General features: G+C 60.7%; 56 protein-coding genes and 1 pseudogene (2 of these 57 cut by a window edge). 38 read left to right on the top strand and 19 right to left on the bottom strand.

The features are described 5' to 3' along the window. From ABQJ48_RS27020 to ABQJ48_RS27010, 3 genes are all read left to right on the top strand, one after another. Positions 1–90 carry the end of a cytochrome c oxidase subunit 3 gene (locus tag ABQJ48_RS27020; RefSeq protein ID WP_367841018.1) on the top strand. 534 nt of this gene lie to the left of the window's left edge, so the window shows 90 of its 624 coding nt (coding positions 535–624); the start codon falls outside the window, past its left edge; it ends in the stop codon at positions 88–90. Continuing rightward, positions 87–443: a cytochrome o ubiquinol oxidase subunit IV gene (locus ABQJ48_RS27015; protein ID WP_367841017.1), complete on the top strand. Its 357-nt coding sequence runs from the start codon at positions 87–89 to the stop codon at positions 441–443. Before ABQJ48_RS27020 ends, ABQJ48_RS27015 begins: the two co-directional genes overlap by 4 nt. A 110-nt stretch (positions 444–553) precedes the next feature. Beyond that, positions 554–2,836 carry an FdhF/YdeP family oxidoreductase gene (locus ABQJ48_RS27010; protein WP_367841016.1) on the top strand — a complete coding sequence of 761 codons (2,283 nt, stop codon included), beginning with the start codon at positions 554–556 and terminating at the stop codon, positions 2,834–2,836. Between the two features lie 98 nt (positions 2,837–2,934). Here ABQJ48_RS27010 and ABQJ48_RS27005 read toward each other — a convergent pair whose 3' ends face one another. The 3 genes from ABQJ48_RS27005 to ABQJ48_RS26995 form a co-directional block, all read right to left on the bottom strand. After that, positions 2,935–3,729, bottom strand: coding sequence for an SDR family oxidoreductase (locus ABQJ48_RS27005; protein WP_367841049.1), 795 nt, complete (start codon positions 3,727–3,729; stop codon positions 2,935–2,937). A 160-nt stretch (positions 3,730–3,889) separates the two neighbouring features. Then, positions 3,890–5,668, bottom strand: coding sequence for a glycoside hydrolase family 15 protein (locus tag ABQJ48_RS27000; RefSeq protein ID WP_367841015.1), 1,779 nt, complete (start codon positions 5,666–5,668; stop codon positions 3,890–3,892). Between the two features lie 116 nt (positions 5,669–5,784). After that, positions 5,785–6,780, bottom strand: a complete 996-nt coding sequence (locus ABQJ48_RS26995; RefSeq protein WP_367841048.1) for an SDR family oxidoreductase — start codon at positions 6,778–6,780, stop codon at positions 5,785–5,787. A 340-nt stretch (positions 6,781–7,120) separates the two neighbouring features. On the opposite strand from ABQJ48_RS26995, the gene ABQJ48_RS26990 reads away from it, so the two are divergent. From ABQJ48_RS26990 to ABQJ48_RS26950, 9 genes are all read left to right on the top strand, one after another. Then, entirely contained in the window at positions 7,121–8,953 is a 1,833-nt protein-coding gene (locus tag ABQJ48_RS26990) for a thiamine pyrophosphate-requiring protein (RefSeq protein ID WP_367841014.1), read from the top strand. 10 nt (positions 8,954–8,963) lie between these two features. After that, on the top strand, positions 8,964–10,085 hold the full coding sequence (locus ABQJ48_RS26985) for an enolase C-terminal domain-like protein (protein WP_367841013.1): 1,122 nt from the start codon (positions 8,964–8,966) through the stop codon (positions 10,083–10,085). 16 nt (positions 10,086–10,101) lie between these two features. Then, a complete protein-coding gene (locus ABQJ48_RS26980; RefSeq protein ID WP_367841012.1) occupies positions 10,102–11,109 on the top strand; it encodes a hypothetical protein in 1,008 nt (335 codons plus the stop codon). Then, positions 11,106–11,771 (top strand): gluconate 2-dehydrogenase subunit 3 family protein, encoded by a 666-nt coding sequence (locus ABQJ48_RS26975; protein WP_367841011.1) that lies wholly within the window; start codon positions 11,106–11,108, stop codon positions 11,769–11,771. The genes ABQJ48_RS26980 and ABQJ48_RS26975 overlap by 4 nt, the downstream gene beginning before the upstream one ends. Next, a complete protein-coding gene (locus ABQJ48_RS26970) occupies positions 11,761–13,404 on the top strand; it encodes a GMC family oxidoreductase (protein WP_367841010.1) in 1,644 nt (547 codons plus the stop codon). The genes ABQJ48_RS26975 and ABQJ48_RS26970 overlap by 11 nt, the downstream gene beginning before the upstream one ends. Before the next feature lie 508 nt (positions 13,405–13,912). Beyond that, complete coding sequence (locus ABQJ48_RS26965; RefSeq protein ID WP_367841009.1) at positions 13,913–14,251, top strand: HdeA/HdeB family chaperone; 339 nt, start codon at positions 13,913–13,915, stop codon at positions 14,249–14,251. A 131-nt stretch (positions 14,252–14,382) separates the two neighbouring features. Next, positions 14,383–16,590, top strand: coding sequence for an amylo-alpha-1,6-glucosidase (locus ABQJ48_RS26960; protein ID WP_367841008.1), 2,208 nt, complete (start codon positions 14,383–14,385; stop codon positions 16,588–16,590). A 79-nt stretch (positions 16,591–16,669) separates the two neighbouring features. Then, the gene (locus ABQJ48_RS26955; protein WP_367841007.1) at positions 16,670–17,929 is read left to right on the top strand and encodes a DUF2254 domain-containing protein; all 1,260 of its coding nucleotides are present in this window, start codon (positions 16,670–16,672) and stop codon (positions 17,927–17,929) included. A 138-nt stretch (positions 17,930–18,067) separates the two neighbouring features. After that, a complete protein-coding gene (locus ABQJ48_RS26950) occupies positions 18,068–19,306 on the top strand; it encodes a cation:proton antiporter (protein ID WP_367841006.1) in 1,239 nt (412 codons plus the stop codon). Between the two features lie 534 nt (positions 19,307–19,840). On the opposite strand, the gene ABQJ48_RS26945 is transcribed toward ABQJ48_RS26950, so the two are convergent. Continuing rightward, positions 19,841–20,110, bottom strand: coding sequence for a hypothetical protein (locus ABQJ48_RS26945; protein ID WP_367841005.1), 270 nt, complete (start codon positions 20,108–20,110; stop codon positions 19,841–19,843). 177 nt (positions 20,111–20,287) lie between these two features. Between ABQJ48_RS26945 and ABQJ48_RS26940 the strand changes: the two genes are divergently transcribed. Both ABQJ48_RS26940 and ABQJ48_RS26935 read left to right on the top strand, forming a co-directional pair. Beyond that, positions 20,288–20,575, top strand: a complete 288-nt coding sequence (locus tag ABQJ48_RS26940; protein ID WP_367841004.1) for a hypothetical protein — start codon at positions 20,288–20,290, stop codon at positions 20,573–20,575. 128 nt (positions 20,576–20,703) lie between these two features. After that, positions 20,704–21,090 (top strand): DUF3022 domain-containing protein, encoded by a 387-nt coding sequence (locus tag ABQJ48_RS26935; protein ID WP_367841003.1) that lies wholly within the window; start codon positions 20,704–20,706, stop codon positions 21,088–21,090. On the opposite strand, the gene ABQJ48_RS26930 is transcribed toward ABQJ48_RS26935, so the two are convergent. Next, positions 21,077–21,541, bottom strand: a complete 465-nt coding sequence (locus ABQJ48_RS26930) for a hypothetical protein (RefSeq protein ID WP_367841002.1) — start codon at positions 21,539–21,541, stop codon at positions 21,077–21,079. The two genes, ABQJ48_RS26935 and ABQJ48_RS26930, sit on opposite strands and share 14 nt — an antisense overlap. Positions 21,542–21,751: 210 nt before the next feature. On the opposite strand from ABQJ48_RS26930, the pseudogene ABQJ48_RS26925 reads away from it, so the two are divergent. The 3 genes and pseudogenes from ABQJ48_RS26925 to ABQJ48_RS26915 all read left to right on the top strand — a co-directional run. Continuing rightward, a pseudogene (locus ABQJ48_RS26925) lies at positions 21,752–22,135 on the top strand (EamA family transporter); the annotation flags it as partial. Between the two features lie 384 nt (positions 22,136–22,519). After that, on the top strand, positions 22,520–23,227 hold the full coding sequence (locus ABQJ48_RS26920) for a glutathione S-transferase family protein (protein WP_367841001.1): 708 nt from the start codon (positions 22,520–22,522) through the stop codon (positions 23,225–23,227). A gap of 116 nt (positions 23,228–23,343) precedes the next feature. Next, positions 23,344–23,523, top strand: a complete 180-nt coding sequence (locus ABQJ48_RS26915; protein ID WP_367841000.1) for a hypothetical protein — start codon at positions 23,344–23,346, stop codon at positions 23,521–23,523. A gap of 368 nt (positions 23,524–23,891) precedes the next feature. On the opposite strand, the gene ABQJ48_RS26910 is transcribed toward ABQJ48_RS26915, so the two are convergent. From ABQJ48_RS26910 to ABQJ48_RS26880, 7 genes are all read right to left on the bottom strand, one after another. Continuing rightward, positions 23,892–24,662, bottom strand: a complete 771-nt coding sequence (locus tag ABQJ48_RS26910; protein WP_367841047.1) for a DUF3047 domain-containing protein — start codon at positions 24,660–24,662, stop codon at positions 23,892–23,894. A 274-nt stretch (positions 24,663–24,936) separates the two neighbouring features. After that, positions 24,937–25,143, bottom strand: a complete 207-nt coding sequence (locus tag ABQJ48_RS26905; protein ID WP_367840999.1) for a hypothetical protein — start codon at positions 25,141–25,143, stop codon at positions 24,937–24,939. 201 nt (positions 25,144–25,344) lie between these two features. After that, positions 25,345–25,623, bottom strand: a complete 279-nt coding sequence (locus tag ABQJ48_RS26900) for an HU family DNA-binding protein (protein WP_367840998.1) — start codon at positions 25,621–25,623, stop codon at positions 25,345–25,347. 914 nt (positions 25,624–26,537) lie between these two features. Next, the gene (locus tag ABQJ48_RS26895) at positions 26,538–29,780 is read right to left on the bottom strand and encodes an LPD7 domain-containing protein (protein WP_367840997.1); all 3,243 of its coding nucleotides are present in this window, start codon (positions 29,778–29,780) and stop codon (positions 26,538–26,540) included. 4 nt (positions 29,781–29,784) lie between these two features. Further along, positions 29,785–29,988: a hypothetical protein gene (locus ABQJ48_RS26890; RefSeq protein WP_367840996.1), complete on the bottom strand. Its 204-nt coding sequence runs from the start codon at positions 29,986–29,988 to the stop codon at positions 29,785–29,787. Between the two features lie 35 nt (positions 29,989–30,023). After that, positions 30,024–30,389, bottom strand: coding sequence for a plasmid mobilization protein (locus tag ABQJ48_RS26885; RefSeq protein WP_115783775.1), 366 nt, complete (start codon positions 30,387–30,389; stop codon positions 30,024–30,026). Then, the gene (locus ABQJ48_RS26880) at positions 30,389–30,646 is read right to left on the bottom strand and encodes a hypothetical protein (protein WP_115783776.1); all 258 of its coding nucleotides are present in this window, start codon (positions 30,644–30,646) and stop codon (positions 30,389–30,391) included. Before ABQJ48_RS26880 ends, ABQJ48_RS26885 begins: the two co-directional genes overlap by 1 nt. 332 nt (positions 30,647–30,978) lie before the next feature. On the opposite strand from ABQJ48_RS26880, the gene ABQJ48_RS26875 reads away from it, so the two are divergent. Continuing rightward, positions 30,979–31,500, top strand: a complete 522-nt coding sequence (locus tag ABQJ48_RS26875; protein WP_367840995.1) for a hypothetical protein — start codon at positions 30,979–30,981, stop codon at positions 31,498–31,500. Positions 31,501–31,844: 344 nt separating this feature from the next. On the opposite strand, the gene ABQJ48_RS26870 is transcribed toward ABQJ48_RS26875, so the two are convergent. Continuing rightward, complete coding sequence (locus ABQJ48_RS26870) at positions 31,845–33,902, bottom strand: ParB/RepB/Spo0J family partition protein (protein WP_367840994.1); 2,058 nt, start codon at positions 33,900–33,902, stop codon at positions 31,845–31,847. Positions 33,903–34,121: 219 nt separating this feature from the next. Here ABQJ48_RS26870 and ABQJ48_RS26865 point away from each other — a divergent pair, with 219 nt between their 5' ends. The 7 genes from ABQJ48_RS26865 to ABQJ48_RS26835 all read left to right on the top strand — a co-directional run bounded on the left by ABQJ48_RS26865 (position 34,122) and on the right by ABQJ48_RS26835 (position 38,864). Then, the gene (locus tag ABQJ48_RS26865) at positions 34,122–34,535 is read left to right on the top strand and encodes an antirestriction protein (protein ID WP_367840993.1); all 414 of its coding nucleotides are present in this window, start codon (positions 34,122–34,124) and stop codon (positions 34,533–34,535) included. Positions 34,536–34,596: 61 nt separating this feature from the next. Beyond that, entirely contained in the window at positions 34,597–35,430 is an 834-nt protein-coding gene (locus ABQJ48_RS26860) for a DUF932 domain-containing protein (protein WP_367840992.1), read from the top strand. A gap of 51 nt (positions 35,431–35,481) precedes the next feature. After that, the gene (locus ABQJ48_RS26855) at positions 35,482–35,781 is read left to right on the top strand and encodes a hypothetical protein (RefSeq protein ID WP_367840991.1); all 300 of its coding nucleotides are present in this window, start codon (positions 35,482–35,484) and stop codon (positions 35,779–35,781) included. Between the two features lie 45 nt (positions 35,782–35,826). Next, positions 35,827–36,189, top strand: coding sequence for a single-stranded DNA-binding protein (locus ABQJ48_RS26850; RefSeq protein WP_367840990.1), 363 nt, complete (start codon positions 35,827–35,829; stop codon positions 36,187–36,189). Positions 36,190–36,887: 698 nt separating this feature from the next. Then, positions 36,888–37,637 (top strand): DUF7673 family protein, encoded by a 750-nt coding sequence (locus ABQJ48_RS26845; protein ID WP_367840989.1) that lies wholly within the window; start codon positions 36,888–36,890, stop codon positions 37,635–37,637. 16 nt (positions 37,638–37,653) lie between these two features. After that, positions 37,654–37,920: a hypothetical protein gene (locus ABQJ48_RS26840; RefSeq protein WP_007731376.1), complete on the top strand. Its 267-nt coding sequence runs from the start codon at positions 37,654–37,656 to the stop codon at positions 37,918–37,920. A 488-nt stretch (positions 37,921–38,408) separates the two neighbouring features. Further along, positions 38,409–38,864 carry a hypothetical protein gene (locus ABQJ48_RS26835; protein ID WP_367840988.1) on the top strand — a complete coding sequence of 152 codons (456 nt, stop codon included), beginning with the start codon at positions 38,409–38,411 and terminating at the stop codon, positions 38,862–38,864. Between the two features lie 211 nt (positions 38,865–39,075). On the opposite strand, the gene ABQJ48_RS26830 is transcribed toward ABQJ48_RS26835, so the two are convergent. The 3 genes from ABQJ48_RS26830 to ABQJ48_RS26820 all read right to left on the bottom strand — a co-directional run bounded on the left by ABQJ48_RS26830 (position 39,076) and on the right by ABQJ48_RS26820 (position 40,460). Next, a complete protein-coding gene (locus ABQJ48_RS26830; protein ID WP_201141711.1) occupies positions 39,076–39,552 on the bottom strand; it encodes an RES family NAD+ phosphorylase in 477 nt (158 codons plus the stop codon). Next, entirely contained in the window at positions 39,552–39,992 is a 441-nt protein-coding gene (gene parS / locus ABQJ48_RS26825) for a type II RES/Xre toxin-antitoxin system antitoxin (RefSeq protein ID WP_367840987.1), read from the bottom strand. The genes ABQJ48_RS26830 and parS overlap by 1 nt, the downstream gene beginning before the upstream one ends. A gap of 339 nt (positions 39,993–40,331) precedes the next feature. Further along, positions 40,332–40,460 (bottom strand): hypothetical protein, encoded by a 129-nt coding sequence (locus ABQJ48_RS26820; RefSeq protein WP_268963576.1) that lies wholly within the window; start codon positions 40,458–40,460, stop codon positions 40,332–40,334. Between the two features lie 194 nt (positions 40,461–40,654). Between ABQJ48_RS26820 and ABQJ48_RS26815 the strand changes: the two genes are divergently transcribed. The 4 genes from ABQJ48_RS26815 (at position 40,655) to ABQJ48_RS26800 (ending at position 44,975) form a co-directional block, all read left to right on the top strand. Then, positions 40,655–40,888 carry a hypothetical protein gene (locus tag ABQJ48_RS26815; RefSeq protein WP_367840986.1) on the top strand — a complete coding sequence of 78 codons (234 nt, stop codon included), beginning with the start codon at positions 40,655–40,657 and terminating at the stop codon, positions 40,886–40,888. 314 nt (positions 40,889–41,202) lie between these two features. Then, complete coding sequence (locus tag ABQJ48_RS26810) at positions 41,203–42,414, top strand: ParA family protein (protein WP_200654679.1); 1,212 nt, start codon at positions 41,203–41,205, stop codon at positions 42,412–42,414. Further along, positions 42,404–43,432 carry a ParB/RepB/Spo0J family partition protein gene (locus ABQJ48_RS26805; protein ID WP_367840985.1) on the top strand — a complete coding sequence of 343 codons (1,029 nt, stop codon included), beginning with the start codon at positions 42,404–42,406 and terminating at the stop codon, positions 43,430–43,432. The genes ABQJ48_RS26810 and ABQJ48_RS26805 overlap by 11 nt, the downstream gene beginning before the upstream one ends. A gap of 271 nt (positions 43,433–43,703) precedes the next feature. Next, complete coding sequence (locus ABQJ48_RS26800) at positions 43,704–44,975, top strand: Cdc6/Cdc18 family protein (protein WP_367840984.1); 1,272 nt, start codon at positions 43,704–43,706, stop codon at positions 44,973–44,975. A gap of 632 nt (positions 44,976–45,607) precedes the next feature. Here ABQJ48_RS26800 and ABQJ48_RS26795 read toward each other — a convergent pair. Together ABQJ48_RS26795 and ABQJ48_RS26790 are read right to left on the bottom strand one after the other, a co-directional pair. Further along, entirely contained in the window at positions 45,608–46,792 is a 1,185-nt protein-coding gene (locus ABQJ48_RS26795; RefSeq protein WP_367840983.1) for a tyrosine-type recombinase/integrase, read from the bottom strand. Continuing rightward, entirely contained in the window at positions 46,789–47,481 is a 693-nt protein-coding gene (locus ABQJ48_RS26790) for a hypothetical protein (RefSeq protein ID WP_367840982.1), read from the bottom strand. The genes ABQJ48_RS26795 and ABQJ48_RS26790 overlap by 4 nt, the downstream gene beginning before the upstream one ends. On the opposite strand from ABQJ48_RS26790, the gene ABQJ48_RS26785 reads away from it, so the two are divergent. From ABQJ48_RS26785 to ABQJ48_RS26745, 9 genes are all read left to right on the top strand, one after another. After that, positions 47,480–48,421 (top strand): hypothetical protein, encoded by a 942-nt coding sequence (locus tag ABQJ48_RS26785; protein ID WP_367840981.1) that lies wholly within the window; start codon positions 47,480–47,482, stop codon positions 48,419–48,421. The two genes, ABQJ48_RS26790 and ABQJ48_RS26785, sit on opposite strands and share 2 nt — an antisense overlap. Continuing rightward, a complete protein-coding gene (locus ABQJ48_RS26780; protein WP_367840980.1) occupies positions 48,340–48,777 on the top strand; it encodes a TIR domain-containing protein in 438 nt (145 codons plus the stop codon). The genes ABQJ48_RS26785 and ABQJ48_RS26780 overlap by 82 nt, the downstream gene beginning before the upstream one ends. A 121-nt stretch (positions 48,778–48,898) precedes the next feature. Next, a complete protein-coding gene (locus ABQJ48_RS26775; RefSeq protein WP_367840979.1) occupies positions 48,899–49,630 on the top strand; it encodes a hypothetical protein in 732 nt (243 codons plus the stop codon). A gap of 6 nt (positions 49,631–49,636) precedes the next feature. Next, complete coding sequence (locus ABQJ48_RS26770) at positions 49,637–50,491, top strand: hypothetical protein (protein ID WP_367840977.1); 855 nt, start codon at positions 49,637–49,639, stop codon at positions 50,489–50,491. Positions 50,492–51,223: 732 nt separating this feature from the next. Continuing rightward, positions 51,224–52,156 (top strand): hypothetical protein, encoded by a 933-nt coding sequence (locus tag ABQJ48_RS26765; protein ID WP_367840976.1) that lies wholly within the window; start codon positions 51,224–51,226, stop codon positions 52,154–52,156. A gap of 18 nt (positions 52,157–52,174) precedes the next feature. Then, the gene (locus ABQJ48_RS26760; RefSeq protein WP_367840975.1) at positions 52,175–53,038 is read left to right on the top strand and encodes a hypothetical protein; all 864 of its coding nucleotides are present in this window, start codon (positions 52,175–52,177) and stop codon (positions 53,036–53,038) included. Between the two features lie 125 nt (positions 53,039–53,163). Continuing rightward, positions 53,164–53,613 (top strand): hypothetical protein, encoded by a 450-nt coding sequence (locus tag ABQJ48_RS26755; protein WP_367840974.1) that lies wholly within the window; start codon positions 53,164–53,166, stop codon positions 53,611–53,613. Between the two features lie 191 nt (positions 53,614–53,804). Then, positions 53,805–54,767 carry a DUF2971 domain-containing protein gene (locus ABQJ48_RS26750; RefSeq protein ID WP_367840973.1) on the top strand — a complete coding sequence of 321 codons (963 nt, stop codon included), beginning with the start codon at positions 53,805–53,807 and terminating at the stop codon, positions 54,765–54,767. Between the two features lie 221 nt (positions 54,768–54,988). After that, a complete protein-coding gene (locus ABQJ48_RS26745) occupies positions 54,989–55,915 on the top strand; it encodes a hypothetical protein (protein ID WP_367840972.1) in 927 nt (308 codons plus the stop codon). Between the two features lie 12 nt (positions 55,916–55,927). Here ABQJ48_RS26745 and ABQJ48_RS26740 read toward each other — a convergent pair whose 3' ends face one another. Further along, a protein-coding gene (locus ABQJ48_RS26740; RefSeq protein ID WP_367840971.1) for an AAA family ATPase crosses the window boundary here: on the bottom strand, positions 55,928–56,349 show its 3' portion. Its footprint extends 1,351 nt past the window's final position; the window shows 422 of its 1,773 coding nt (coding positions 1,352–1,773); the start codon falls outside the window, past its right edge — the gene reads right to left on this strand; the stop codon is at positions 55,928–55,930.

The raw sequence follows: 56,349 nt of genomic DNA, 5'->3' as shown, positions 1-56,349 counted from the left end.
GGCATCATGCGACTTGCGCTGTTCTGGCATTTCCTGGACATTGTCTGGGTCGCGATTTTTTCCGTCGTCTATCTGGCGGGACTGACATGAACGAACGCACATCCACGGGCGTGGACCGCGCAGATCCGATGCGCGAGGAACATCACGAGTTCCGGTCATACCTCTGGGGTGCAGGAACTGCCCTGCTACTGACCGTGGTGCCGTTTGCACTCCTGCACTGGTCTGGCCTGTCGCGGCTAACACTTCTGGTCGTGATCGGGGGTTGCGCACTGGCGCAGATCCTCGTGCATTTCCGCTTCTTCCTGCACATCAGCTTTGCCCACAAACGCGAGGATCTGCAACTGATCCTGTTCTCCGCGCTCCTGTTGACCATCATGGTCGCCGGCACGATCTGGATCATGGCCAGCCTGGCGTTGCGCATGGTGATGCCGACGACTCATTAAGTCAGACGGCCGACCCGGAACCGCGTTTCGAATTCGCCGGCACGGATCCCAAAATTGGTACTGGCGAGGCATACCTCTTGCGAAAGGATTAACCATTCAAGGAGCTGCTCATGACATCGCACAAACAATCCGACGCATACAAAAATGCCTCTGGAGGGTGGGGATCTCTCAAGGCAGTGACTGGCATTCTTCTTCAGGAGCACGTCGCAATCGACGGCAGTCGGGTACTCATGCATCAGAATAAACCGGACGGGTTCATGTGCGTGAGTTGCTCGTGGGCGAAACCCAAGGACCCTCATACGTTCGAGTTCTGTGAAAGCGGTGCGAAGGCGACCGCATGGGACCTGACAGCGAAGCGTGTCGCCCCGGATTTTTTACGCCAGCACACCGTCACAGAACTCAATGAGTGGCACGATCACGAGCTCGAGGAAGCGGGGCGAGTCGCGACTCCACTCCGGTGGGACCCAGCGACGGACAAGTACGTTGAAGTGACGTGGCAACAGGCGTTCGACGAAATCAGCAGCGAACTCAAAGCCCTCGATCCGGATTCTGCGGTGTTCTACACCTCGGGACGGGCGTCGCTCGAAACCTCGTACATGTATCAGCTGTTTGCGCGCATGTATGGCACGAATAATCTGCCTGACAGCTCGAACATGTGCCACGAGAGCACCAGCGTTGGTCTAACACAGGCGATCGGCGTCGGTGTGGGAACAGTCACACTGGAAGACTTCGAGAAGACCGATCTCATATTTTTTTTCGGCCAGAACGTCGGTACAAACAGCCCCCGGATGCTCCACCCGGTGCAGGACGCGCGCAAACGCGGCGTACCGGTCATCACCTTTAACCCGCTTCGCGAGCCCGGCCTTGTCAGCTTCGTCAATCCCCAGTCCCCCGTCGAGATGCTGACTCCTGGCTCCACGCAGATCAGTACGCAATACCATCAGGTGAAAGTAGGCGGTGACAGCGCGGCGATTGCCGGCATCTGCAAGGCCTTGCTGGAGGCGGATGACCAGGCAACCGCCATGGGCAAACCCCGGTTGCTGGATGTTGCGTTTATCCAGCAGCACACACTGGGCTTTGGCGAGTTCGCGACCTTCATCCGGAACACCGAATGGACAGAAATAGAAACCATGAGTGCACTTACCCGCGAAGCGCTCACTGAGGCCGCCATCGAGTACAGTCGCGCAAACGCGGTCATCGCGAATTATGGCATGGGTCTAACCCAGCACAGGATGGGGGTCCAGAATGTACACATGCTGATGAACATGTTGCTACTCCGGGGTAATATCGGGAAGCCCGGTGCTGGCCCATCGCCGGTGCGGGGCCACTCGAATGTTCAGGGCCAGAGAACCGTTGGCATCACTGAGAAACCTGAACTGGCGCCTCTCGACAAGCTTTCGGAACAGTATCGGTTTGAGCCACCACGTAAGAAGGGATTCAATACGGTGGAGGCTTGCGAAGCAATTGTCGCGGGTAAGGTGGGCGCGGTTTTCCAGCTAGGGGGAAATCTGGTCCGGTCTGTACCGGACCGCTTCGTGATCGAACCCGCCTGGCGCAACCTCAGATTGACCGTCAGCGTAACGACCAGGCTCAATCGCAGCCATTTAATTCATGGCGCGATCTCCTATATTCTTCCCTGTCTGAGCAGGATTGAGATTGACGTGCGTGCTGGCCACCCGCAGGCCGTTTCAATGGAAGACAGCACGGGCTGCATGCATGGTTCCCGCGGCGTTGCAAAGCCCGCGAGCGAAACGATGATGTCCGAGCAGGCGATCGTTGCAGGGATCGCCCAAGCGACGCTGGGACAGGACTCTACTGTCGACTGGACCGCGTGGGCCGACAACTATGCGTTAGTCCGGGACGCAATTGCAGAAACATATCCGTCGATTTTTCACGACTTCAATGAGCGCATGTGGACGCCGGGTGGATTTCATCGACCAATACCCGCGGCCGGGCGAAAATGGGAAACCGCGAGCGGCAAAGCCGAATTCCTTGTCCCCACGTCGCTTGCCGAAGACCCGGATATGACCACTTTCCAGGCGGATACGTTGCGACTGTTCACCTTGCGCAGCGATAGCCAGTTCAACACGACCATATACAACCTGGACGACCGCTTTCGTGGGATCCACGGTAGTCGGATGGTGCTGTTGATGAACGAACGCGACATCGACCGCCTCGGCCTGTCACCGGATCAGGAGGTGACCGTGGAAACTGTTGCGGGCGACGGTGTAACGCGTCGGGTGACCGGATTAAAAGTGGTGCGCTACGACGTGCCAGCCGGGTGCGTAGGAGGATACTACCCGGAATGCAATCCTTTACTGCCGCTATGGCACTACGCAAAGGAAAGCAAGGTGCCCGCAGCAAAGTCGATCCCGGTGAGGATCGTCGACTAGGCGAGTAATGGCGAGCGTAAGGGAGCTCGCCACTATTCGCCACTCAAGGGCGACGCTCCTGCCTATCCGCGTTCAGAACTACAAATCATCAGTCTGACTCAGCCCCCCGTCGCAAAGCCCGGGTACAGCGTCATGCCACCATCCACAAAAAGCGTTGCCCCCGTGACGTAATCGGCCGCGTCGGACGCAAGCCAGACCGCAGCCTGCGCGACGTCGTCTGGTTCGCCGATACGCTTGTAGGGAACCAGCGTCATCAGGTCGGCATAGGCTGCAGGCGTAGTCCACGCGGAAGTGTTGATCGGCGTGCGGATCGCGCCCGGCGCAATACTGTTGACACGAATGCGGTAAGGCGCGACCTCCTGGGCGAGCCTTTTCATCAGTAGCATGACACCGCCTTTCGATGCAGCGTAGTTGGCATGACCCGCCCATGGGATTTCCTGGTGGACAGAGCTCATACAGAGAATTTTTCCGGCAGCAACCGATACCGCGTCGTCGACGCCGCGCCGCTTGAACTCCCTTACCGCTTCTCGCGTACAGAGGAACTGGCCGGTGAGGTTCACTCCGATCACCGTATTCCACTGCTCCAGTGTCATCCTGTCAAACGGAGCGTCGCGCTGCAGACCCGCGTTACTGACCACGATGTGAAGCGTGCCGAAATGGTCAATCGCGTGAGTGAACATGGCCTGCACCTGCTCTTCGTCGCTGACATCCGCCTGGATCGCGATCGCGCGCCTGCCAAGGCTTTCGATCTGATGAGCGACGTCTTCCGCTGCCTCCGGGTCGACCACATAGTTGACGACCACGTCCGCGCCGGCGCGGGCAAGCCCGAGAGCGACAGCCTTGCCGATGCCGGAATTCGCGCCGGTCACGAGTGCCGGCTGACCCGCCAGCATCGGGTAAGAAACGGGGTGCGGCAAAGGACTGGTGTCGGGAGCCGCCGGGGCGGAAGGATCTGTTGGCGTTTTATCCAGCATGAAAATACTCCTGATTTTGGGCTGCATCGGCTCGCGTATCGGATAGCTGCGCCGCTTCGCGGCCAATGAGCACCGAATGTCAGCTGCCACCCCGGTTAAGCGTCGGACCACAGAGGCTGAGCGCCGTATTGATGACGGCAAGATGGGTCAGTGCCTGCGGAAAATTTCCCGCGAGATGTTTGCCTTCGACGTTGTATTCCTCGGACAGTAGTCCAAGATCGTTACTCACAGCAAGTACGCGCTCCAGTTGAGCCCGCGCTTCTTCGTTGCGGCCCTGCAGATTGAGGCAGTCGGCCATCCAGCATGAACATGCGAGAAACGCTCCCTCGCTCGGGCGACCCGCGCGCGCCTTCGTCCGCCGGATCAGCCCGTCCTCCGAGAGCTCCCGCTGGATCATCGCGATGGTCGCCGCCATGCGCGGATCGTCAGCCGGCAGAAAACCCACAAGCGGAAGCAGGAGCAGGCTTGCGTCGAGTTCGTGACCACCGTAATACTGGGTGAACGTACCGAGCCCCTCATTCCATCCCTCCCTGCACACCTGATCGTGGACGGTCTGACGTAGCGCTAAAACGCGGTCGAGCGTGTCGCATTTGGCCTCGCTTCGCGTCTCGTGGCGTCGGATAAAACGGTCGAATGCTACCCACACCATCACCTTTGAATAGGTGTAGTGGCGTGGTTCTGCGCGGGACTCCCACACCCCGGACCCCTCGGTTTGCCAGATAGCTTCGAGGTGCTCGACGAGCCGCTGCTCGACGACCCATTCCTGCTCGGACGCCGGCACCCCACCCCGGCGAGCGAGGTCCAGACAGTCCAGCACTTCACCGTACACGTCGAGCTGATGCTGAGTGGACGCGGCGTTGCCGACCCTGACCGGCTTTGCAAAACGATAACCCGGGAGCGCATCCACGCTCCATTCGGGCAGATGGCGTGAGCCATCGACCCGGTACATGATTCTCAAATTCTCAGGTGAACCGGCAATCGCACGCAGCAGCCAGTTGCGCCAGCCTTGAGCCTCTTCGTGATAACCGGCGTTCAGTAACGCCGCGAGCGTAAAGCTCGCATCACGCAACCAGCAGTAACGATAGTCCCAGTTCATGCTGCCGCCGGCCGCTTCAGGCACCGACGTCGTCGGCGCGGCGACAAGGCCGCCGCTGTCCTGATGGATCAGTGCTTTCAGCGTAATCAGTGAGCGACGCACCGCAGCCGGCCAGTCGGTTTTGGCGTTCTCGAAACGACCAATCCAGTCGAGCCAGAACCGTTGGGTAGACACAAGCGCCGATTCTGCGTCGACTGGCACGGGCGGCCCATCCTTCGAACGGCCGTAGCTCATGACCAGCGCGACGCGGTCTCCGGCGCCCACCTCGAAGTCAGCTTCTGTTGAATCCGGCTTTACAGCTAGTCTGACCGGCGCGCGCAGGATAACCAGATTGGGTCCGACCTTTGCAACCATGGCATCCCCATCAGTTGCGCTCCACGGCGGCAAGGCGCCGTAGTCGAAACGCAGGCGCAGCGTGCTGCGCATGTTCACCACGCCACGTAACCCGACCACGATGCGTACGATCGATGAAAATGTCTTTCGCACGGGCATGAAATCGATGACCCGCACCTCGCCGTGCGCGGTCTGAAAGTCCGTTTCCACGACGAGCGTGTCCTCCTGGTAACGTCGACTGCGAGCAGTGACGGCACCGACAGGCGCGAGCGACCAATGCCCGTTCTCGTCCTTTCCGAGCAGGGCGGAGAAACAGGCATCATCGTCAAAACGTGGCCAGCACAACCAGTCGATTGAACCGTCCGCCGCCAGCAGTGCTGCCGTCTCGCCGTCACCCAGAAGCGCATAGTCTTCAATCAGCTTGCTCACGATGATCCGCCTTGCCCCACGTTGTCCCGCGTTGCCCAACTACGAAAAACACTCTCCCGGAAACGGTATCGCAATTCCCGACTAGCCCATTCCACCGGTTTACGAGTCGCCCCGGCTCACGCCTTTCTTTTCTTCTGGATCAGCGCGCCAACACCAACCAGCCCGACGCCAACCAGCGCCCAGAACGCGTTACGGTGCCTGTCTGTAAACATTTCCCAGCTACGCGCTTTTGACCGATTATCGAATCGCCCATGCGCGCCGTAGTCTCCCGATACCGGCTCGAACAGATTGTTCGGTGCGTCGGGCTCGAGCGGCTCATTGGTCAGTTGGCCTTCATATCCCACCCTGGCCAGATATCTGTCGATCAGACCCGGCGCGATGCGATTCGCGAGAATCGCTTTCACCGTTGGAAAGCCGACCCATACCTGTCGTCGCCGATGAGTTGCGGCGAAGAAAATGGCGCGCGCAGCCACTTCAGGTTCATAGATCGGGGCGACCGGCTGTGCCTTCTTTCCCATCTTGTTCAGGGCCCAGTCGAACTGCGGCGTGTTCAACGCCGGCAGATCCACCATCGTCAGATGCACGTCCAGACGGTCATGAATAATCTCGGAGCGCAAGGCATCCGTGAAGCCGCGGATCGCAAATTTGGCGCCGCAATAGATCGACTGGAGAGGCACGGAGCGATAGCCTAGCGCGGAGCCGACATTAACGATTGTGCCGCGGTTGCGTGTCCGCATCCGGGAAAGCGCGGACATGGTGCCGTGAACCTGTCCAAGGTATGTCACACGAGTGCCGCGTTCGAATTCCTGCGCCGTGAGCTTCGAGACTGGCGCGAACACAGTAGCCATCGCGACATTCACCCAGACGTCGATGGGTCCGAGTGCCTCCTCGATACGCAAAGCTGCTGCTTCCACGGCCTCGGCGTCCGCTACATCCGTCGGGATCCCCAACGCGCGCACGTGGTGAGTGGCTTGCAGATCTGCGACCGCGCGATCGAGCCGCACCTGGTCGCGCGAGAGCAAGGCAACGTCATACCCGTGCCGGGCAAACTCCGTCACGGCGGCCCGCCCGACGCCCGCACCCGCGCCTGTCACTACCACAACCTTGCCCATAACATTCCCCGATTCAACGGGCAGCCCGTGGGGAAGGTCGACCGGTTGATGATTTCCGCGAACGCCACTGAAAGACGTCGCCCGCACAGTGAGAAGAACAGCAGTTTCCATTCCCGTTAGCCGTGCACCGAACCCGTATTTTTAACAGAGCCAATCGGCACAAAATTGGAAGACAGTCCTTGAGACAGTCCTTGCGCTCAATCCGAAGTTTACTGTTCGCAAGAACGCGGAACACGGCTTGCGTCGTCATAGCCAGATAGCGTTTCTCGTGCGAAGCAACTCCTGCTGTTTGTGGCAGACGCCGCGCGCACTCATTGCGTCTTGCTTTCAGGAGCTTTCAATGTCACAAACTGTCGGCGACTTTCTTATCGAGCGACTCCGTGCCTGGGGAATCTATCGTATCTATGGCTATCCGGGCGACGGTATCAACGGCGTTTTCGGTGCGCTGAATCGCGCGCAGTCCAAGGCTGGAAAAACGACATCCGGCCATCCAACGCAACCCATCGAATTCGTTCAGGTCAGGCACGAGGAAATGGCGGCTTTCATGGCGTCGGCCCACGCAAAATTTACGGGCGAACTGGGTGTCTGCATCGCGACCTCGGGCCCTGGCGCCTCACATCTGATCACTGGGCTGTACGACGCCAGAATGGACCACATGCCCGTGCTCGCGATTACCGGTCAGCAGGCCCGTGCGGCAATGGGCGGCCACTTCCAGCAGGAGCTCGATCTCGTCTCGATGTTCAAGGATGTTGCCGGCGCCTTTGTCGAGCAGGCCTCCGTACCCGCCCAGGTGCGTCACCTGATCGATCGCGCTATTCGCACCGCGCTTTCCGAACGCAAAGTTACCGCCATCATCCTGCCCAACGATCTGCAGGATCTGCCCTATGAAGCACCAACGCGCGAACACGGCACACTGCACTCTGGCGTCGGCTATCGCGCGCCGCGTCTCATACCCTATCCCGACGATCTGCAGCAAGCCGCCGACATCCTCAACGCCGGCAAGAAAGTCGCGATCCTGGTCGGCGCGGGCGCGCTGAACGCAACCGACGAAGTGATTGCCGTCGCCGAAAAGCTCGGCGCGGGCGTCGCAAAGGCCCTCCTTGGCAAGGCCGTGTTACCGGACGATCTACCTTGGGTCACAGGTTCGATCGGACTTCTGGGCACCAAGCCGAGTTATGACCTGATGATGGAGTGCGACACGTTGTTGATGATCGGGTCGGGCTTTCCCTATTCGGAATTTCTGCCCAAGGAAGGCGCGGCGCGCGGCATACAGATCGACGTCAAGGCCGACATGCTCAGCCTGCGCTATCCGATGGAAGTCAATCTGGTGGGCGACAGTGTTGAAACCCTGCGTGCCCTGCTACCACTGCTCAATGAGAAGCAGGACCGCGGCTGGCGCAAGAAGATCGAAGGCTGGACCGAAGCGTGGTGGAAGACGCTCGACGAGCGAGCGCATGTACCTGGTGAGCACGCGGTCAATCCGCAGCGCACGGTGTGGGAGCTGTCGAAGCGGATTCCGGCGGACTCGATCGTCACCAGCGACTCCGGTTCCTGCGCGAACTGGTATGCGCGTGACCTCAAAGTGCAACGCGGCATGATGTGCTCGCTGTCGGGCGGCCTCGCGTCAATGGGGGCAGCGGTTCCTTATGCAATCGCCGCCAAGTTTGCCTTCCCCGGGCGCCCGGTCATCGCATTGATCGGCGACGGTGCGATGCAGATGAGCAATATGGCCGAACTGATCACCGTTTCGAAGTACTGGAAAGACTGGGCCGATCCGCGCTGGATCTGCATGGTGCTGAATAACCAGGATCTGAATCAGGTCACGTGGGAGCAGCGGGTCATGGAAGGGGATCCGAAATTCGAGGCCTCTCAGGATATTCCGTCGGTCCCGTATCATAAATTCGCGGAGCTGATCGGTCTGAAAGGGATCTACGTCGACAACGACGAACAGATGGGCGCGGCGTGGGACGAGGCGTTGGCATCGGATCGCCCGGTCGTGCTCGAAGTCAAAGCCGATCCGAATATCGCACCGCTGCCGCCTCACATTACGCTGGCCCAGGCCAAGGCATTTGCCTCGACGTTGCTGAAAGGCGATCCGAACGAAGGCAATGTGATTGTCGAAACGGCCAAACAGGTGCTGGGCGCGATATTGCCGGGTCACCACGACAAGTAAGCGTGCCGACATGCTAGATCGAACCCTGGCAAACGGCGCGTCGCACGCGCCCGTAACCGAACTACGCGCGAGCGCCTACCGCATTCCGACCGACGCGCCGGAAGCGGACGGCACGTTCGCGTGGCAGGCGACCACGCTGATCGTCGTCGAAGCGGACGCAGCCGGACAGACCGGAATCGGCTACACATACAGTGATAAAAGCGTCGTCGCGCTGATTCAGGACACCCTCGGCGAATGGGTGTTGCACAGCGACGTGTGGGACATTCGCGCAATCTGGCAACGCATGCAGCGTCAGGTACGCAATCTCGGGCGCTCGGGTCTGGCGGCCACAGCAATCTCCGCGGTTGATTGCGCGCTGTGGGACCTGAAAGCGAAACTGCTCGGCGTGCCGCTCGTGCAACTGCTCGGCGCGGCGCGCGATTCGGTATTGCTTTACGGCAGCGGCGGCTTCACCACCTACAGCGACAAACAGATGCGCGAGCAGCTAGCCGGCTGGGTCGGGCGTGATGGCTGCCGCTGGGTCAAGATCAAGATTGGAACCGCGCCGGAGAAAGATCCCGCGCGTGTGAAGGCAGCGCGCGCGGCGATTGGCGATGCGGGGCTTTTCGTGGACGCCAACGGCGCGTTCACACCGCAGCCGGCGCTGCAATGGGCCCAACGCTTCGCGGAGCAGCGGGTTGAATGGTTCGAGGAGCCAGTCTCATCGGACGATGCTGCGGGCTTGCGCTTCGTGCGTGACCATGCGCCGGCCGGCATGGAGGTCGCCGCAGGTGAATACGGCTACACGGTCGACGACTTCCGGCGATTACTGGCGGCTCAATCGGTCGATGTGTTACAGGCCGACGTGACACGCTGCGGTGGCATTAGCGGATTCATGCAGGCCGCCGATCTCTGCGACGCCTTCCACATACCGTTGTCGGCTCACTGCGCGCCCGCGTTGCACCTGCATGTTGCGTGCGCGGCACCGCGCCTGCGCCATCAGGAATGGTTTCACGACCACGTACGGATCGAGTCGATGCTGTTCGACGGTGCACCGCGGGCAGTCGACGGCGCCATCTCGCCCGATCTGACACGCCCGGGTTGCGGCCTCGAATTCAAGTTTCGCGACGCCGTTGCGTACCAGCTCAAATGACGAGGAAACCACTTACATGAGTGCTCAACGAGTTTCAGGGCTGGTATGTGCGGCGGCTGGAGCGGCAGCCTTGGCTGCGCTCGCAACGCGCGCGGCGAGGCGCGAATCCGTCGGCTTGAAGACGAATTCCGCGTCGAACAGCGCTATCAGCAACCCGGACTCCCCGCCGCCCGCGCAACGAACACTATTTCGCACGCCTCGACCATCCGGCGTACAGACCCACATCGAGGTAGCCCGCCGCTTCAATCACAGTTCTGCGCTGCTTGCGCTCTCTGTACTCGCCGACAGCGCGATGGAGCACTATCGCGGCTCGTTTGACAACCCCGCGATGTACACACCGCTCGTCTCTGCGACGCTTTCGCTGCTGGCCGGCCTGCATGGCGGCCGGGATCACCGGCAGGAGACGCATCAACTACGTCACGCGATCTATCTCGGCGCGGCTATCGCGGGCATTGCGGGAACCGGATTTCATCTCTACAACGTGACGAAACGGCCGGGTGGCTGGAGCTGGAACAACCTGTTTCATGCGGCGCCCGTGGGCGCGCCGATGGCACTGTTGCTCTCCGGCGCACTGGGCGCCGTCGCCGAACAGTTGCGCGACGAGCCCGCGCACGATCCGCAATTGCTCGGCATGCCGGCCGGTCGCGCACTTGGGCTTCTGGTCAGCGCGGGATTGATCGGCACCGTCGGTGAAGTCGCGCTACTGCATTTTCGCGGCGCATTCCAGCATCGCGCGATGTATGCTCCCGTCATCGTGCCGCCGCTCGCTGCCGCCCTGCTCGCCCAGGCGGCCCTCGCGGTACCCCGCGAGCGCTGGATCACGCGGCTCTGGCTCCGGGTCACGACGGCGCTCGGTTTCGTCGGCACCGGTTTCCACGCGCGCGGGATTGCGCGTCGGCAAGGCGGTTGGCGCAACTGGAGTCAGAACCTGTTCAGTGGTCCGCCGTTACCCGCGCCGCCGAGCTTTTCTGCGCTGGCGCTAGCCGGCCTCGCAGCGCTGCGTCTGAGAGAGAGCGAAACATGAGCGATACGAACCGCAAGGCGAGAGCCACCCGCTACCCCGGCTACGATGTACTCGACAAGCGCGACACGCCGTCATGGGACGAAGCGACCCGTACCGTGATCGCACAACGCCTCGCTACGCCATCTGAGCCACAGTTCTTTAACGCCGTCGAATGGCTCGCGGTACTCGCGTTGTGCAAATGCATCGTGCCCCAGGCGGATGCGCTTCCGGTGGTGCCGCTCGCCCAGTTGCTTGATGCGAAGCTCACGAATAATACTGGCGATGGTTACCGTGACGCACGCCTGCCGCCTCTGCAGCAGGCATGGCGCACAGGCCTCGCCGCACTCGATGCCGAGAGCCGCGCACGTCACGAGTTGCCGTTCAGCAGCGTTGAAAAGTCCAGCCAGATGGCCCTACTCGAATCGATGCAACGTGGCCACCTGTCGAGCGATGCGTGGAACGGCATGCCTGCAAAACTTTTCTTCGCAGAACGTCTGCTGCATGACATCTGTAACGCCTACTACTCGCACCCCCACGCGTGGAGCGAAATGGGTTTCGGCGGCCCCGCCAATCCACGCGGCTACGTGCGCGTGTATTACGACCGGCGCGACCCGTGGGAGGCTGTTGAAGCGAAATCCGGCGACGAAGCCGGGGCCCGCAAGGAGAACCAGCGTGCTCGATGAAGCTCTGCACTATCCGCGCGGCAGGAACGGCCGCGCTCCCGATGTTTTCGAACGGGGCGGCTGGGTACCGATGCGCGAGTATCCGAACGACGAGGAGGTGGACTTCGCGATCGTCGGTACAGGTGCGGGCGGCGGGACGCTCGCCTGCCGGTTGGCGGAACAGGGCTTCAAGGTCGTTGCATTCGACGCTGGTGCATGGTGGCGACCACTCGAAGAATTCGCGTCCGACGAAAGCCATCAGGCGAAACTCTACTGGACCGACGAGCGCATCTGCGACGGTGAGAACCCGCTCAGGCTCGGCAACAACAACAGCGGCAAGGCCATTGGCGGCAGCACTGTGCACTTCGCCATGGTGTCGCTGCGCTTCCGTCCTGAGTGGTTCAGGTCGCGCAGTGTGCTTGGCTATGGCGCGGACTGGCCGCTCGACTGGCGGGAGATGTGGCGCTATTACGCGCAGGTCGAGGACGCCTTGAAGATTTCCGGTCCGGTCCATTACCCGTGGGGGCCGAAACGACCCCGCTATCCATATCGTGCGCACGAACTGAACGCGGCGGCGCTCGTGCTCGCGCGCGGCGCCGAGGCGCTAGGCATCGACTGGACAGCCACCCCGTTGGCGACGCTGTCGGCGCCACGGGGCAAAGCGCACCCGTGCGTGTATCGCGGCTTCTGCACCTCCGGATGTGCAACCAACGCGAAACAGAGCGCGCTGGTCACGTGGATTCCCCGCGCGGTGAGCGCCGGTGCCGAGATCCGCGATCTGGCGATGGTCGGTCGCATCGCGACGAACGACGCCGGACGGGCAACCGGTGTCAACTATCTGCGCGAAGACCGCTGGCAGTTCCAGCGCGCGAAGCACGTTGTAGTGGCCGGCTATGCGATCGAAACACCGCGTCTTCTGCTGATGTCGGCGACCGGGCGCTTCCCGGACGGCCTTGCAAACAGTTCGGGGATGGTCGGCAGGAATCTCATGGTGCAGTCGAATCAGGCCGTCTACGGCACGTTCGACGAAGAAATCCGCTGGTACAAGGGGCCCCCTTCATTAGCGATCACCGAACACTGGAATTACAAGGATACCGGTAAGGATTTCTTCGGGGGTTACTGCTACATGAGCCAGGGACCGTTGCCCGCCGGCTGGGCAGGCGTACAGAACGGTCGAGGTCTGTGGGGCGAGGCGCTGGCCGGCGAGATGCAGAAGTACAACCATCAGGCCGGGTTAAAGATTGTCGGCGAAACGTTGCCGCAGGAACGCAACCGCGTGACGCTCAGCGACGAAGAGGATCAGTACGGTCTGCCCGTGGCGCGTGTGACGTATTCATTCTGCGACAACGACAAACGGCTGATCGCACATTCGCTGGACTTCATGGAACAGGCGCTCGGCGCTGCAGGAGGCAGTGAAATCTGGCGCGAAAACGACGACACCTGTCACCTGGGGGGAACCGCGCGCATGGGCGATGATCCTTCGACCAGCGTGGTCAACGCCGACTGCCGAAGCTGGGATATACCTAATCTATGGGTATGCGATGGGTCGGTGTTTCCGACCGTCGGTGGTGTGAACCCTTCGCTGACCATTCAGGCGATCGCATGCCGCACGGCAGACCGTATCGTTGAGCTGGCTGCGCGCGGCGAGCTGTAGGAGAGCAACGATCTGGAATTGTGGGCACACATCGGAGGGAACGCACGGACCGACGGATTGCCCGCGCACTTGCTTTACCTATCGTCCACGTTGGGATAGCTAATTATATATCGGGCGATCGTTCTGTCGCTCGCGAAGGTCTGTACCGCCTCGCCGGCACATCGTGAACTGAGACCAATCGGATCAGACCTGCAGGTCGGGCTCACACCCCGGCTGAACCCATCCCGATCGGGACTGTTCCCATACAAACGCTTTGCGGCGGCTTCAGCTCTACGCCCGGGCGACTGATTCCGCCCGAAGTGGATGCGCTGCGACCTTATGATTGCGCGCTTCTTCCTTACGTCGACGACCGTTCAGGGGCGGTCCTTCGAGCATCGTCAGGCGACGCGGTACAGCAGGCCCGGTTCATGCGCGTACGTTCCTATCCGTGCGGTTTCGCGTCTTCAGTGGCACAGTGCGGACTTCGACGCTGCACGACAGCGTCATCTGAACGACTCGGGACGACATCATGAAGATCATTGCTGTTGCGCTTTTGCCTGGCGTGATGCTGGCCTGCACCGGATTATCTGTCGCTGCAACGCCGACAGAGGTGAGTCCGTCGAAGATGAAATGTGAGGAGTTCGTCGCGATGGACGCCGCCTACCAGCCCGCGATGGTCTACTGGGTTGCGGGTGTCGACCGGCTCGGCGTGAGAGAGACGGATAGACTTGTGGTCGACACCGTCCAGCCCGTCGATGAGGTTGTGGCGGAATGCAAAAAAGCGCCGAAGGCGATGTTCATGGCGAAGGTCCGCGAAATGTACAAGAGCAAGAAGATGATGTTGGTGAAGCCCTACGCGCACAACTAGTGCGCGACTAATAAACCTTTACTGATGGACTTTTGATAGGCGTCCCGCGGGATACTTCCAGAGCCGATCCAATTGTTGGTGCTGTTGTGCCGCCGGGTCATGCGGGGATGCAAGCGAAGCGAGGAAACCAGATGGCGCTGGAGATCAAGGTCGGATCGCCCCAGATTGCGATCCATCAGGGCCATTCGGTCCTGCTCACCGAACCGGACGGCACGATCCAGTCCCCGGGTGAAAAAGGCCTGTTCTTTTTCGACACGCGTCTCATCAGCAGCTGGAATATCTACGCCGACGGCACACCGTGGGAACTGCTCAACGGTGGCGCAACGAGGTCCTTCGAGGCCCGCGTATTTCTTGCAAATCGTGCGATCCTCACTGGGGATGGCCGGATTGAGCCTCATACGCTAGGGCTTTCCGTAACCCGACATATCCGCGGCGGTCTGCACGAGGACGTCGACGTGACCAACCACAGCGGCGCGCACGTCTGCTTTAATCTTGAGATTGCCGTGCGAAGCGACTTTGCGGATCTCTTTGAGGTCAAATCAGGCAAGGTCGTGCGGCGCGGACATATTGCGACCGCGTGGGACGAAACCGCACAGCAACTCGTCACGAGTTACGTAAATGGGACATTCGGGCGCAGGCTCACCATTACCCTGTCGGGCGCAGATTCGCCTGCGGCGTATGCCAACGGGCGCATCACGTTTAACGTGGATCTGCAAGCCGCGGAACAGTGGCACGGTTGCCTGCGCTACGCTCTCACAGATGGTCCGAAGACGTACACCGCGCCAGAAGAATGCTCCGGGTCGACCCGGCCCACCGGGAATGAGCAGGACCAGACGGACTGGCGGAACACCGTACTCAGGCTCGAGAGCAGTAACAACCGCTTCCAGCATCTCTTCCAGCAGGCGACCGACGATATGGCCGCCCTTCGCCTGCCCGTCCAGACTGGCGACGAAACCCAGACGGTCGCAGCGGCGGGCCTGCCCTGGTTTGTCGCGCTGTTTGGTCGGGATAGCCTGATCAGTTCATTGCAGACGTCCTTCGTGCATCCTGGGTTTTCGACTGCGGCACTCGAGGTTCTGGGCGTCTGGCAGGCGACGGAAAGTGATGACTACCGGGATGCTGAGCCCGGAAAGATCCTTCATGAGCTTCGCCTGGGTGAGCTCGCCGCGCTAAAACTCATTCCTCATACTCCATACTTCGGAACGGCCGACGCAACGCCCCTCTACCTGATCGCTCTACACACCGCGTGGATGTGCACGGGCGACGAAACACTCCTTACGCGGCACCTGCCGACTGCAGAGCGTTGTCTTGAATGGATCGACCGGTTTGGCGATCGTGACGGAGACGGCTTCCAGGAGTATGAAACACGGTCGTCGGCGGGGCTCGAAAATCAGAGCTGGAAAGATTCCGGCGACGCGCTGGTCTATCCTGACGGCTCGCTCGTCAAAGGCCCCAAAGCCCTCTGTGAACTGCAGGGCTATGTCTACGACGCGTGGCTCCGCATGGCACGAATCTATGACTTCCTCGGCGAGAACGGGCGCGCCGATACGCTCCGCATCAAGGCCGGCGAACTCTTCCAGAAATTCAACGAGGCTTTCTGGGACGAGAGTACGGGGTTTTATGCGTTCGCCCTTGATGGCATGAAGAACAGGGTGATGAGCGTGACATCCAATCCGGGACACTGTCTATGGTCCGGCATCGTGCCGGCGGACCGCGCGCGCCGCGTAGCATCCCGGCTGCTGAGTCCCGACATGTGGAGCGGCTGGGGGATCCGGACTCTATCGGAGAACCATGCTGCCTATAATCCCTACGCCTACCAGAAGGGCGCGGTGTGGCCGCACGACAACGGCCTGATTGCACAAGGGCTCAAACGCTACGGCTTCTCGGCTGAAGCGGGAAAGGTGGCGGGCGCGATTTGCGACGCTGGGTCTTTCTTCGCGCTGAACCAGTTGCCGGAGTTGTATGCGGGGCTGTCCCGGGATGGAACAAATTTCCCCGTTCAGTACCTCGGTGCAAACGTCCCGCAGGCGTGGGCGGCAGGTTCGGTCTTTTCGATGCTGCAGGCCATGCTGGGTCTGGAACCTGACGCCCCAAACCAGAGACTGTACATCGACCCGTGCCTGCCCCCATGGCTGGAAGACATCACGCTCAGATCGCTGTGCGTGGGGAAACAGTTGTTTGACATCCGCTTCTGGCGTGACGCCGGCCTGACACACTTCGAGCTACTGAAAGGCAATGCCAATGCGGTAGTAGTACGCCCGGCGAGTATTTCGAGGGAACTGATGACGAAGCGGGCGGATAACGGTGTCCGCACAAACGGACAGGATCGTCATCCATGATCCACCGGGGCAACACCGCCGACGATGTCCGTCTGTTACCCGGCGTGAAGCTTGCTCGATTTCAATTCGGGGAGAATTGATGAGTGCGCGATGGCAATGGATGCTGAAACAGGTTGTCCGGCGACTCTGGTTTCGTGCGAGCCTTTTTTCCATTCTTGGTGTCGCGACGGCGCTCGTGGCGCTAGGTGTTAAGGGCTACATTCCAGCCCATGTCTCGGCGAAAATTGGCGCGGACGCGGTCGACAACATTCTCGGCATCATCGCTTCCAGCATGCTAGCCGCCACCACGTTCTCACTGAACATTATGGTTTCTGCATTTGGATCTGCGACAACCAATATCACACCCCGCGCGACACCCCTCCTTGTCGAAGACTCCACCACCCAGAACGTTCTCGCAACCTTCATCGGATCGTTCCTCTTCAGCCTCGTCGGCATCATCACTTTGAGTACAGGTCTTTATGGCACGGATGGTCGCGTGGTTCTGTTTTCCGTCACCATCGGCGTGATCCTGCTGATCGTCTACACACTACTGAAGTGGATCGATCACCTCGCGCGACTCGGGCGTATGAGTGAAACCATCGATCGCGTGGAAAAGGCTGCCGTTCAGGCGCTCGAAGAGCGGCGCCAGCATCCCTTCCTCGGGGGTAGCCAGCTGCGCGAAACCATGTCTGTCCCCGTTGATGCAAAAAATGTTTATCCCGCGATGATCGGGTACGTCCAGCATATTGACATGCAGGCCCTGGGCAAGATGACAGGCAAGGACGACGGCGCGATTTTTGTGCACGTGCTGCCGGGCAGCTTCGTGGACCGGCGCACACGTCTTGCGAGCGTGATCAACGTCACCACTGCCAGCGATGAAGACGTTCGAACCGCCTTCTCGATAGACGTTCGACGGTCATTCGAACAGGATCCCCGCTTTGGCATCTCGGTACTGACCGAGATCGCGTCACGCGCGTTATCTCCGGCGGTTAACGACCCGGGCACCGCGATAGACGTCATCGGTAGAGGCGTCCGCATACTCTCGCTCTGGGCGCAACCCCATGATCCGAAGGCACAAACCAGACCTGCCTGCAGTCGCGTCTTTGTCCGTGGTCTGAAGCTTGACGATATGTTCGACGACTTCTTCGGCCCCATCGCCCGGGACGGAGCGGCCCTCGTCGAAGTCGGCATGCGCCTACAGAAAGCACTTGCTACACTTGCCATGGAGGGCAGACCCGACTTCACGAGGGCTGCTAAAAGACACGCCGCGCTTGCCTTGAGGCGCTCGGAACTGGTTTTGCATCTGGAGGATGACAAGAACGTCCTGCGTGACCTCACATCAAAGGTGGGTAATCCGTAGTGCTAAAATGATGTGGATCGCGCCAACACGACCAATATTGAGCTTCGTATGGATGAACTACCGGAGTGCAGCGGATCGTTGGACGCGTCCCGATGATTACGCGGGTGAAATCATTTTTGCCCTCCGCACCGAGCCACGATGCTTGATACCATTGCGGTGTGCCTGGTCGCCACGGCGCTGCTGGCGTATCTGAACCATCGCTTCCTGCACCTGCCGACGACTATCGGCGTGATGGTAACTGCGCTCGGATTGTCGCTCGCCATCATCGGCCTCGATTCTCTGGGGATCGGTCACAGCCTGCGCATCGCCGACGCAAACTTTGTCCGCTCTGTTCAGTTTGGCAAAGTCCTGCTGCAGGGGTTGCTTTCGCTGCTGCTTTTCGCAGGCGCAATGCACGTCGACATTGGCAAGCTCCGCACTTTCCGAAAGCAAATCCTCGCGCTCGCGCTGCTGAGCACCATCGCGTCGACCCTGGCTATCGGGTTTTCGCTCTGGTTGCTGCTGCCGGTATTCGGCGTGCACCTCAGCTTGCCCTGGAGTCTGCTCTTCGGCGCGCTCATTTCGCCCACTGATCCCGTAGCGGTGATGAGCATATTGAAGTCTGTCGGCGCGCCTGATAGCCTGGAAGTTGTTATCACCGGTGAATCGCTGTTCAACGACGGCGTCGGCGTTGTCCTGTTCTCGCTATTGCTGACACTTGCGAGCAGCGGCGTGATGCCGTCAATGGAATCCGGCCTGATTGAGTTCGCCAGGGAGGCCGGTGGTGGCCTGGTTTTTGGTTGGGGCCTGGGGTTTCTGACCTACCGCCTGCTCAGGACCGTTGACCAGTATCAGGTCGAAGTGCTTCTTACTTTAGCCGCCGTCGTAGGAGGCTATGCGCTCGCCAACCATCTACGTGTATCCGGTCCGCTGGCCATGGTAGTGGCAGGAGTCATGATCGGTAATCGCGGGCGCGCGCACGCGATGTCCGACACAACGCGGAATTATGTAGATATGTTCTGGGAGCTTGTCGACGAAATTCTCAATGCCGTGCTTTTTGTGCTGGTTGGCCTCGAAGTCACGCTGATTCAGATCTCTGTTCAGCTAGTGCTTGCTGGCGCGATCGCCGCGGGTGTAGCCCTGCTGGCCCGACTGCTAACCGTCGGTCTGCCAGTTGCGATGCTCGGCCGCGTCGGCCGGTTACCGCCCGGCTCATGGCTGGTGCTCACCTGGGGCGGCCTACGGGGCGGTATTTCCCTGGCCCTGGCGCTGTCAATTCCGGCCGGCCCAAGCCGGGATGTCGTTCTCGCCTTGACATACTGCGTTGTTGTCTCTTCGATTCTCGGGCAAGGTCTCACTGTCGGAAGCGTTATCCGGCACGCCGTTGCCCGCAGTTGATCCGGGCAGAGCCGTTCGGTGTTTTTGTCGATAAGGTGATACGCGATGCGCGCCAGGTCGGGCTGACGCATTGTGCGAGCACTTGATGCACTTAAGCTGAACACCAGCAAAGCACCGTCGTGCGCACAGACTCCCGACATCGCGGAGTTAGCGCGGACGTCTGCTCGGAGACTTCATTGGGAAGTCCGGCAGGAGACCGTCGCCGTGGAATCAGGCGACGTGGGTGAACAACGAGGCTCGACCGGTGATGGCGATATGCGCCGGCCGCAGCGGTGTCCGGCGCCTGTTGCAGCAGACCAGGTGGCTCGACTCTATATCGCAATCGCCGGGCGGACTGAGTCGAGCGTACGCACGCGAAAACACCTGCTGCCGGGCGACGTCGTTGGGAAGCGTTGTCGAAGCAGCGGCCACTACCAGCCGCCCGCCAGCGTGACGTGTTGAAAATTGACATGCGTACTGCGCTTCACGGCTGAAATACAAGGAGCGCCGCTGTGCTACGCATCTGTGAAGGCGAGCGGATCAACGGCGAATTCCCTAGGCACTACAACTTGGGACAGCAGGCCTCGTTCCACAGAGAGCATGCGAGATGTTTTCCAAAGGCTCGAACGGTCCCGTGACGCCATTTTTGCTATCCGTATGAAAAATGAACTGTGCTTCACAAGACGCCATTTCCGCATGGATGGCGTCCGGATGCGCATGGCTTCGCGCCTCAGGATTATCGATCTGACTGACCAGGATCCGGTCGCGCACGCCGCCAACAAATGTTGTGCGATAGCCGATAGGACCCGCACCTTCGATCTTCACCGGGTAGCATGGCGATGCTGCGTTTCAACCAGTGATCGGGGTCGAACTTACGTTCGCGATTCGAGCAGAACGCGTCTGTCGAGTCGTCTCGCCGCGTCGACTGGCGAAAGGTGCGGACATGCTTCTTGCTGCTTGCACAAATGGGGCACGCGAGTCCCCCTTTTAGCGGAGAGGGCGATGAATGAATACCTTAAGCACATCCTGTTGATTCTGTCGATCGCAGCGCTTGCAACGGCGGGCACCGGCTGCAAGAAAGTGGACGACAACAGCAAGGACACCATGAGTTCCGGCAGTAGCGGCGTGATGAGCAATTCTGCAGGGTTGAGCGGAACCCCCGGCACGAGCGACGCGGCCAACCGCACGAGCGATGCCACGTCGGCGAGTCTTCCTGTCGCAACGTTAAGCGAGCCGGCGGTAACAACTACGCCGGGTGCCGCGGCAAGCGGCGCTTCGTCTTCGCAGTGAGCGCCAGACCGCCAAAAGCACGGCCAAAGGGCTGGATCTGGCATGCGCCCACGCGAGCAGCTGTTCAACTATGCGGCAAGTTCGCGTGGCCGTTACAACACGCGGCTTCGGCCGCACGGAGGATCGCAATGGAAGACATAGACCTGAACCAGCGAGTTGAAGAAATCGAACTGGCGTTATCCACGCTATTCGAGTCTCCCAAGGCGCCCGCGATCAGCAGTTATGACGACGGTGCTACATTTTTTATCCAGGTGTCCTGGGTGATCGAATCACATGGCGACACGACACTTGACGCGAGATGCGTGCTCACTATGCGATTTTCGGAGTCGCAAATTCAGCGTTACGCGCAGTTTGACACGGCCAAACGTATTCTCGTGCGCGAACGTTTGGTCCAGATGGTTCGAAGCCGGCTCCCGCTCGGAGGCACCGAACCGCCTTTAGACGGAGAGTGCGCCGAAGACCTGCAAGTGGACGATCGCCTGCTGCAATTCGACGAGCCGCTCAATCCGTATTGATGACAGTCGCACTGCGACCTACGTGAATGGCGCACGCATAGAAAAACTCCGATGGATGGCTGCGGCCCAACAGTGATGTCAGATTGTGACCAGCGCGCTCTATCCGCATGCCGAATGGCTCGCCGGAAGTACCTGGCCAGGTAGCCGGGCCATTGATGCTGGCTTTCGAATCCGTCTTTGTACCGCATCGCCTGGCCGCGTCTTCATTCCCGACATCACCGCGTTCTTCCCTGTTCGGCAGGATTTCGTCAATGCCGCCATCTAGCAGCTCCAGAGCCGCCCGCAGAACGCCATCGAGCGGCCTGCGGTCAGGCCGCGTACGCGGCAGCACACGCATCCCCAATACACGTACCAACAAATGGGCAACATCGTCGGCCTGTTGGCCCGTGGCGGACACCGTCTTCGCGCCATATCCTATGACGCTCGTTCCAGAATAAAAACCTTGGCTCACACTGCCAACCTGTCATTGATGAACACCGGGTCCACGCCTCACCTGCCCTCCAGTGCCCCGGATGCATCGTATCGGCACACACGACTGGCGGCCATCGGTCGGGCAACGTTAGCCGTTGTGATCTTCGCGGCTGGTTCGTCGCCACGCGCTTTACGGTGGCACATTCGCTTCGTGTCGGGGATGTCATCGCGTTAAGGTTTTGGGGCGGGAGCGGTTCTTCTCATCCCGGTATTGCTGTTGTCTCACAGCAGTCTGCGTTGGCGTGACTGGACGCAGGGACTCTGTTTCACGGTCCTGTGGGGAGCGCCGTTTGTTCTGCCGGTCGCATTCGGCTTACGGCTCACTTCGACTGCGCTGGCGTCGATCATCACGCCCGCGTTGATGCCGGTATTTGCCGACGTCATCGGTTGGGCGGCTCTGCGCGAAACGCCCGGACGGGCGCGCCTCACAGGTCACGCTGCGATTGTTGTCGGCCTCGTCGGACTGACGGCTAGCAATACAACCGGCATACTATCCGTCAACCCACTCGGCATTCTTTGCCTCGTGCCCGCCGCGCTGAGTTGCGGCAATCTCCCGCCTCTGGTTCCGACGTAGCCATTTGACGGCGTTGAAATCGGCTTCGTTGATCTGCGCTTAGTTGAGCGCGCTTTATTTGCCAGCCTACATTTTGTTTAGCCTCTCCCAAATATCCTCGGCGTCCGCGACGGAGTGGCTGATACAGGCTGTTTATTGAGGTGTGTGCATGAGTGAGGTGGCGCTCGTGGCGTTCAATCGAGCACGCCATGCCCGTTTCGCGCGCGGCTGCCGCCATCATGGCCACCGTCCTCGCTGCGCCCATCCTCGACGAACATCTGTCGCTGCCGGCCGGAGTCGCTATTGCTATCATCGCGCTCGGTGCAATCATAGCGGCGATGGCCGCGCCCGTAACACCAGTCGTACATTCTTCCCATACTCACCCACCAACAAAGGCGCCCCCTCATGATCCGATTTTTTTTCCATCCGACGCCCAACCCCGCAAAAGTCGCGCTGTTTCTCGAAGAAACCGGCCTACCGTACGAAGTTGTGCCGATCGACACAAGCAAAGGCGATCAGCACACGCCCGAATTTCGCGCGGTTAATCCGAACGGCAAAGTGCCAGCCATCATCGATACCGAGGGACCCGGCGGGACCGAAGCGCGCGTTTTCGACTCGACCGCCATTCTTCTATATCTGGCCGAAAAGACCGGCATGTTCCTCGGCACACCCGGAGAGCGGGCTGAGCTTCTGTCATGGCTGATGTTCATTGCCAGCGGAGTCGGTCCGTTCTCCGGCCAGGCCGTTCACTTCCAGTACGCCGCACCGGAGGGCCTCGACTACGCGGTGAACCGTTATCGTCGTGAAATTGAACGGCACTATCGGGTGCTGGATCGCCACCTGGCAGGACGCGAATACTTTCTCGGCGCCGACTACACCATCGTGGATATCTCGGCCTGGGGTTGGCTCGATCGCGCGGGCCGCGTTCTTAAGGGAGAAGATCTGCCGCTTGCTTCGTTTCCGAATCTCAACGCCTGGTTCGAACGCATCGACGCGCGGCCCGCTGTTGCAAGGGCACGTGCGGTCGGACAGGACCACGCGTTCAAAAAAGTCAACGACGAGGAGACCAAACGTGCACTGTTCCCTTCGAACTACCGGGACATTGCGCTCTGAAAGAGACCCCGGCGGAGCATTGTCAAATCACTTCGGCGGTCATGTTTTCACTGTGTACACCGGTGCAACCGACACCTCATCATGGGCGCTTCACGCACGGACCTGAGCAGGGGTTCTTGCGTGAATGGGCAGCTTCCGTAGCCGATGCGATCGTCGACGGTATGGAAAGGAATGCGCTACAGGTGATCCGGGAAGGCGAGACCCGCCCTGACATGGTTGCCCTGAACCGCGACAATCCGACGGCACGCGATCAGCTTTTTCCGAATCTGAAACAGATACACTCACCCAAGCAGTGAAGGAGCATTCGGCGTTGTAACGACAAAGCTTCGCTCGGTCGGAGCATACTTGTCGGGCCCTTTGAATCCAGTGGCCCATCTGACGAAGGCGTCGACAGCGAAGCGGGAGTGATCGGCGATGGCTCGCGCAGATGTGATTGCGACTGATGCCGCAATCCAAAGGGCCACCAGTGGCCGCGAGCTCTGCATAACGATCGTTTGGTCGCGGGGCGACTGTCTCCCGGCGGCCAGCCTTACTCGCTGATTTGCCCCGCAAAGCAATCGTTGATGCAGGGAAATTACTCTCCACTGCCGTTTGAGCCAAAACGCCGAAGGACAGTCCCGGGCATTGCACTGTCAGACTCGGCTTGTGTGACGGCGTTGCTCTATCAGTGTCCGCGCAGGAACTTGACATCTCCGTACCAGGCGCGTGTCGAAGCGCCAGTGTTGTCGGTATCGGTCAGCAGTCCGTAGCCGCTGATTCGTCCCGGCGGTTCCTGAAAGACCCGTTCGTAGTCCTGGACGATGTTGCGGCGCAGGCTTTGCCACTGACCCGCATCTGCGGACAGACCGGAGACCACGATCATCTGTACGCGGTCCGTGTGAGGATTGGCGATGACGGTGCCCGGCGCAGCGCTGGTCGACCAGATATACATCAACGTGGCATAGGGCAGATCTTCGCCACCGAGACGCTTTGCCAGGTCCATCTTGGCCCGGTCGAAAAACGATAGTTTGCTTGTGTCGCCGTCAAACAGGAACACCAGTCGTGCTGGCGCGTCTTCCTTCGATGCGATGCGATTATCTGCACCATCGATTGGTCGCTCTACCTTCCATCGCCACGCCACGACGGGTGTTCGCACGAGGTCGATATTACCTTCGTGCATCAGTGCAGATGCGGAGCGGTTCGCGTCTGCCTGCAGGACGGTAGTGTGGTCGTCCTGAACGAGCGTGTACTGCGTCATGAGCTTGCCGCGCACAACCGGCAGGTTCTTCCAGCCTGCCGGCAGCTGTGCGCCCGGCTCGAACGTGGAAATGGCAATGCCCGACTGTTCGTCCTGAGCAAAGAGCGCTGGAGGCAGCAGAAAGATGGCGATGCACACGGCAATCCAGACTGGGTGGGCTTTTCCCGTCCGCCCTCGATAGGTAAACTTACGATGCATGGCTGGTCGCATTCGTTTTTGGCTAGCATCCAGTGTAGTCGACTCAGCTGACAGCATTTTCCGATGAGCATTACCGCACGGCCGCGCCGCGTACTCGTTCTCATCCCGATGTCCGCGCCAGCATACGAGCCGCAAATTCCCGCATTCAGTGTGACGGGATGAGCACACGCTGCCACGTTCGGGCACCGGCGGGCCTATCGAAGCTGGAGAGTCGAGGTATCTGATCCGCAGGCATCCCGGAATGACTGACGATCGCCCGCGAAGAGACCCAGCTTCAGAAAAGCTGATTACCCAGCTCACGCAGGCTGACCCACTTCACCGTGCTCACGAAGCTCCTGCCTGTGGTATCGAGTGATTCGATCATAGCGCGTTGCCCGCGTGCTTCCGCAATGACGCGCACGATGCGCGTCCGGTAACGCAGTAATGCGCCGATCGTTGGGCACGAGATTTCGCGCCCGGTCCGCGATCGTTTCTTTTTCATACGGCTATCTATAGAGACATACAGTGAATCGCAGGGGCCGCAGTACGTCGCGGCATCTCGCACTGATGCTACCAGGCCGATTGGCCGGGGTCCAGGCCTTGCCCGATCAACCCGTGCCGCTGCTGCTGGCACCTGTAGCGTCTACCCTGCCGACAGCCCGCCGCCATCGGCCGAAATCCGGCCGATGGCTTGCGTCCCATCTCAGGCGCCGTTCACGGCGTCCTTGAACGCCTTGCCAGCCGTGAACTTCACCGTCTTCGCGGCAGGAATCTGAATCTCGGCGCCGGTCGCCGGATTGCGGCCGACCCGCGCGGCGCGCGCGCCTGTCGAAAACGAGCCGAAGCCAATCAGCTGTACCGTTTTGCCTTTCGTCAGTTCGCCCGTGATGGCCGCGATCACCGCGTCGATCGTCTCGCCCGTGGCGACCTTGCTGTCTCCGGTCTTCGCGGCGATCGCATCCATCAGTTCCTGCTTGTTCATTTTGATTCCTCGCTATGGTTGATTGATGCTGCCACCCTACCCGATCGGTACCGCTTTGCGCAATTGGCGCTCCATTGCACCGGTTTACTCACTCCAGATCGGCACCCGATACCCGCCCGTCTTCGGCGTCGTGCCCAATGTCCGGCCGTTGAGACCGGCCGGCCGACTTTGTATGTACAAAAACTGAAGCGCTTGCGGAGAGATCCATGGTTCTGTGCCGAAACCCCGGCGACCCTCCGCCGTCTCCGGCCGGCGCAGGCCAACGACATTCCGACACACCGTGGTGGGCTTTCCGCGTCCGCCGCTGCCCGGATCGCACGTGCCGTGTGAGCTCGGGTCGCTAGACGGGAGTCGGGTCACGCGCCCACAGACTTCTCCACCACGGCCGCGTCCGGTTGCAGTGCCCGCGGATCGCCCGGTGAGAGACGCCCGTCGCCATCCTCCCCGCTGACCGGACGGAAAATCCCGGAACTGGGCCGGTGTCCGCAAATGAAGGGGTAGATAGCCCCAACTATCTACCCCTTCATTTTTCTCATGCAACTGGCTACGTTTGTAGCGGCCTTTACAGGTTTGATGTCGGCCGACGTAGGCGCGGTCCGTTAGTTGCTTTTACGAATAAAAAGGCAGCAACCTTCGCTGGTCGCTGGCTGGCGCAGATTCGGCTATTCGGAGGGCCATACCGAACCCGAAAGAGGACAACAGTTTGCGCGATCCTCCGCTAATGATCGTGCGAGTACGCACGACTCATACCCTGTTTTATCGGTATCGCCAGCGCGGGCTGCCGGCGTCAGGTAACGAGCGCTTATACTCGGCCCATGTTGACCTCGCGAATGCCCACGCCGGGCGCGACCGCAATCGGGCCGTCGCGATCGATGTGTGCAAGCTCGTTCATTTTCTTCGCTCAGGTTGATGGTTCATCGGTCAATATCCGGCCCGCTGTCCGGTGCATCCGGATCAGCTGGCGGTGCTACATCCAAGTCGGGATTGGACGGATCTTCCGGGGTGGGTGGCGGCGGATTGCGCACAACATCGCGCAGCTCGTCACGCTCCCATGCCTCGCGCTCACGCTGCGCCGCCCGACGTTCCAGCGCTTCGGAATCGAGCTCCGCAAGCCGGACCTGCCGGATGCTCTCCAGCTCCGGTTGCTCGAACACGATGCGCATACGCGTGTCGGCCGCCGCACGCGCCGCGGCCGCCTGGAAGTCATCAGGTCCGGACAGCGACAGCGTGCTGCCGAACTTCTGCTGCGCGAAACGCAGCGCAATCTCGATCGCCTCGCGCTCGCTATCCCACAGGCGCAACGTGCGGCCCTCGTCGACGAGGAACGCCACACCGTCCTTCCGGTAGTCGACCTCGCCGCTGGCCCGCACCTCGTACGTGATCGCCGGGCCCGCGTAGATGATCTCGTTGCGGTCGTAGGCTGCCGGTCGGTTCACCGCATGAGACGGCGCACTGAAAATGACCGCGCGTTCGTCGTCTGCACGTTTCGTCCGCAGGCGGATCTGCTGCATCCGGCGCAACTCACGCAGCGCCCGTTCGTCGCCTTCCTGAGCGCGCTCCTGAAGGAAGTCACGATACCGCTCGGTCAAGGGCCGGCTTGCGGCGCCCTTCAGCGCATCCCGCTCTTTCGCGATCTGCACACGCAGCGCAGCCTCTGCCTCGAGGCGCGCAACACGTGCCGCGGAAAGCTGCTCGCGGCGCTGCGCACCTGACAGGTCCATGCGCGGGCGCTCAACCAGCGCGCTACGGGCACTGTAGAACTCGGATTTGACCGCCTTTCGCCGCTCACTCTCACGATCGGCCTGCGCATCCCACGCGCGACGTAGCTCGTTCCGGTATGCCGATCGCCATTGCTGGAACTCGCCCCATAGGTCCCGTTCAGGCGCACGCCTCTGTGCATGCTCCGGATCACGTCCTGTCTGTGCACGATAGGTCTCGCGCAGCAGCTCAGCCGCCTCCTCCCATGACAGGTTCATCTCCTTGGTGAGGAAGTCAGACACATTCAGATTGCGCGAGCCGGCCTGGATCCTGTCACCGCCGTCCGCGCCTTTACCGATCGAATACTTTTCGACGATCACTCCGTGCGTATGCGCGAGCACGGCCAGCAACCGGCCCGCGTCGAGCGTCGCGCGAATCTCTGTGAACTCATCCCGCTCCCGGGCACGTCGCACCGTGCGAGCCTCGGACAGGTCACGCGCAAACTGGTCGCAAACGGTATCGGCTGCCCGGCCCGTCGATGCGCGCGCACCTGCATTGAAATCGACCGACGCCGCGTCCGTCGGCAGCGGCGTATTAGTTGGCCGGATCTCGAACGGCAGCGATTCGATCGCATCGAACGATTGCACATCCGCGAGGCTGCGGATTTCCTCACGCGGTCCGAACCCTGCAGGCAGGCCGCCGCCGCTCAGACCAAAAGGCTCGCGTGAGCCGAACGGTCCTCCTGCCCGCATGAACTTCCCGGCAGCGGTGCGGGTGAGACGCGTCCGCCCTGCCTCGTCGGCCTGGTCCCACGCGACAAACATGCGATCTACGATCGCTTTCCATTCAGGCTCGCCGGCGGAACTGTCAATGGCATCGGGTTCGCCCGACCATTGCCACCGATCCTCGAACTCGCCGTAATTGCGGCCCACGTCGAAACCGCCCTCGGCACCTTCGCGCCATCGCGGCATTGGCACCGAAATGACTAGCTGTTCTCTTCCCGCTCGCTCGCGATCGCCAGACCATCGCAGTGCGTCAATTCGTTCGGCTTGCTGGTTTCCCAGCTCCAGTAATGCATCAGCCGGCAGAAGCACTTGACGTCGCGCGGCGTCGCCATCCACACCGCGGCCGGGCATGCCATGCACACGGTGGGCGGATTGGGACGGCGCGCCGGATCGATCGAAGCGAGCGTCAAAGTCGTGATCCGCTCCGGCTCGCCATCGCCCCGTGATTTCGCGGTGCGCGCGTTCGAGCTCGTTCCACCATTGCTGCGACTGCCCTGTCCTTTCCGGTTCCCGCCCGGCACCGCGCTCTCGCGCCCGCCCTCCTGCTCCGGCGGCTCCCATCCGCTTCCAATCTCGCCAGTGTCCGGATCGATCGTGGCGCTGTTGTGTTCGCTCTCGTGTGCGTTCATTAAGCCCTCCTGTTGCGTCATAGAACCGCTGTTCGCGGTGATCGAGAATGCGCCGCTGCTCCGCCGGCGGCGCTGCCTGATACGTCTTGTAAAAACTGCTGCCGCTGTTCAGATACTTGATCTCTCTCGCGCGCGTGTCGTGCCACGTCTCGAGCGAATCGAGATAGATCCGCGGCGTATCGCGCGGTACGCCTGGCTCGACGTACTGCGCATGCACATTCGATTCGAGCGCCTCACGCTTGGCCGTAGCATCGAGCTCGATGAACTCGCGCGAAAACACGAACTCCTTCAGGTTCACACCCTTCGCGGCACCGGGCGGTTTGACGTTCTCGTACTCCGACTCCCTGCCGGCATTGCGTGTGCGCGTCTCGCCGTACTCCGTGATCAAGGCCCTGAAGTTGTCATACCGGGTCACATCACGCGTCATCACTGCCTCAAGAATCGAGGCCTTCAGCTCGCGGTTAGCGCCCTCGAACACATCGCCCTTGTACCGGCTGATCATTTCGGACGCGTCCGTGAACTGCACACGCCGGTTGTCCTTTGGGCTCGCCAGTCCGTACTTCGCGTTAATGTGCTCCTGAAAAGCCTCCAGATACCGCTCGTTATGGTCAACCTTCCCGAACGGATCAAGCCGTCTGCCCGTTACCAGATTCATTTCCGGGATCACCACATGCACGTGAACCTTGCGCTCGACAGCCTCGCCCGTCTTGCGGTCCGCATAGCTCTTGATCCGCGGCACATGCGCTTCGGCGTAGAAGTTGTATTCGTCCCGACGGTATGCGGCAAACGCAAACGCCTCGAACTCGCGCACGATCTCACCCAGCAGCTCGCGGTCGACCTCGTCTTCCTTGAAAGACAGCGTGACATTCAGGTAGCGTTCAGCGTCCGTGTCGATCGACTGGATGATGTCGTTCGTCAGATCGAGATCGCCGGCGAGTATCACGCGCTCGTCCATCTCGTCGCGTTCCATTTCGCGACCCTGCTTCTGGCCCTTCTCCAGGTATGCCTTGATCCCGTCGTGATAGCCGCGTACGCGTATGAGCATCGTCCTACTCCAGCATCCCGCGCTCGGCGAGCCAGCGCTCAGCCCCTTCGATGCGCAAAAGCAGCGTGCTGTTCACGATCGACAGCAGCAGATGGCCAGCGGCATCGACAGCCGCCCGGGCGCTGTCGCAGTCCGGCTGCGTCAGCGTACGCGCACCGTCATGGTCGCGATCGAAGTGCAGCTTCGTCTCCAGCTCGATGACCGCCATGATGGCGGCCTGCTTTTGATCCATTCCCATCGATATCAGTCGACCTTGTTCAGGGTTGCCTTGAGGTACTGCCCGATGAGCTGCAATTGCGCGAGCAGTTGCTCGTAGGTCGCCTCCGAAAGCTTCCCGCGAACGTGCTCCGAGTTCGCGCGGTGGGCAATCTGGTTCAGGTTGTTGCTGGTCTTGTTGAAGATGTACAGCAACCGCTTGCGGTCTCCGCTCGCCACCGGGCGCGCAATCACCTGCGTACGGTTGGTGAGCACCGCCTGCCTGAAAAACTCTGATTGCGTCATCCCGCTTTGCGCCACCTTGGCAAGGTACGCTGCGCGATCCGCATCCGACAGACGGAACGCGATCGGCTTGCCCAGCCCTGCCCCGTCATTGCTCTTCTGCCGTGGCATTACCAGAGCCCCGTCGAACGACTACGGTCGATCTCGGCGCCGACCATCGCGAACGGCCTGCCGTCGTCCTCGATCGGATGCGCGCGAAACTCGTATTCCGGCCACCGCAACTCGCACTCGCGCAGCGCGCGCATTGCCTGGTCACCCGTCATTGGCAACGTATAGCCTGCCCACGGCAGATAACGCGGCTCGCTGCCGCGCTCGTCGGCACGCGGCCCCACTACAAGCTGGATCACCCATTCACTGCTCGGAATCATCGCCAGACCTCCGTATTCATTACGCATACCAGGCAGTGCTTAGTGTCAGTAACGGAGTTGCCGACACGCGGACGCGGCAATAGACCGCGGCGGGGTTACAAAGGGGCCCGCCCCTTTGGCACGAAATATTTTACGGAACGCGTAGCGTTACGTAAACATATTCGACGTGCCTCGCCCCGCTCTCGCCACATATTATTTCCTACGCATATTCTACGACCCTACTACACCAGTACATCACGCATTCCATGGGAGTACTACCCAATACAACCTTGCCTCTACATGCGGTCGTCATTCATACTACGCCCATACTACATTTATTCGCCATTTTCTCAATGGATCACGAACAACTTGCTTCCGCGCTGCGCCGCCTTGCCAGCACAAGCCCGAAACGCAGCAAGGCTTCCCATCTCAAGGCCCTCCTTCCGGACATCGAGGCGGCGCTCGCCGCTCGCGTTCCCGCCGCTGATATCCTGAATACCTTGCGCGAACAGGGACTCGATATCTCCCTTCGGACGTTTCACGGAACCCTGTACAGGCTTCGAAAGACCGCCTCTACGCCCGGTTCAGAACGCAAATCCGGCGCTGCGGCAGCCCACCCCAGCGCCCCGGCCCCGGTGACAACCTCCCGGGCAACAGCCCCTCTCGAAGCGCACAAGCCTGCGCCTCTCACAACCGATGCACCGGCACCGGCCCAGACTCGCATCAAAACCTTCGAGCAATTGCAGTCTGAGAATCCGCACCTCTCAAGCATGCAATTGAACCACCTCTACGCCGAACAGTACGGCGAACCTCGCGTGAGCAATGCCGATATTGACGCGCTCAAGAAAAAATATCCTCAGCACGCGAAACCCTGAGCCGAATCGCCCCGCCGCACTGCGCCGGGTCGGGCCGCTCCCCATGCATTCTGCATGGGTCCCCGTGGCCCTCGATACGGGCGCGCGGCGCGCGCGATACCACCCTGGTTCGCTCCACGCAGTTTCATTCTGTTTCGCAAAACACGGCGCCTTCAGGCGTGCTCCCTGGCACAATCGCCCTGCAGCTGCCTGGTCCCAAAAAGAGCGCGGCAGGAGCCTCGGAAAGCCGGTCTTCGTCCCGGCTTCTTTTTTCCTATGCAGTACTCGTAAAGCAAAAAGCCGCCCGGGCTTTCACCCGGACGGCGGCATGTGACAATTCGCACTTACGCGAAGTGCATCACGGCTCAGGCGGCTTCGGCTTCCTCCGTATCCCCGTCGTTGCACTGATTCTGCGTGCTATCGACATCGCTTTCCCCGTCATCGTCCCAATGGCCGTACGTGGCGTGTTCCGGCACCTCACGGTTGCGCAGCACTTCCGGTAACCAGCCCGAGTCCGTCATGCGAAGCTCAGCAGCAGCAGCGGCATCTCCCTTTTTCATCCCGCGCAGTTCGCCTGCGGCCTGCGGCGAAACCGTCTCGCCGACAACGGTCACGATACGATCTTTCGAGACGTGCTCGAAATACCCTGCACGCGTTGGCTTCCAGTAGCGCGTGAGGTCCAGTTCCAGCGTGTTCGCCACTTCGTTGACCGGGTGCGCCCGGTCAACGGGACTGATGCTGTCTACCGTTGCGGCCACGCAGAATGCAAACAGGTTCGACATCACGTCCACGTCCTGTTGCAACAGCCACGCGAGCAGTTCATCGGTGCGCTTCGGCAGCATCCGGCTCCACTTCGCCCGCTCGCCTTCAAGCGCCTTCCATGCAGCGCTGTCGGCCATGTCGTCGGCGTTCGACACCAGCGCATCGCGCGACGTATGCACGTCGACGCGCACCGCATGATCGATGTATGACTGTCCGTACACGTCATCGAACACAGCCGGAATCATCCGGTACATCAACACGGCCAGCGCAACGGTCGGCTGCTGCGCAAGCTCGATCTGTACCGCAGCCGTGCGGTGCGCGGTAAGCCGTTTGCACAGCTTTTCGCCGTGCAGAGGCCTGGCCTTCGCGGGCAGGTCGCGATTTCGCTGCGTATGCGTGAAGTGAGCGATACTGCCCGCGTCTGCGTCGTTGATTTCCCGGCAGCGCAGGCCACGCGTGATCTGCACCTTCCCGTCCTCGTCGATGGCGACGAACGCACCTGCCTGCCTCATGTCGTCGGGGGCGAACGTTTCGAAGCGCTCGGCATAGGCGTCAACTGCAGCCGAAGCATCGTTGAGCGCGTTGTCCAGCTTTTCCCAAAGCGCCTCGTCTTCCTCGCTGTCCTGATCGGCGTAATACGCATCGAGCGCGGCCTTCGCCTCGTCGCACGTGGCAACAAGCTTCGCAAGCTCGGCCTTTTCCGCTTTGGTCGGCTTGCGCGTGGTCGATGCGATCCGGTCGTACTGGAACAGTTCGGCCTGGTCACAGCGGGTCCGCGTTTCCACGAAACACCAGCCCTCAGTGGCCACGGCCTGGGATAGCTCGATCAGGCGGTCAGTTGCCAGGCGATGCAGCAGGTCCGCGTCCGCGATGTATCCGGCGTTCTGGTCGTCGGAAAACAGATCGCGACGCACGTAACCGCCTGCCGCCTCGTAAGCGTCCAGCCCGACAAACTTCGCGAGCGGATTCTCGCTGGCGTCGAGCTCCGCTTTCGTCAGCGCTGCGCGCAGTTCGGCAGGACGGCGCAGCCAGGGCGTCTGCGCGTCAGTCCACACGCGCTCCTGCGTCGCGTGATCGTCGGCCAGTGCAAGCACCTTCGCCTGCTCATAGTCCAGCTTGTCGTCGCGCAGCAGATCGAGCAGCACCGGCGACAGGTTTGCGATCTTGAGCGCACGGCGCACGACCATTTCCGACACCTTGAACAGAGCCGAAATGTGCGCAATGCTCTTGCCTTCCTCGGTCAGCAGCCGGAACGCGCCACATTCGTCCGCGATATGCATGGTCTCGCGTTCGCGGTTTTCGATCAGCGACGCGGCGACGGCTTCGCCCTCACTGACGATCAGCACCGGCACCTTGAAGTCCTTAGTGATTTTGCCCTGCGAGAACAGCAGATCGAGCGCGGCGAGACGCCGCTGACCGGCGCAGACCCCAAGCTTCGGCTGCTTCGCGCGCGACCCTTTGACAGGGTGCACGACGAGATTCTGCATCAGTCCATTCCCCACAATCGTCCCGGCCAGCGCCTCGATGCCGGTGGATGCCTTTTTGCGGACATTCAGTGGTGAGCGGCACAGCCGTCCGTACGGGACGTATTCGATCTGCGCTTCGTTGCCGAAGTTAGTTTCGAGAACGGATTCAGTTACACGGATTTCAACGACTTCCATTATGGATGCCTCCGGAAATGGGCCGCAGCGGAATGCCGGGCCACATGAACATGATAGGTCTAATTGACCTTATAAAGTGAAATTATCCGATTTATATTTTAAATTGATATATGCTTATAATTGAAAAACAGGATCGTTAAAATCTTGATATACGGTCAATACGACCTAATATAAAAGCGTGGCCCGGCATTCCGCTGCGGCCCATTTCCGGAGATAACCGTGATTGACAATGAAACCAGAATCTCGTCGGCAGTCGTTGTCGATGAGTTGCGTCTGAATTTCCTTCCTCACTACCTGGGCGCGCAATACCTTTGGGGCGAGGCATTGGTGTACGACTGGGCTACCCGCCTTTCGAGTGCCTACAAGGGCGGCTCGTGGGACTTCTTCCAGTTGTCGAACGGCGGCTTCTATATGGCTCCAGCGAACTGCGGACGGGTACATGTGCGGTGGCACATGAACGGCTACAGCGACACGATGGGCGCCGACGCGTTCGGCATCGTCGTCACGCTGTTTGCCCTGTGCCATCTGGTGGAAAAGTGCGGCGATGACAGGATCGTTGACCACTACCACGCGCTGCGGGCCTACGCGGCGCAGCACGTAGAGGCCGCCAACATTCTGCGCGCCATCGACTGACGCATTGACCACTCACGGCCCCGGCCCGTGGGCTGGGGCTGATCCTGATATGGGGAACAGCATGGATACCACCTACCTGACAAGCCGCTTCGGGCGCAACGCAGTTGGCACACGTTCGGATCGCCCGCTGACGAATGACGAGATTGCAGAGGTTGCCCCGTCGATCTTCGCGCTGTCCGCGCACGAAAGCCGCTCGGAACGGTACACCTACATTCCAACCAGCGATGTACTGGACGGCCTGCGCAAGGAAGGTTTCCAGCCCTTCATGGCCTGTCAGACCCGCGTACGCGCCGACGACAAGCGCGCACACACGAAACATCTGGTCCGCCTGCGCCACGCCGACCAGATCACGGGCCGCGAAGCCAACGAAATCATCCTTCTGAACAGCCATGATGGCAGCAGCAGCTACCAGATGCTCGCCGGGATGTTCCGGTTTCTGTGCCAGAACGGTATGGTCTGCGGCGACACCATTGGTGATATCCGCGTGCCTCATAAGGGCGACGTGGTCGGCCAGGTAATCGAGGGGGCGTTCAAGGTGCTCGACAGCTTTGAGGCAGCGACCCATCAGCGCGAGGGGATGGCCGGTCTGGCATTGACCGACGGCGAACAGACCGCTTTCGCGCGGACCGCGCTTGCGCTGCGGTACGACGACGAGAAGCCCGCGCCCATCACTGAGCAGCAACTTTTAACACCGCATCGCATGGAGGATCGCGCACCGGACCTGTGGACGACATTCAATCGCGTGCAGGAAAACGTGATCAACGGCGGCCTGCGCGGTCGTAACGCGAATGGGCGGGCAACCACAACCCGCGCCGTCACCGGCATTGACCAGAACATCAGGCTCAACCGCGCCCTTTGGGTGCTCGCCGACGAACTGTGCCGCCTGCGCGGCTGACAGGTGCGCCCGGCCTTCCGGCCGGGCATGACCTCAACTATGGAAACCGAAATGGATACCACTCACATCCGCCCAACGTGGCTGACCGCCCTCCTTCCGCTGCTGGCCGTCTATCAATACGGCGATCGTTCCCTGGTGCGCACGGAACTGTTCCGCATGGCCTTGTCCGCCGATGCCGCGGCGCGCTCCGCCGAAGCACTCGAGCGGATTGCCAACATGCTGGACCGCGACGGCCACCCAATCGACATGCACCGGGAAGAGTTGCGCGCGATAGCCCGCAACGCGCTCTCCGAGTTTGATCGTGTGCCGCCCCGTGCCCCACAGCCTGCCCTACCCGAGTCAGGATTCTAACGAAAGTCTCCCCCTGTTTCATTTAAACTTTCAGGAGTACAAATCATGAACAAGTTTTTCTTTGCTGGCCGAGTTGCCGCCGCCCCAGTGCTTGCGAATCACGGTGGTTCGAAGGTGACGAAATTCACACTGATTTCCAACGAGTACGCCGGTCGCGACGAAGGCAGCGGTGAAGCGAAAGAGCGTCAGGTGAGAATCCAGTTCACCGCCTTTGGTTCGCGTGGTGAGGCCATCGCCAGAAACGTTCTGAAGGGCGATCAACTGATCGTTGAGGCGAAGCTGTCGAACAACGATTTCACGGACGGTGAAGGCATCGAGCGTTACGGATACAACTTCACGGTCGATAACTTCGACTTCGGCGCGCCGGGTGAACTCAAGCGTGCGCAACTCGCGCGGCGTCAGGAATGATGCATGTCGGCCCCGGTTCATGCCGGGGCTGTTGACCAGCACAGGAGATGACGTTGAAACCGTGGGCTGCGGCGGCTCCTTCCGGCTGATGCCTGGCCGAAAATTGCCTCAGCGGCATGCGCGTCCCAGCCGTCCGGTAGGGGCAGCCCCTTCCTGCCAAACCTTGAGCCCGGATAACCTCATGCGTCACGCGCGCTCCGGCGCGCCCGGATCGAGGCGCACGGGGACCCTCGCCAGTAGGCGTGGGGAGAGCGCCGGCGCGGCGCAGTAGCGCCGGGACGATCCGGTACAGCGCAAGCGAATCACGGCCGGGGTCGTCAAGCAGCCGGAGGCTGCGTGTTTCCTCCGCGGCGAAGCCGTGGGGGCTGGATCCTGGATCGGCTTGCGGACCGTCGAGGCCAGCGCTGTCGTACGATCCCGTACACGGACTCAATTAACAGGACCAGAGGTGGAAGAGAGAGCGATTTACGCGGGTGCAGACGGACTGGCACGTCTCGAGGTGCACACGGTTGTGGCCTGGCGCGAACGGACGCGAGGAACTGGCGTTGGGTACAGTCGCGAATGTTTCCGCGGCATGGTTGTCGGGCTTGCGCTGGCCGATGCCGTCGATGCAACAGTGCCGTTCAGCATCGCCGCTTTGATCACCGAACGCGGATACGAGGCCGAAGCCTCCTACTCCGGACCATCAAGGTAACACCATGAACATTCAGCCCCGCCCGAAAACGCACCGGGTTACGAGCGACGTGCCCGAGCACCTCCTCGAGGCGTTCCGGCACACCATCACGGAGTCCTTTCCGAACGCGCACGGCGGCCAGACGCCAGCGCAGCGCGCAGCGGAGATCCGCGTTGGCGATCGTGACCGCGGCCTCGACTCGCTCCTGCAGCCCGTTGACGTGGCCGAAGGCGACACCGGACAGGCGGAGACCGTCGCCGAATTTCTCGCGGGCCTGTACAACGGCACCGACTACCGTTTCGACCTGACGGCGCTGCGGGCGCTGGACAACGAGTTGTTTGAGCACTGTCTCGCCGCACTGCGACTCGACCGCCGCCCGACTGGTGAAGTGCACGGCTACTTTGCTGGCGGTGAGCAGCGCTGGCAGCAGATAATCACGCGCTGGAATCTGGACAAACGTCCCACGCCGGCGCCGGTTCATGGCGAACGCTATCAGGCTCGCTATGTGACGAATCAGGAAGCACCAGGTTATCGCGATATGACGCTGGTGGTGGCGATCGATGGGGACCCTGCACGTCAGCTGCCGATCGAGCTAGACTTTTCAGCTGGCGACTCGGAGTCGTATAGCCGTGATCTTATGGACCTGCATCGCGGGGTGGGGCGACCGCGTGAGTGGCACGAAGAGCCACTCGACATGAAGGCGGGCGAGCTGCGGCCGCAGTGGTTTTCGATTCCGGGCGCACGCCTTATGGGCCAGCAGTTGAGACGAACGTAAGACAGGGGAAAAGCATATGGCAGTTGATACAACCACGACGATCCGACGCGAATGCTTGCAGCCCGCGATCTATTGGGCCAAGCCGACCGGGGCTGAAATCCAGGAGGTAGTCCGGCTGGCCGGTTTTACCGGACGTAGTGCAGCGGAATTTCTGGACCTCGCTGACAAGAGCGGGCGGCAGATACGTCGTTGGATCAGCGGCGAAAATGAAATCCCCTATTCCGCATGGGCGCTACTCTGTCATGCCGCCGGATTTGGCCACATCTGGGAAACAGAAGAATAGCCTCGATACGCTGATGATTCGCAATCCTGCGGTTCCTGTATCACGCCGGGGTCGCGACTGATCGGGGTGTCCCTCAAGATTCGGAGGTTTGCGTACGCGACGCTGGGGCCATCTCAGTATTTCCGAATCTTCAGATGCCCTCTTCCCTGACGGCCTCTCCGAGTGTGTCACGTAACAAAACGAAAAAAGATAAAGCGATGCCATGTCGGATTGCATTCGGCTTTGCGCCGTGAGCGATCCTCTCCGGGGAACGACGCCCGGGCTGGGACCGGACACCTGCAACCATCTGCCCGGATGAATACATGCCGTGCAAGGCAGCTTGTGCACATTTACGTTACGCGTAACGAAATACCACATTTATCGTTATGAATAACGTAAAATAGCTGAAGTCAACCGCACCGGGATGGATCATGCCTTCAGCGGCAAACGACAAGGTAACCGGCACCACGGAAAAGCGTGGCCGTGGCCGGCCACGGAAGCCGGATGCGATGTCAAACGCCGAGCGCCAGGCCGCATGGCGGGCCCGACATGGCGCGCGCACAAAATCCGTTACTGTAACGAAAAATACCCCTCCGCCTGCCGACGCCCATGACGTCCTGGTGCGGGAGTGCGAGCAGCTGCGCGGTGAACTGGTACAGGCGCGGCGCGAGCTTAAGACTGCGTCACGGGCGAAGCCGTCTACCCAAGCTCCTTCTGACGTGGCGACAGTCCTCGGACGGCTTCCGCGTCAGGAAGACGCCGATTCTGGCGAGCGGCGTCTGCACCTGACGATGACTGGCACGCAGTTTTTCGCGCTGGAGCGGCTGGTCGCGCACTTCGGCCTGTCCCGGCGCGCGGTGATCGAGCGCCTGATCGACTGGGCCGACGACACGTTTTCGAGGTCACTTTACGACGACGAAGCCGCATTTAACCGTTACATCGACCGTGACCGTAACGAAAAATAATCCCCTGTTGACTGGATCGGCGCGAGCCAGTTCAAGATCCTGCAGGACCGGTTCCGCCGGTGGTGCATGACTGGCCACGTCCCTGAACGCATGATGTAACCGGTTTTGACAACACACAGGCACCTTGAATGGCGGCACCCCGCGAAGCATGGCCGGCGGGTTGGTTGATCACACGCCGTCGTCCGCTTGCCACCGCCACACGAGATGCTCGTCACGATCCCTTTGCAGCCGAGCGCCGCAATAACCGGGGGTCGGTCAACCACTCATCACGCGTTCCAACCACGACGAGCGCGAAGTCCGGATGATTGGGATTGAGCAAGTAATTGGATTCCGCAGGAACGACCGCACTGGGAACAGCCAGCACGGCGCTGGTTCGCTTCCGCTCCCACGCCGATCCAAGTTGCTGCAGTTCGGCCCGCGCTGAAATGTCCCGCCAGTCGCGAGGCAAACTGGCGGGATCGATACGTTCGACGATTTTCTCCGGGATACTGGCCGGGATCATCACGTAGCGGGCGCGCAGCGGTGAATCCTGGACCAACATCTCGAGCAGCGCGAGCGATTGCGTCTGCGCCGTATACACCATCGCGACGCCTTTGGGGTTCCACCGGCCACCGTACAATCGCGCTCCTTCCCCAGAAAAAGCGGTATCCGCATATCGTTCAGTCACCACCCGCCATGCCGTGAACATCACGCAAACACGCCATGCTCGATGCGTCCCAGCGTATCCATCACGCTATCGGTGCCAATGTCGGTATCGACAAGACTCAGTGGCGTGGCGTCTCCCAGGGCAGCAACCGGCATCTTAAGCCAGGCGAGTGCCAGGTCGAGATCGTCAAACACCTCGGCCGCGCGCGCGGCGACACGCGCGAGTCGCAGCAGCTTGGCTGACTCCTCACGGCTCAACACCCCTTCCCGCTTGCGACGCGCCAAGGTCCGCTCCGGGATATCGAGCGCCTGCGCCAGTTCTGCTTGCGAAAGTCCGATGGATTTGAGCATCGCGTCCAGCGCCCGCGACGAAATGCCGTGGCGGACCACGTCCACCCATTCAAGGCCGGATCGGGGAGAACGCGGAAATACCGACCGTCCTCCAAGCAATGAATCGGCTGATACCTTCTCGATGACGGTCACGATTTCACCTCCTGCCATTTGGCATCTATTTTACACCAAAATGGCAGAGACAGTAGTTGCCATCGAAACATCGCCGGTCCGGGACGGACTGCTGGCTACTTTCAGCGAAAGAGCGCGCCAAACCCCCTTGGGGGGAGATCGACAACACGCCCAGGCACCGCTCCGACGAGAAGGTGCGCTCGAATGCTAGGAATCTGAAGACCCTGGCGTAAGGGAGCGAAGGAAGGCTGAGGCGGGCGATGCGCAACATGTAGGCTGCGGAGGCCCACGACGGCACCTCACGGAGTCGCAAGATGCAAACGGCAAGCAACGGCCACGCGCAGCAGTGGACCTTTGCATCTACTTGTGTTGCACACGTGCGGCGTTTCTAAGTTCGCCGGCGACAAAGGAGCCAAATGTAATGGCGATATCCGGCACGGTCAGGATGTTGGCATCTGTGACCTGAGCCGGTTTGAGCATTTGATCCATCGAGCGTGCAAGTGCGGTTCGTGCGCCGGCCGATATAAAACCTTTTCTTGTTTGATTCCTTGACGGTATAAACCCAAGTTTCGCGCAGTTCCATTCGCCAAGGAGTCGACGATGACAGACGAGATTGACCAGGCAGCAGTGAACCAGTTCGAGGATGCGCTATTTATTCACGCGAGCGCCGTAACCTGAGTGGCGTGGCGCGGACGTTGGTACGAGCGATCAATGACTGCTATCAGGAAGACGTGCGGGCGCGCGAGGGCCCGGCAGTACGGCTGACCGTCCATCAGCTCGCGTTTCTCTGCGGAGTCTTCGAGGTCGACAACACGCTGAATGTCTACGGGAAGCTGAGCACCGAGTGCAGAGGGAAGGACGTGGCCATAAAAGCCGCCCGCGCGGGAGCCAAAGAAACCACACCGAACGCGAGGTGAAGACAGGCGCTTCCGAAAAAATAGTGCCAAAGAAATCAATGACTTTGAACTTTGAATCCGATCGGGCGGGCACACGTTCCAGTCTTGCGCCCGCCTTTCTTACATTTTAATTACTCCAATTCGGCGATTTCCAACCCGTGTCCAACTACTCCGCGCGGTGACTCGGAATCCCCGTGTGATTGGTCTCGCAACAAATACCTAAAGTAAACCTTCAAGTTTACGAGTTTACCGGCTATTATTCGCCGAAATCGCACGTCATCGAACTTTGATGATTTTCGCGGTTTTCGATGACAACACCAATTCGCAGGTACCTCATGGTTACTAAGGAACTACCCCCGCCTCGCAAGGCAATTGGTATCGACCAACTGATCGCCATTGCTGACCGGGCAGAGGCGACGCTCGCACAGCTGCGCGACGACCTCCTTGAGCCTTGGCCCAGAAAGATGGCGCCCATGCTCACGGCGTCGCGCGTGGCCAAGCTTTGCAAGATCGAGCGCACCCAGATCCAGTACCTGTGTACACGAGGTAACAAGAAGGGAGAGTATCCCACGGGCACCCTTACCGGCAATGGACGCAATCGTGAGTTCACGCTCGCGGAAGCACAGCAGTTCATTCGTATCGCGGCGCCGTACAAGCGCCGTCCGGAAGGGGCGCTCGGCCTCGCGATGGCCATCGGGAATTTCAAGGGCGGCGTTGGTAAAACGACCAGCGCTGTGGCAATTGCTCAGGGTCTGACCCTTCATGGTCACAAAGTCCTGCTGATCGACCTCGATCCGCAAGCTTCGTCGACAACGCTCATGGGCTACGTTCCGACGCCGGAAGTCACCGAAGAAATGACGGTGATGCCGCTCGTCTACGAGGAACAGCCGGACCTGAACTACGCAATCCTTCCGAGCTACTGGGACAACCTAGATTTCATCCCGGCTTGCCCTGCTCTGTTCGGCGCGGATTTCTACCTGCCGAACCGGCAGTCGAAGGATCCGAACTATCAGTTCTGGCAGGTCCTAGAACGGGCGATGGGTCCGATCCGAGAGAAGTACGACGTGATCGTGATCGATACACCGCCGAGCCTTGCGTACCTCGCCACCAGCTGTTTCATGTCGAGCGACGGCCTGATTGTTCCGCTGCCGCCCGAGACCCTCGACTACGCCTCGAGCGCGTCGTTTTTCCGGCAGTTCGCAGACCTGTTCAAAGCCTTGGCCGACGACCGCGACGTGCAGAAGGAATTTGCTTTTATCAGCATCTTCCTCTCGAAGGTGAAGCCGCGGGTCGACGCCACCGACGTCGTTCGGTCATGGATTCAGCAAACCTACCCGGAGTTGCTGGGTCGGGCAGAGATTCAGGATTCGGACGTCGTCAAGAACGCAGCAGCCGAGTTCAAGACAATCTACGACGTTCAGGCCTTGGGTCAGTACAGCCGCGCCATTGATTCGTTCGACGCCATGGTCGACGAGATAGAAGGGCATATTCAAGGTGCGTGGGCCGCGCAGTTGCTGAAGGAGAAGGAGAAAGCGAATGTCGAGTAAGTTGAAGGAACGCCTGATGGCGCGCACGGCTGGGGTCGCCGATAGAGCAGAGTCTGCGGCTGCGGCGCGCCCTCCCGAGACAACGCCACGCGCGGCGACCATGCCGGCGCAATTGGGCGCCTTCCGCCTCGAAGCGCGTGAGTATCAAGAAAGAATCCAGCAACTGCAAACGGAACTGGAAGAGGCCAAGCGCAGTGGCAAGGGCTCGATGAAAGTGCCCTTGACCGACCTGCACGAAGTCCCGGGTCGGCGGCGCTACAAGTCGCCGGAGGCGTTCGCCGAACTGCGCGAGAACCTCCGGCACAACAAATTGGCCACGCCTGTTGGTATCCGGCCTCGTGTCGAAGGCGGCTTTGAAATCGTCTCGGGACACTGGCGCACGGATTCCTATCGGGAGCTGGGTCGGCTAGAAATCGACTGCGTGCTGGACGACGATTCGAGCGAGGACGAAGCGGCGCTCTCTGCGTTCTACGCGAATCTGTTGCAGTCAGACCTGACCGACTATGAGAAGTACCTCGGCTTCAAGGACATCCGCCAACGCTTTCCGGACATGACCCAGGCCAAGATGGCAGAGCAGGCCGGGGTGAACGAATCGGTGGTTTCCGCACTGATGGCGTTTGACGATCTCCCGGCTGAAGTTCTGGCCCTTCTGAACGAGAAGCCTGCCCTCATGGGCGCGACTTCTGGCTATGCGTTGGCGCGCTTGGTCAGAACCGGAAAGGCAGATCGGGTTGTACTCGCAGCTCAGCGGCTGGCGAACAAAGAGCTGGATGAAACACAGGCGGTGAAGTTCGCGAGCGCGGACCCGGCGAAGCAGAAGGCGACGCCTGCTGCGACGTCTTTCAAGGTCAAGGCAGGGCGGGGCACGTACTGTGATGTGCGTCAGGCCAAGAATGTCGTGCGGCTGGAGTTCCAGTCGGAGGCTGAAGCTCAAGCGGTCCAGTCGGCGCTAAAGGAAGTTCTGGAGCAGCGCGCAGCGGCAACTCAGGCGGAGCAGACAGAGGTCTCAGAAAAATAGTTGTTTAAAATCAATGGCTTTGAACTTTGAATCTTTCGCGAACGGCTTCAGCTCGACGCGAAAAGGAATAACAAGATGAATTGATCACCGGGCATAAAAGACAAAAGCCTCCAGTTGGCGCTGGAGGCTTTTGAATACGGGCTTGCTGTTCTCTCGCCCGGCTGCACTTCCCGACTGCAAATCGGGTTGAGCGTTGACACCTCGAAGTGTAGCCGATCGAATTAGACAGTCAAGCGTACTCCATCCATTTTTCAAGAAATGGACGCTGGATATGTCTATCGCGCAACACTTCGTTGCTGGCGAGGTGGGGTTACGCCCGCACTTCCCCGAAACCGAAACCGTCGATGTTTCCCCTGCTTCTCAGGCGACCGATGGCAGCGACGCGATCGCCCTGAGTTCCGATTCCGTCAACCTGCCGTGGGTCATCCTGCGGGCCGTCCATCGCGCCTCGCGCCTCGATGGGATCCCTGCTCGAGCGCGCTCCGTGTTGGCTGCACTTGCACGCACTATTGACGCCTCTAACCCGTACGGGCACATCTACGCTCGACGTGAGTTGCTGACCGAACGGTCAATGCAGTCAGAGCGGACGTTCTACCGAAGCCTCGATGACCTAGAAACCGCAGGTCTGATCGCCCGGCCACCGCAACGCCGCTACGTGCAGGCGGGTCTCTTTGGTCGCGCCTATCTTCACCTGACCGAGCGTGCTGCCATCATTCTCGGGCTGGCAACGGAGCCAATCCCGGCTGCTCAACCAGTCGAAGCAAAGGCTGATTCGGTGGATTCATCAAGCACCAATGCCGGAGTTCAGCAAGCCGGTACCACCGCGGCTGAAGCATTTTCCTATCGGTCTGCCAATCTGGCAGACGGTGGTATATATAAGAATCTTTTCCCCACCTCTTTGCAAAAGAGACAACCGGGGCAAGTGCCTCTGGACCTTCAGCGCCTGCGGTCCCTGGGTTTTCGGGATTTCCTGATTTTCAAACTGATGCGCGAAGCACGTGAGCAGGGCAAACGTCTGTCCGATGTTGTCGAAGCAACGTGGGAGCATCTTCAGAAAGCCAAGCGGCCCATCTGCTATCTGCGCGCCCTTCTGACCAGCACAGCCGATTTCTCATTCCAGATCCGCGCACGGCATGCAGAGCAAAACGCGGCGCGTGCTGCGGTCGAGGACCAACAAGCCGCCGAGTCGCTGGTTCGCGAGGTCGCCGGCCTGTCCTTCGTCGACGCTACCGGTGAGCGCAAGCTCGTCGTCGATGCTGACGGACTGTCGCTATCGGTCTACAACGCGGAGGAGGGCGTCGCACGTCGCGAGGCGGGTCAATGGCAACTGCGATTCGCGAAGGCACTCCGGAACGGTCAGATCCGACCAGCACAGCCGGATGATCTCGAAGCATTTGCCCAAGCGCGCCGTCAGGCGACCTCGTCCGCTCTCCCGCATATCGTCGACACTCCGCGCATCGCCACCGAGGCTGTCACGGATAATCTGGCCCTTTTAAAAGGAGCGTTGCGGCGGTTCTCCCCGGCGCTGTCACGGGCGGTATGAGTAGGGCACAAGCGAAAGGATTCAAGGCGGACAACGGAGAGCGCGATCCCTTAGCCTATAACAGAGACCGGACGAAAATATTGGGGTAATCGTTCGAATCGCGCGAAAACAGGAGGTTTGACGGAAAAAGTCATTGTCGATCGACGATTTACGCATCCTTCGATTACCCGAAAGCGGATTCGTCGCCGAGCCTTGCTGCGAGCTGCGGCGCACGCGAACGCCGTCAGAATTCGCACGTAAAGGACGACAACCCCGATGAGCCGGTCACCGCCATCGCGCCGGAAACAGACGTCGAAAGCGGCGCATCCGCGGTCGACGGCGGAGGAACACCACATCAGTTGAAATCTGGCCACCACTTTAGTTGTGTGAGCGTTTCCGGCATCAATGTGCCGGTTTAACGCCGGTAGCCTTGTCTGCATTGTGATTGCCAGACAGGCCCGGCAGGGCGGCGGAACAGCGACTATCATGGAGAGGTGGTCCATGCTCACGGCACGTGACCACCCACGGAGCAGCGGCGGGGCTGGCGGACCAACTGGTCGCCCGTCGCTCCTCCGCCGCGCATCACGAAGCGGACCGCGCGATCACTATAGGCGGGCCGTTTTTTTGTACACGCGCAGTGCCGCTAACTCCTGTTAGCGGCGTTGGCAGGCGAGAGTGGTCGCCAGTGCGCGTTTCAGCGGCTCGTCGTCGACGTACTGGTTGAAGGTCCGCGCGTCCGCGTGTCCCATGTTGTCGAGCGCCGCGCGGGCGTCGAGTCCGTTTTTCATCCCTTCGGCCAGGCCCTTGGCGTAGCTGTGCCGCAGCCAGTGGGTCGACGCCTGTTCGAGGCGGGCGGCGTCCGTTGCCCGGCCCGACGCGCGGGCGTAGTCAGCGGTTTCGCGACAGAGACCAGTCACGAGGTCCCAGACCGCAGTGCGGCTACGCACACCTTTCCACTGCCCCCACTTCGTGCGCCGCACCGAAAGCACGAGTGGCAGGGTTTCGTCCGGCGCCGGCACCGGCGGCAGGCCGAAGGCGAGCCGGTACGCCTGTAGCGATAGCGCGATCGCGTCGCACGGCACCCAGCGTGCCTTGCCGCCCTTGCCACGCTCGATGCGCAGTAGCCACTGGAAGGGCGGGGCACCCGGAAACTCGCGCTGCAACGCTTCCGGTACCGGCTCGATGCGCACATGGCCCATCGCGCAATGAACCGCCTCGCTGGTGCGCACGCCCGTGTGCTCGAACAGGTCAACCAGAAACAGGTCTCGCGCGCGGGCGAGCCGCGCCTCGGTGGAAGGCTCGTGACGCGCGCGGATTGCCTCGCGCAGCAGCGCGCAGTCGTCGACTGACAGGAAGCGTGACTGCTTTTCCGGATCGCGGCGGCCCACGGTGGGCAGGCCGGATGCCGGGTTCAACTGCAGATACCCCACGTCGCGCAGCCAGTCGAACAGGCTCGTGACGATTTTCTGGGTCTGGCCGGCCGAGCGGTCGGTCAGCGGCCCCAGGAACGGCCGCCAGTCGGGCGAACCGCGCCGCACCCCGCGGGCCCGGACCGCCCATGGCGCGGGCGCCTGCAGGAATCCGACGTAGGCGGAAAACTCATCCAGCGTCCAGCCCGAGATCGGCACGCCCACGTGCCGCGCATACCAGAACAGCCGCTCCGCCTCGATCCGGTACTGCGCGAGGGTGGTCGCTGCCAGGCGCCCCCGGCCGGTCGCCTTCGCGGTCAGCCAGCGGCCGACGATCGCCTCGTCGGTGAGCCCGGGCGGCAGGATCGGGCTCGCAAGCCGGTTCGAGGGCAGGGCACCCGCTGGCAGGATGACGGAAGGTGTTGTCATAGCGGAAAAAAGTACGCCACCTTGTACAGGCTCGTCAGCGCGGCCAGTGCGGCCGTCGTGTACGGCAGCCCGATGTCCACGCCGGCGCGGGAGGCGGTCGCGGCCCGCAACGCGCCCACTGCGCTGACCCATATGCGGTCGGCGCGCGGCAACGTGTACGCCGGCTGGTTGCCACCGTACCGGCCATACGCGCCACCCGGCCAGATCGCGTGGAATTGGACGCCGACCCGTCCCTGCCACCACGGCTGCCCGGCGGTCGGATCGGCGGTGCCGATCTGCAGGTCATCCACCTCGCTGGCCCGGCCATCCCGTGCCATGTGCTTCTCGATGTCACCGTCGAGGAATTCGACGGAGTCATCGAAGAGACTGACAGGCACACCTTGCAGAAAATACCGTCGGACCGCCGATTCGATCCGGTGGATGATCGCCACGCGGCGCAGTTCGCGGAACTGCTCGGCCACGTAGGCACGCTCCTTCCGGGTTTCGTCCGAATGGTGATACCGCATCACGACGTAAAGCAGCGTCAACGTCAGCGCCAGCCACACCTTGAACGGGCTGACATTCCCGACCTGGGCGAAGCCGAGCAGCGTGCCGGTTGGACTGAACGACAGGTGGAACAACGCGATCGCGAGGATCGCGGCCGCGAGAACGATCACGTTACGGCGCAGCTTGTCGGGGGTGTCGTCCATGCGGGGCTTTTTTCGTGACTTTCTGGAGACGGGGCAGGATGAAGCATATCCTGAACTGTTGGACATTATGGCGGTAATGTCCAGTAGTGGAAAGGTGGATCATAAAAACGCTGGTAAAAATGATCCTGGCAATGCGAGAATCGCTCGGGGTCCGGCGCACGCACCGCGACGGCCGTCCACTTTCGAGGAGCGCAACGCGATGCAGCCCAACGAGTACTACAGCCTCATCGTCTCCAGCGAGGGCGGGCACTGGAATCAAGCGGAGGGCAGCACGCCGAAGGGCCGTTTCCATTTCTGCAGCGTCGAGCCGGTCATCGGGCGTTTCTCGCCGCTGAATGACACGGTCGAACTGAGCCTGAAGCAGTTCCCCGCGATCTTCGCGTGCGAGACCCGCAGCGATCCACCGACACCGGCGTATGTCGGCCGCATCACCAAGGTGGAGCATCGCACCGACACCTATTATCTGCACTTCGAGCGGGACTACAGCGTTGATCCGATTTCGCAAGAAAAACTGCTCGCGATGGCCGAGGCACTCGACATCCATAAGCCGCATCGCGGCCTCGGTGATCTGGACAGCACGCACTGGTCGGTCAAACAGGTGGACCTCTACCATGTCCTCGTTCGCAACGGTTTAGTACGGCCGCCGGCTCAACCGACCGCAGCGCTCAGTGAGGTTGCGACGGGCATCGGCCATCCGCTTGCCGTCCAGCAGGAGAGAGGATCGTCCGACTGCCGGCGGGCGCCGTGTCGACCGCGGCGGGTGCTGCCGCGCTGCTCCAGCAGACCGCCCCGGCGGGTGCGCCGGGACCCGCGTCCGCCTGGCCCAGCGCTCCGGCGGTTGCCGCCCATCGGCCTCGCGTGTTCATCGTTCACGGCCACAACCGCGAGGCGAAATTCGAAGTGCGGGCGCTGCTGGGGCGACTTGGACCGGAAGGCGTGATCCTCGACGAACAGTCCGGCCGCGGTGAGACCATCATCGAAAAGTTCGAACGTGAAGCCGCTGACGTCGCGTTCGCTGTGGTGCTGCTCACGCCCGACGACCAGGGCGGAGTGGCCACCGCTACGCTGGACGCGCTCAAGCCGCGGGCCCGCCAGAACGTGATTCTCGAGCTTGGCTATTTCGCCGCGAAGCTGGGGCGCGGCCGCGTCTGTGCCCTTCGCCAGGGTGCCGTCGAAATCCCGTCCGACTACAACGGCGTGCAGTATCTCGACTACGACGCGGCCGGCGCGTGGAAGACCGCGATTGCCCGGGAACTGCGCGATGCCGGCCTGCGCGTCGACATGAACCGTCTCTGAGGCCCATCCATGGCGATCCGGTTTGCCTTCGTCGTGCGGTTGCTCCCGCTGGACACGGCCACCGGGAAGGAGATGCCGCGGTGAGGGTCCTGATCAACAGACTGGATGAGGGGAAAGAGGCATGACGGACTGGCTGGATTTTGCGGTGGTGATGCTGTCATCCGCAGGCGTGAGCGTCGCACTCACGGCCGCGCTGGTGTGGCTGCTGCGCAGCTGGATTGGCGAGCGCGTGCGCGGCGCGATCCAGGCCGAGTATGCGGAAAAGCTCGAGACCCTGAAGGTCCAGCTGCAGGCCGAGGCAGCCCTGAAGCTGGAAACCTATCGGGCGACCCTGAAAGGGCAGGGCGACGCCGAGCTCGAGAAGCTGCGCGCGTCGCTGGCGATCGCCGCGGCCGCGCGCAATGCCCAGTATGGTGGACTGGTCGAGCGCCGCTTCGAGGCGATTGCTGCGGTGCACGGGCTGCTGCTGCGTTTTCACCAGGCCGTGCATCAGCTGGTCCAGCCTAACCTGTTTGTAAGCGGGCCGACCAACGAGGAAAGCTCCGAGGCCGTGTACCAGACGAGCATCGCATTCGAGAGCGCCTACCCTGACAAAAAGATTTTCCTGCCGAAATCACTGAGCGACCAGATTGACCACATTCGTCAGTCACTGGTAAGTAACGCGAATCTTTACCAGATGATGGTTGTTCCCAAGCAGGACTACGAGCGCCACCTTGAGGTCTATGTGAAGGTCAGCAACGAGTTGCCAAAGACGATCGCCGCTCTTGAGGCCGAGCTCCGCGCGCTGATGGGCGATGAACCGACCTCCGCACCGCCAGTCACGGGTGCGCCCCCTGTGCTTGCACCGGAGTAATCCGCCGTGGCCCGTCCGAAAATCGAATGGACCGATACCCAGCTGCGCGCCATCATGAGTGCGCTGGCTACACTCAACCGCGATTTCCCGCTCGACAACGACCGGTTTCTTGACGCGCTGATCGATGAGGTCCGCATGCTCACCGGCCGCCTGTACGGCGCCACGACCTACTCCAGGCTGCTGCGCGATGTGGCACCGCAGATCGGCGTCAGCCGGAACCCCAGTTCGCGGACCCTCCAGAAGGCGATCGGTCGCGCACAGTCGCTGGCGCCGACCCCCGCAGCCGGGAACGCCGAAGCAGGGCCGGTCGTCGACGTGCTCGCGTGGCGCCGGGCGCTCGAGCCGGTGGTCCGGGACGCGCTGGCGCCGCTGCATGCGCTGCTCGCGCAGCAGCAGGGTAGGCAGTCCGCCCCGCGCCTGGATGACGATGGGGCAGGCGCGACGGGTGACGCCGCCGCGCAACGGCTGCGCCTGCAGCTCGCCGAAGCATCGCTGGCCGATGCGCACGCGCGCGTGAGCCGGCTTGAAGAAGAAAACGGTCATCTGCGGCGCGAAGCCGCGCAGGCCGAGGCCCGTGCGACGGTGTCCGAGACCCGTATCGCCGGGTTGCTGGAGGAACTGCACCGCACGATCGCCGCGTCGGCCGGCGGGGCAGGGGCGCTTGCGAAGGTGGCCGGGCAGCTGGCCGGCACCGAGCGGTTCCTGAAATCGCAGAACGACGCGGTCCGCCTGCAGGCCTCCGCGGAAGCGGACGCGTTACGCCGTCAGGTTACTCAGCTGCGCGAGCGCGTCGATCACCTGCTGCTCGACAACGATCAGTACCGTCGCACGCTATCGAGCCGGCAACCGGGCAATCGCTGAGGGCACGGAATACAGTGCGCGCTGGGGTATGGGTATCAGGCCGCATTTTTCCTGCCTCTCCCAGATATCTCAAATCGCCGCTCGTGAAAACTCCAGTTATCAGATGTATGCATTTTATGCCGCGATGGAAAGCGGCGAGTTTCTCGCCGGCGAAAACCGCGTCTGGCGAGGGCAGAAGAGGGTGGGCAAGGCGGGGGCGGATGCCAGAAACGCAAAGGGCCGGCTGGCGGCTCTTTGGAACTGGGGAAACAGAAAATGCAGTGGGACACCGCCCAGCCCCCACTTTTGACCCTGTAGTAATCGGCCGTCAAAGAAAACGCGACGGACTTTTCGGAGGTAAGATCGCCCCATGGGTTGCCGCAGTTTCCGGTCAACGAAAAGCCGCTGCAAAATGCGGCCCGGAAAAACCGACGTCAAAACTGCGCGCTGAAAATGCGTGCCCAAAACGCCACCCATGCGAAGACGCGTCTTGACAACGTGTTCTTCGGAGGTAGAATGCACACACCTTCCTGATTCAGGAAGTATTTCGAGATTAGCCGGATCAATGCATCCAGGGACCATCTCGGAAGCTTAAGCAGCGCCGATGTGCTAGTTGGGTGCCGAGTTCTGCCAGCTAGACGACGTGGCTTCAAGTCAGGGAACTCAGAAGCAAGTGATGATTTCTATCCGGAAATACCCGCTACACTCCGTAGCGGGTTATTTCATTTTGCCTCTGACCCTGTTGAGAAAACCATGCATGACGTGCGCGACGCTTCATCTCAGTTCCTCACACAACTTCTCTCCGTCGACTCCCCTGAACTTGGGGCGCGCCTCAAACAGCGCCTCAAGGCGGCGTTTGTCTCCAATGGACTTGGCGTCTTCGACGAGAAATCCCTTGGCTTCCAGAAATTCACAGACTACCTCCTGCGCGTCCATAGTGATCTTGTAAGCGTTGAGCGACGAGAAGGACTTGGCGACGTCTTGGTTTTTCTGCGGACTACCCCGGTAGCTCGCGCATTGTATGCGCCGACACTGAAGCAACCGAAAGCCCCGGCCGCGCCCGTCATCCGCAGCGAGGTGTGGCAAGCATTCGCCAATCCTGATCCTGAGCGAAAGCGCTTCTTCAACACGGAAACCGATAAGGTCGTCCACTACCTGGAGGGAAAGAACAGCACCGAACGCGCGCAGGTTGAAGCGTCGCCAGGATCCTTCGTGGAAATTTCGCCGATCTCCAAGGATCTCCAGGCGCGGTGGATGAGAGAATTCCTCGACAGCGCCTCGCTGCCGTCGAGCGAGAAGGATGCGTTGGGACCACTCATCTCGGAGCCGTATTCCAGTACGGTGAACGCGACCTTCTCCCGAGCACTGGGCGCCCATAGTGTCGCGTGGCGCAAATACCGGACCGCGCAAGTTACTTCCACGATTGAGAAGTGGGCGGCCGATGCGGGCGTTGCGCTCACCAAACTGCATGTCGCGCCGACCGAAGTCACATCGGGCGCGATGCAGGGCGCCGGGGCAGTTGGGTCGCACGCCGCTGCCACCCTGACGTCCGCGCCTGCCACCTCGGAACCGATGCCTCCTCGCCAGCAGGTCCTCAAGCTGCTCGAACTGCTGACGGATGACGATATTTCCCGTCTGGTGCTTCCCACGCTGCTCAGCACGATCATGATCAAGTCCCGCCTGTAAGACACGTGGGATGAGACCATGAGCGTGGTGTTTGTCATCGGCCTATTCAAGTCGCTTCAACGAAAGTTTGATGCTGACTGCGTGCGCCACGGATTGCGCAACAGGACCGTGCTTGCGGATATCGGAAGCAAGGGTACGTTGACGCTCCTGCCGATCGAAAGGGATGCCATTCACGCGCTGCGGGCTTACCTTGACAGCCTCGATCAGTACGCGGATGCGCATGTCCTTGTCTTTCCATATGCGCCGATTCCAGCGGATCTCGAGGACGAACTCGACGCGCTTTCGGAAATGGGAGGGATGGTCATCCGTGGTAACAACGGTCATGATGGCTGGCCGGCCCTTGCCACAAAAAAACGGCCCGACACCGGTGTCATCAATGCCGCGTACAGACGCCTGTGGCTCGGAATGCCGTCAGTCGCGCCGGCACCAGAGCCTATGCCGTCGGAATATTTCCTCCAGGTGTCCGATGCCAATCCACGGATCCTTTTCGCTCCGGATGTCCTAACTACCTGCGATCTGGTCGCCGCGCACCGTCGGGAGTTCCTGAGGCGCGCGATTGATGCGCTCGTCGATTTCGTGGCGGACGGATCGGGCGGGCGTATCGATGCCTTCTTTCGCGAAAAAGGCCTTGACCATGCCCAGACCGGCGGCATCAGTGCAACCCTGGAAGTGCAATGGGGAGCCAAAACTATCCACAAGGGAACCACCAACACGCATTTGAAGCAGGGCGATAGGACCACTCCAGAAGGCGCGGCGAGGCTTTACTACCAGGTGTTTTCGCACAGCGAGCGTACGTATGTCGCGGTTTTGTATGCAGGTCCACATCCGGACCACGACGTACGGTGGACTTGTCAGTTTCCGGAGTCGTCGGGAAGCGGTTGACCCGATATCTGACGTCGTTGCTAACTGCGTTGCCCGCGATCTTTGGCAGAATCCTGAATTGGAACCGATGGTTCAACAACAGAAATGCGAACGAAATTCAAATTGGAGGATAGTAATCCTCACCTTTGCAAGGACTGCATCAAGGACTTTGTGCTGCGGTCGCTGATAACGATCTGGTACGCGCATACCTGCTCCACCGAACGCAGTTCGTCGGGGTAACTCTGGAAGAGACAACGTCCGCACTCGAGAGTGCAGCAGAACAGGCATCAGACCTAGCGATTCTCGCGCTATTTGCCACCTTCGGGCGGTGGGTCATCGAACATCTGCAAAACGCAAAGGGCCTGATTTCCGCCGGCTATCCCGCGAGCTACTCGGCGAAGCTTGCAAGTAAATTCGAAGACGCCGTCGAATGGTGGAAAATTGAGGAAATCCTCGGGTTGTTCGAAGTCGAGGTGGATGCGCGATTGATCATGCGGGCGAAGCAGATCAAGAAGTATCGGGACAGGATCGCACACCGGAACCCGAGGAAACCAACGCCCCCGAAAGCGACGCCGGGGTATCCTTCGAAGTTTTAACTGACATAATCGAACAGATCCAGTCGGCCCATACATCTCCCGCAGAAGCCGACGCTGACCCGGCGGAGCCTAACTAGCCTAACGCGCAAGCTGGAGCAGGTCGCCAAAATTATCGCGCCGTACTGAGACCGCCGAAGTCTGGATCTACGATCCGGGATCGCATCGCTCAAGTCGGCATCCGGAGATACTTTATGATCGACACGGTCCCCGCTGTCCTGTACAAATATCGTCACTTTGACGAGCGGACGATTGAGCTTTTGTGCGCCGACACCGTCTACTATGCCGACCCCAGCACCTTCAACGATCCGCTGGATACGAAGCCTTGCGTTGAAGCTGACTGCGACGTTCCGACCATGGAACGTACCGTTTATGAATTAGTCCGTCGTCGCGTTGAAGGTGAGATGAAAACTGGCGCGCGCACCGTGAAGTATCGCGGCCCGAAGACCATGGCTCATATTGAGAAGCATAGCCATGCCGCCGCGCAGCAGATGATCGACCGGCTGAAATATGACGCCACGGACCCGGAATATAGCGACGATCCTCCAGGCCCTCTCGCGTTCGTACTCGCTTACGCTATCGAACGCGAACTGCTGAAGCAATATAACAAGGGCATTTTGTCGCTGGCGACGCGATACGATTGTCCGTTGATGTGGAGCCACTACGGAGCTCAGCATCGAGGAATTTGTATCGGATACAGCGTGCCGCCCGAAGCTCGACCACAGCTCCATGAAGTCCAATATGGCGGGAACCGGAATGTGCGCGCGAGCGAGGTCGCCAAGATGGTCCTCGACCATGATGAAAAGGCCCGAGTTTCGGTCGATGAAGCCGTGCTGTTGCGAAAAGCGCCCGACTGGCAGTATGAGAAGGAGTGGCGCCTGCTGGGTTCTCGGGGAGCCATCGATTCGCCACTCGAGATGGTCGAGATTGTGTTTGGCACCAGGTGTACCAGGACCGTCATGCACGCGGTCGTGAGCGCGTTGAACGGCCTGGCTAGGCCCGTACAGTTCTATGAGATGAATGAAGTTCGAGGAACGTTTGAGCTGCGGCGTAGCAATCTGGATGTGGGTGAACTCTCGGTGGCCTATCCGCGGCGCTCTCTCTCGATCTTCGAAGAGTTCGACATGCTCCCGGAAGGCGACCAACCCCACGACTAAGCGACGCAGATCGCGAGCATGATCGGGCAGCTCGAATTGACTCAAAACGGCGCACATCAATTGGCGGCAACTGTCCGGCGCCCGGACCCACCGCGATACAGATCGTGCCGAAAGACTCATCCAACGGTTGACGACAAATCTCCGCGTAGACTGCTGGAATATGGCGATCGGGGGCCGATAAAATGACACGAGACGAGCTATACGACCAGGCGCTGGGGCTAATGGAGAACTACGTCCATCATATTGCCGACCAGCTGGACCCGCCAGAGCTGACGACAATAGCCAAGATTTCGCATGGATACCGTTACGCTGAGAAAGGCGCGATTCAAGCGATGCTACAAAAGATGGCTCGCCTGGTAAGCGCGCTAAGAGCTGCACGTGTACTCCTCGCGCAGGGCTTCATTGCCGAACAGGCCGCCGTATGTCGCATTGTTGACGAGGCCAGCGAAGACATCAATCTTCTCGCGCTAGGTCTAATGTACGAGGAGACCGAACTGCACAAGAAGTTCATCGAAGCCTTCTATCTCGAAGAGTTTGAGGACGGAGAGCGACCGACGCAAACGGCGGTCAAGCGACCCAACATTCCCAGAGACAGGATCCACGCTTATCTGACACAAAACCCCGCGGCGGGCCCGGACCCGAGCACCGGAAAAGCCTCGATGAAGGTCCTTCATAAAGCGTACTCCGGCTATGTGCATGGTGCATCTCCGCACATCATGGAGACGTATGGCGGACAGCCCGCACACTTCCACATGAACGGCATGCTTGATACCCCTCTGTGGCATTCCCACGTTAAGGGGTTCTGGAATTACATGCTCCGGGGATTGATGTCGTTCGTAATGGTGGCAAAGGCGTCGGGCGACGAAGTGAACCGCCCCGGGAGCGGTTCAAAGAGTTCTTCACGTCGATTCGCCAGTATTGCCGAGATTTCGAAGCAAGCGCGCCGAAAAATAGTTGACGACCCGCTTCCGCTTGACGTCACGATGCGGTGCCCCTGTTTTGCGCACTCTTCGCCGCAGAGCGTCCGCGAACGATTGAGAAGGATTTCAACATGGAGGCGCGTGCGCCTGAAGGCCCGCCGTCGACCCACAGCGGACGGTCAACGCAGACCCTTGAAGACTGCTAAGCAATGGTTGCTGCCGGTCTGACTGCTCGACAGCTTAGTTGCCGAGAAAATCGGCATTTGTTCCGAGATACATCGGGTGGTCCTGTCCCTTGTACATCGGTAGCCAGCGCTTATCTTGCGGTCCGGTCGGATGGTCGTACTCCGTCGACGAAAGGATGAGCTGGGCATCCTTTGCCGCGCAAAGGTTCTCAAGCTGGGTCAGGTACTTGGCTAGATCCTCGGTATGGAGCTCCTGCTGTTTCGGGGTATCCAGAATGAGGAACCTGAACGGTCGGGAAGGCTCGGAGACGTATGCCTCGAATAGCGCGGCGTGGATAGCCAACACCAAGCGGATCTTCGTGCTACCCGAGAAGAGGTCCAACGACTCGCCATTGAACTTGAACCGGAGTTCCAAGTCAACTTCAACATTTCTAGACACGTTCTTCGTGTCCAGAATGTCCATCCACTTGACGGCTA

The sequence above is a fragment of the Paraburkholderia suaedae genome, from assembly GCF_040812055.1.
Taxonomy (GTDB): Bacteria; Pseudomonadota; Gammaproteobacteria; order Burkholderiales; family Burkholderiaceae; genus Paraburkholderia.
Note: the sequence above shows the minus strand (reverse complement) of the source record. Positions and strands in the feature narration are given on the sequence as shown.

What these genes read in the sequence shown, in the direction of transcription:
- ABQJ48_RS27015 (WP_367841017.1), top strand. Translation starts at nt 87, where the DNA reads ATGAACGAACGCACATCCACGGGCGTGGACCGCGCAGATCCGATGCGC.
- ABQJ48_RS27010 (WP_367841016.1), top strand. Translation starts at nt 554, where the DNA reads ATGACATCGCACAAACAATCCGACGCATACAAAAATGCCTCTGGAGGG.
- ABQJ48_RS27005 (WP_367841049.1), bottom strand. Translation starts at nt 3,729, where the DNA reads ATGCTGGCGGGTCAGCCGGCACTCGTGACCGGCGCGAATTCCGGCATC.
- ABQJ48_RS26995 (WP_367841048.1), bottom strand. Translation starts at nt 6,780, where the DNA reads ATGGGCAAGGTTGTGGTAGTGACAGGCGCGGGTGCGGGCGTCGGGCGG.
- ABQJ48_RS26990 (WP_367841014.1), top strand. Translation starts at nt 7,121, where the DNA reads ATGTCACAAACTGTCGGCGACTTTCTTATCGAGCGACTCCGTGCCTGG.
- ABQJ48_RS26985 (WP_367841013.1), top strand. Translation starts at nt 8,964, where the DNA reads ATGCTAGATCGAACCCTGGCAAACGGCGCGTCGCACGCGCCCGTAACC.
- ABQJ48_RS26980 (WP_367841012.1), top strand. Translation starts at nt 10,102, where the DNA reads ATGAGTGCTCAACGAGTTTCAGGGCTGGTATGTGCGGCGGCTGGAGCG.
- ABQJ48_RS26975 (WP_367841011.1), top strand. Translation starts at nt 11,106, where the DNA reads ATGAGCGATACGAACCGCAAGGCGAGAGCCACCCGCTACCCCGGCTAC.
- ABQJ48_RS26965 (WP_367841009.1), top strand. Translation starts at nt 13,913, where the DNA reads ATGAAGATCATTGCTGTTGCGCTTTTGCCTGGCGTGATGCTGGCCTGC.
- ABQJ48_RS26960 (WP_367841008.1), top strand. Translation starts at nt 14,383, where the DNA reads ATGGCGCTGGAGATCAAGGTCGGATCGCCCCAGATTGCGATCCATCAG.
- ABQJ48_RS26955 (WP_367841007.1), top strand. Translation starts at nt 16,670, where the DNA reads ATGAGTGCGCGATGGCAATGGATGCTGAAACAGGTTGTCCGGCGACTC.
- ABQJ48_RS26950 (WP_367841006.1), top strand. Translation starts at nt 18,068, where the DNA reads ATGCTTGATACCATTGCGGTGTGCCTGGTCGCCACGGCGCTGCTGGCG.
- ABQJ48_RS26940 (WP_367841004.1), top strand. Translation starts at nt 20,288, where the DNA reads ATGAATGAATACCTTAAGCACATCCTGTTGATTCTGTCGATCGCAGCG.
- ABQJ48_RS26935 (WP_367841003.1), top strand. Translation starts at nt 20,704, where the DNA reads ATGGAAGACATAGACCTGAACCAGCGAGTTGAAGAAATCGAACTGGCG.
- ABQJ48_RS26920 (WP_367841001.1), top strand. Translation starts at nt 22,520, where the DNA reads ATGATCCGATTTTTTTTCCATCCGACGCCCAACCCCGCAAAAGTCGCG.
- ABQJ48_RS26910 (WP_367841047.1), bottom strand. Translation starts at nt 24,662, where the DNA reads ATGCATCGTAAGTTTACCTATCGAGGGCGGACGGGAAAAGCCCACCCA.
- ABQJ48_RS26905 (WP_367840999.1), bottom strand. Translation starts at nt 25,143, where the DNA reads ATGAAAAAGAAACGATCGCGGACCGGGCGCGAAATCTCGTGCCCAACG.
- ABQJ48_RS26900 (WP_367840998.1), bottom strand. Translation starts at nt 25,623, where the DNA reads ATGAACAAGCAGGAACTGATGGATGCGATCGCCGCGAAGACCGGAGAC.
- ABQJ48_RS26895 (WP_367840997.1), bottom strand. Translation starts at nt 29,780, where the DNA reads ATGCTCATACGCGTACGCGGCTATCACGACGGGATCAAGGCATACCTG.
- ABQJ48_RS26890 (WP_367840996.1), bottom strand. Translation starts at nt 29,988, where the DNA reads ATGGCGGTCATCGAGCTGGAGACGAAGCTGCACTTCGATCGCGACCAT.
- ABQJ48_RS26885 (WP_115783775.1), bottom strand. Translation starts at nt 30,389, where the DNA reads ATGCCACGGCAGAAGAGCAATGACGGGGCAGGGCTGGGCAAGCCGATC.
- ABQJ48_RS26880 (WP_115783776.1), bottom strand. Translation starts at nt 30,646, where the DNA reads ATGATTCCGAGCAGTGAATGGGTGATCCAGCTTGTAGTGGGGCCGCGT.
- ABQJ48_RS26875 (WP_367840995.1), top strand. Translation starts at nt 30,979, where the DNA reads ATGGATCACGAACAACTTGCTTCCGCGCTGCGCCGCCTTGCCAGCACA.
- ABQJ48_RS26870 (WP_367840994.1), bottom strand. Translation starts at nt 33,902, where the DNA reads ATGGAAGTCGTTGAAATCCGTGTAACTGAATCCGTTCTCGAAACTAAC.
- ABQJ48_RS26860 (WP_367840992.1), top strand. Translation starts at nt 34,597, where the DNA reads ATGGATACCACCTACCTGACAAGCCGCTTCGGGCGCAACGCAGTTGGC.
- ABQJ48_RS26855 (WP_367840991.1), top strand. Translation starts at nt 35,482, where the DNA reads ATGGATACCACTCACATCCGCCCAACGTGGCTGACCGCCCTCCTTCCG.
- ABQJ48_RS26850 (WP_367840990.1), top strand. Translation starts at nt 35,827, where the DNA reads ATGAACAAGTTTTTCTTTGCTGGCCGAGTTGCCGCCGCCCCAGTGCTT.
- ABQJ48_RS26845 (WP_367840989.1), top strand. Translation starts at nt 36,888, where the DNA reads ATGAACATTCAGCCCCGCCCGAAAACGCACCGGGTTACGAGCGACGTG.
- ABQJ48_RS26840 (WP_007731376.1), top strand. Translation starts at nt 37,654, where the DNA reads ATGGCAGTTGATACAACCACGACGATCCGACGCGAATGCTTGCAGCCC.
- ABQJ48_RS26835 (WP_367840988.1), top strand. Translation starts at nt 38,409, where the DNA reads ATGTCAAACGCCGAGCGCCAGGCCGCATGGCGGGCCCGACATGGCGCG.
- ABQJ48_RS26830 (WP_201141711.1), bottom strand. Translation starts at nt 39,552, where the DNA reads ATGTTCACGGCATGGCGGGTGGTGACTGAACGATATGCGGATACCGCT.
- ABQJ48_RS26820 (WP_268963576.1), bottom strand. Translation starts at nt 40,460, where the DNA reads ATGGATCAAATGCTCAAACCGGCTCAGGTCACAGATGCCAACATCCTG.
- ABQJ48_RS26810 (WP_200654679.1), top strand. Translation starts at nt 41,203, where the DNA reads ATGGTTACTAAGGAACTACCCCCGCCTCGCAAGGCAATTGGTATCGAC.
- ABQJ48_RS26805 (WP_367840985.1), top strand. Translation starts at nt 42,404, where the DNA reads ATGTCGAGTAAGTTGAAGGAACGCCTGATGGCGCGCACGGCTGGGGTC.
- ABQJ48_RS26800 (WP_367840984.1), top strand. Translation starts at nt 43,704, where the DNA reads ATGTCTATCGCGCAACACTTCGTTGCTGGCGAGGTGGGGTTACGCCCG.
- ABQJ48_RS26795 (WP_367840983.1), bottom strand. Translation starts at nt 46,792, where the DNA reads ATGACAACACCTTCCGTCATCCTGCCAGCGGGTGCCCTGCCCTCGAAC.
- ABQJ48_RS26785 (WP_367840981.1), top strand. Translation starts at nt 47,480, where the DNA reads ATGCGGGGCTTTTTTCGTGACTTTCTGGAGACGGGGCAGGATGAAGCA.
- ABQJ48_RS26790 (WP_367840982.1), bottom strand. Translation starts at nt 47,481, where the DNA reads ATGGACGACACCCCCGACAAGCTGCGCCGTAACGTGATCGTTCTCGCG.
- ABQJ48_RS26775 (WP_367840979.1), top strand. Translation starts at nt 48,899, where the DNA reads ATGACGGACTGGCTGGATTTTGCGGTGGTGATGCTGTCATCCGCAGGC.
- ABQJ48_RS26765 (WP_367840976.1), top strand. Translation starts at nt 51,224, where the DNA reads ATGCATGACGTGCGCGACGCTTCATCTCAGTTCCTCACACAACTTCTC.
- ABQJ48_RS26760 (WP_367840975.1), top strand. Translation starts at nt 52,175, where the DNA reads ATGAGCGTGGTGTTTGTCATCGGCCTATTCAAGTCGCTTCAACGAAAG.
- ABQJ48_RS26750 (WP_367840973.1), top strand. Translation starts at nt 53,805, where the DNA reads ATGATCGACACGGTCCCCGCTGTCCTGTACAAATATCGTCACTTTGAC.
- ABQJ48_RS26745 (WP_367840972.1), top strand. Translation starts at nt 54,989, where the DNA reads ATGGAGAACTACGTCCATCATATTGCCGACCAGCTGGACCCGCCAGAG.